Origin of the sequence: Stenotrophomonas sp. NA06056 (assembly GCF_013364355.1) — a bacterium.
Classification (GTDB): Bacteria; Pseudomonadota; Gammaproteobacteria; order Xanthomonadales; family Xanthomonadaceae; genus Stenotrophomonas.
The window spans coordinates 3,247,409-3,303,575 of sequence record NZ_CP054931.1; the positions used below are offsets into that span (position 1 = coordinate 3,247,409).

Below are 56,167 nucleotides of genomic sequence, written 5' to 3' on the forward strand. Positions count from 1 at the left end.
CGTAAGCGCCATGGATGGCGCGACCGAGCTTACAGGGACGTACTTGCAGCGTCCCCCGCAACCGGACCCACCGCGCCATCCCACAGGAACCCAGCTTTTGCTCTTGCTTCGGCTGTTGCTGTTGAGGTTGCCGGCCAGCGGCCGGCACTACCGCGGGCGCCGGGCGCAGCCCGGCCGTATCATCCCCCTCATGCCGCGTGAAAACCTCAACGACCTGCAAGCCTTCGTCCACGTCGCCCGCGAAGGCAGCTTCACCAAGGCCGCTGCCCAGCTGGGCGTCTCCCAGTCCGCCCTCAGCCACGCCATGCGCGGGCTGGAAGAACGACTGGGCGTGCGCCTGCTGACCCGCACCACCCGCAGCGTCGCCACCACCGAGGCGGGTGCTCGCCTGCTGGAAACCCTGATCCCGCGCCTTGCCGAGATCGAAGACGAACTGGCGGCCTTGGCCGAATACCGCGAGCGGCCCGCCGGCACCATCCGCATCAATGCCACCGGCCACGCCGCCGAATACCTGGCCTGGCCAAGGCTGGCGCCGCTGCTGCAGCAGTACCCGGACCTCAACGTCGAGCTGACCACCGATTACGGCCTGGCCGACATCGTCGCCGAGCGCTACGACATCGGCATCCGTCTCGGTGAGCGTCTGGCACGCGACATGGTGGCGCTGCCGATCAGCCCGCCGCTGCGCATGCGTGTGGTGGGCGCGCCGTCGTACTTCCGCCAGCACGTGGCGCCGGTGCACCCGCACGATCTGGCCGGGCACAACTGCATCACCCTGCGCCTGCCCACCCATGGCGGCCTGATGCCGTGGGATTTCGGCCAGGACGGCAACGAGCTGAGTGTCCGTGTCTCCGGCCAATGGACCTTCAACACCATGGGCATGACCCGGGCGGCAGCGCTGGCCGGTAGTGGCCTGGCCTGGCTGCCCGAGGACCAGGTGCAGGCGGCCCTGCTGGAAGGCCGCCTGCAATCAACACTGGATGACTGGTGCCCGCACTTCGACGGCTACTACGCGTACTACCCGTCGCGCCGGCATGTCACCGTGGCGATGCGCACCGTGCTTGATGCACTGCGTGGGCCGATGGTGGGGTGAGGCGTGCGGACCAGGGAGTGCGGACCAACGGTCCGCACCTACCGCGGTCAGCCCTTGGCCTGTGCTGCACGCTGCGCGTTGTAGCGCTCGCCGACAATGGCGATCTCCTGCAGTGTCTGCGCGATACGCTCCAGCTCGGCCGGCGACAACTGCAGGTCGGCGGAGGCCAGGTTCTCTTCCAGGCGATGGATCTTGGTCGTACCCGGAATCGGCACGATCCATGGCGCCTGCGCCAGCAGCCAGGCCAGCGCGACCTGGGCCGGGGTGGCACCCCGCGCCGCCGCGATCGTGGTGATGCGGTCAACCAGCGCTTGATTGGCGCGACGCGCTTCCACTTCAAAGCGCGGCACGGTGTTGCGGAAATCGTTGTCGGCAAAGGTGGTGTCGGCGTTGATCGCGCCGGTCAGGAAGCCACGGCCCAGCGGACTGAACGGGACGAAGCCGATGCCCAGTTCCTGCAGTACCGGCAGCAGTTCGCGTTCCGGTTCGCGCCACCACAGCGAGTACTCGCTCTGCACTGCGGCCACCGGTTGCACGGCATGGGCGCGACGCACCGTGGCCGCACTGGCTTCGGACAAGCCGAAGTGGCGCACCTTGCCCTCGGCGATCAGGTCGCGCACGGTACCGGCAACGTCCTCGATCGGCACGTTCGGATCCACGCGGTGCTGGTAGAACAGGTCGATATGGTCCGTGCGCAGGCGCTTGAGGCTGGCTTCGGCCACCGCGCGGATGTTCTCCGGGCGACTGTCCAGGCCGGTGTCGACCTGTGCGTCCTTGAAGCCGAACTTGGTGGCGATCACCAGCTTGTCGCGGTGCGGCGCCAGCGCTTTGCCGAGCAGGTCTTCGTTGGTATACGGCCCATAGACTTCGGCGGTGTCGAAAAACGTCACGCCGCGCTCAACCGCCGCATGCAGCAGGGCGATGCCCTGGCTCTGCTCGACGGCGGGACCGTAGCCATGGCTCAGGCCCATGCAGCCCAGGCCCAGGGCGGAGACTTTCAGGCCGCTGCGGCCAAGTTCACGTGTCTGCATCGTCGTGCTCCAGTAGGGGAGCGATGACGATACGCCTGCAGCGGCGGCGGATTGAACGACCTGGATGGCAGTCGGTCATGACTGGATTTCATGAATGCCGTCCTGCCATCCATCGCACTGGCGCCGGTGGCCGGCGCCCTCGTTACCGGACCTCCGAGATCTCCACGCCATCCAGCCCCTGCGACAGGGTGCGGGCATCGCCGCCCTGGCTGAGCTTGATGCGCAGGCGCACTTCGTTCTGCGAATCGGCGTAGCGCAGCGCGTCCTCGTAGCTGATCTCGCCGGCCTGGTACAGCTCGAACAGACTCTGGTCGAAGGTCTTCATGCCCAGCTGGACCGATTCCTTCATCAGTTCCTTCAGCTTGTGGATCTCGCCGTCGCGGATGTAGTCCTGCACCAGCGGCGTGCCCAGCAGGATCTCCATCGCGACCTTGCGCGAGCGGCCATCCGGCGAAGGGATCAACTGCTGCGCCACCACGCCCTTGAGGTTCAGCGACAGATCCATCAGCAACTGGTTGCGGCGATCTTCCGGGAAGAAGTTGATGATGCGGTCCATCGCCTGGTTGGCGTTGTTGGCGTGCAGCGTGCACAGCACCAGATGGCCGGTTTCGGCGAAGGCGATGGCGTGGTCCATGCCCTCGCGGGTACGCACCTCGCCGATCATGATCACGTCCGGTGCCTGGCGCAGGGTGTTCTTCAGCGCCGCTTCCCAGCTGTCGGTATCGATGCCGACTTCGCGCTGGGTGATGATGCAGCCCTCGTGCTTGTGCACGAATTCGATCGGGTCTTCGATGGTGATGATGTGCCCGGTCGAATTCTGGTTGCGGTAACCGATCATCGCTGCCAGCGATGTTGATTTACCGGTACCGGTAGCGCCGACGAACAGGATGATGCCGCGCTTGGTCATCGCCAGCGTCTTGATGATCGGCGGCAGGCTCAGCTCTTCCACGGTGGGGATGCGCGTCTCGATGCGACGCAGCACCATGCCGACCTGGTTGCGCTGGTAGAAGCAGCTCACACGGAAGCGGCCGACACCGGACAGGCCGATGGCGAAGTTGCATTCGTGGGTCTTTTCGAATTCCTCGCGCTGCGCCGGCGTCATCACGTTCAGCACCAGGTCGCGGCTCTGCTGCGGCGTCAGCGGGGTCTGTGTGATCGGCGAGATCTTGCCGTTCACCTTGATTGCCGGCGGCATGCCGGCGGTGATGAACAGGTCCGAGGCGCGCTGGTGCGCCATCAGCTTGAGGAACGAGGTGAAATCGATGGTGGTCGCGGTGGTGTTCACGGCGGGCTCCCAATGGGGCATGTACCAGGAATCGGTCGGTGGAGGAAACAGCGCGGGGCCGGCGGCGTAGTGCTGCGCCCTGCCCCGCCATCGCCTCGCCTTACTCGAACAGACGCTTGTCCTTGGCGTATTCGCGGGCCTGGTTGCGGGTGATCAGGCTGCGCTTGACCAGGTCCTGCAGGTGCTGGTCCAGGGTCATCATGCCGTACTGCTGGCCGGTCTGGATGGCCGAGTACATCTGCGCCACCTTGTCTTCGCGGATCAGGTTGCGGATGGCCGGGGTGCCGACCATGATTTCCCACGCAGCGGTACGACCGCCACCGACCTTCTTCAGCAGCGCCTGCGAAATGACCGCGCGCAGCGATTCGGACAGCATCGAGCGCACCATCGGCTTTTCGCCGGCCGGGAACACGTCGATGATGCGGTCGATGGTCTTGGCCGCCGAACTGGTATGCAGGGTGCCGAACACCAGATGGCCGGTTTCCGCGGCGGTCAGCGCCAGGCGGATGGTTTCCAGGTCACGCAGTTCGCCGACCAGGATGATGTCCGGGTCCTCACGCAGCGCCGAGCGCAGCGCCTCGTTGAAACCATGCGTATCGCGATGCACTTCGCGCTGGTTGATCAGGCACTTCTGCGAGGTGTGCACGAATTCGATCGGATCCTCGACGGTGAGGATGTGGCCGTACTCGTTCTTGTTGATGTAGTCGATCATCGCCGCCAGCGTGGTCGACTTGCCCGAACCGGTCGGGCCGGTCACCAGGATCAGGCCCTGCGGCTGCTGGATCACCTCGCGGAACAGCGGTGGGCAGGCCAGGTCTTCCAGGGTCAGCACTTCGGACGGAATGGTACGGAACACCGCACCGGCGCCACGATTCTGGTTGAACGCATTGACACGGAAGCGCGCCAGCGACGGAATCTCGAAGGAGAAGTCGACTTCGAGGAATTCCTCGTAATCGCGGCGCTGCTTGTCGGACATGATGTCGTACACCAGCGCGTGGACCTGCTTGTGGTCCAGGGCTGGAATGTTGATCCGGCGAACATCACCGTCCACGCGGATCATCGGCGGCAGGCCTGCGGACAGATGCAGGTCGGACGCTTTGTTCTTTACGGAAAACGCCAACAGCTCGGCGATATCCATGAGCGGCTACTCCCCAATAACGGCTTCGACTGGAAGGATCTTTCCCCGGGCGGCAGTATAGCCTCCTGATTGAACGGAACGCGTTACGTGGCCACTTCCCTGCCCCAGATCCTGAGCAACCTGCACAACGCCGCCGATGCCGCCGGGCGGCCACCGCCGCGCCTGCTGGCGGTGTCCAAGACCCAGCCGGCCGAGGCCATCGCTGCCCTTGCCGCGCAGGGCCAGACCGCCTTTGGCGAGAACTACGTGCAGGAAGCGCTGGCAAAGATGCAGGAACTGCAGCACCTGGGCCTGGAATGGCACCTGATCGGCCACCTGCAGTCGAACAAGGCCGAGCCGGTGGCCACGCACTTCGACTGGGTGCAGAGCGTGGACCGGCCCAAGCTGGTCACCGCCCTGGCCCGTTACCGCCCCGCTGAACGTGGCCCGCTGAACGTGCTCATCCAGGTCAACATCGATGACGAATCGAGCAAGCACGGCTGCATGCCTGATGACGTGGAGGCGCTGGCTACGGCCATCCTCACCGAACCGAACCTGCGGTTGCGCGGCCTGATGGCGATTCCTGCGCCATGGCCTGAGGCCGAGCGCAGACGCGATGCATTCGTGCGCATGCGCACACTTTTCGAGGCGTTGGCTTCCGGTCATCCACAGGTGGACACCCTGTCGATGGGCATGAGCAGCGACTACGCCGAAGCCATTGCCGAAGGTGCCACCCTGGTGCGCATCGGCACCGCCCTGTTCGGCGCACGCCCGCGCCCGGCCTGATTCCAAGGAGATTCCCATGGCAGCTGATTCCATCACCTTCATCGGCGGCGGCAACATGGCCCGCAGCCTGATCGCCGGCCTGATCCGGCAGGGCGTGCCGGCCACGCACATCCACGTGGCCGAACCGGTGGCCGGACTGCGAGAAGCACTCGCCGCTGATTTCGGCGTGCAGACCCATGACAACGCGGCCGACGCGGCTGCCCAGGGCGACACATGGCTGCTGGCGGTGAAACCGCAGGTGCTGCGCGACGTCTGCCAATCACTGCAGGTACTGGCGCAGGCGAACAAACCCTTGGTGATCTCGATCGCCGCCGGCATCACCAGCCCGCAGCTGCAGCGCTGGTTGGGGGGCGCGCTGCCGGTGGTGCGCGCGATGCCCAACACCCCTGCCCTGCTCGGTGCCGGCGTGACCGGTCTGTATGCCACGCCGTCGGTGGATGCGCAGCAGCATGCGCAGGCCGAACGCGTTCTGGCCAGTGCGGGACGCACGGTGTGGATCGACGACGAAGCGCAGATGGATTCGGTCACCGCCGTATCCGGCAGTGGCCCGGCCTATGTGTTCCTGCTGGCCGAAGCGATGGAAGCGGCGGGTATCGCACAGGGCCTGCCTGAAGAGGCGGCGCGCACGCTGGTGGTGCAGACGCTGCTGGGCGCCTCGCGCATGCTGGACGAAGCGGGTGAAAGCCCAGCCGAACTGCGTCGCCGGGTGACCTCGCCCAACGGCACCACGCAGGCAGCGATCGAGAGCTTCCAGGCGGGCGGGTTTGAAGCGTTGGTGGAAAAGGCGCTGCGTGCGGCGCAGGTGCGTGGGCAGGAGTTGTCTGCGGCCAATGATTGAAACAGGTGTGCCGACCAACGGTCGGCACCCACCGTCATCCACGCATGGCGTGGATCTACTGATACCTGTCGCCGCGGGAATGCATGGTGCTCTTCAGTAGATCCACGCCATGCGTGGATGCTCATTGCCCCAATGTGGCCATGACGAAATCGACGAAACACTGCAGCCGCGGCCGAGGGCGACGGTCGGGCAGATAGATCAGGTGCATCGGCCGTGGCTCGGGCAGATGGTCGCGCAGCAGCGGCTTCAATCGCCCTGCCGCGATTTCACCGGCAAGCAGCGCGGTCGGCTGCAGCACCAGGCCGGCACCCGCCACGGCCGCTTCGCGCAGCGCGTAACCGTCATTGCTGGTCAACCGTGCTTCCCAGTCCACCTGTTCACCATTGGCCAACTGCCAACCGTGCCCGCCGCGCCAGGCCAGGTGGCTCAGGCAATCATGTCCTTCAAGATCGGCAGGCGTGCGCGGCGTACCGCGGCGGCGCAGATAGGACGGTGATGCACACAGGCTCATCGCGTACGGCGGCAGCGGCCGTGCCACCAGTTCCTGCGATGGCAGCGGGCCGACGCGGATTGCTGCATCGAAACCGTCCTCGATCAGGTCGATGCGGCGATTGCTCAGGTCCAGCTCGATGTTCAACAGCGGCTGTGCCCGCAGCAGCTCGGCCAGCAATGGCGCCAGGACACAACTACCCCAGGTGGTCGGCGCACTGACACGCAACAGTCCGCGTGGCTGCACCTGCAATCCGGCCACGTCCGCCTCGGCCTGCTGCACCTGTTCCAGCACCTGCCGGCAACCGGCGAGATAGGCGTTGCCGGCCTCGGTCAGGCGTTGGCGCCGAGTGTTCCGCTGCAGCAGCGCGGTACCCAGGTGCGCTTCCAGCTGCTGGATGTACTTGCCGACCATCACCGCCGAGACCTGCAGGTGACTGGCCGCAGCGGAAAAACTGCCGTGCTCGGCTACGGCGACGAACGCCTGCATGCAGCGCAAGGTGTCCATTGCAAACCCATGGTTAGGAATATGCGAATCATACCCCCCTTATCAAACCGACCGGCGACGGCGCAGACTGCGCTCATCCCCTCTCGCAAGGAGCTGTCATGAAGATCCTTCTCGTTGGTGCCAGCGGCACCCTCGGCCAGGCGGTCGCCCGCCACCTGGGCCAGCAGCACGACATCCTCGCTGCCGGCCGCCACAGCGGCAGCCTGCGCGTCGACCTCACCGATGACGCCAGCGTGCGCGATCTGTTCGCACAGACCGGCCCGGTCGATGCGGTGATCTCCACCGCCGGCAAGCTGCATTTCGGTCCGCTGCAACAGATGACACCCGAACAGTTCAACGTCGGCCTGCAGGACAAGCTGCTCGGCCAGGTGCGTCTTGCACTGGCCGCGCAGCACCATCTCAACGCCGGCGGCTCGATCACCCTGACCAGCGGCATCGTCAGCGCGCAGCCGATCCGCGATGGTGCCAACGCCACCGCCGTCAACCATGCACTGGAAGGTTTCGTGCGCGCGGCGGCGCTGGAACTGCTGCCGCGCGGGCTGCGCATCAATGTGGTCAGCCCGAACGTACTGGTGGAATCGATGGAGGCCTACGGTCCGTACTTCCCAGGCTTTGAAGCCGTAACCGCACAGCGCGCGGCGCTGGCCTTCCAGCGCGCGGTGGAAGGCATCCAGAGCGGCGAAACCATCACCGTCTGGTAACGAACGTGCCGACCAAGGTCGGCACCCACCAGCACGTTCAGCCCCAGCGCATCGGGCCGTCTCCGCGCTCGCCGAGCACGTCATCCGGGTTGGCCAGGCGGCAACGCTTCAGTGACAGGCAGCCGCAGCCGATGCAGCCGGTCAGCTCATCGCGCAGCAGCTGCAGCATGTGGATGCGTTCCTCCAGCTCCACCCGCCAGCGTGCCGACAACTTGGCCCAGTCGGCCTTGGTTGGCGCCCGCCCCTGCGGCAGGCTCTCGAACGCGCGTGCCACGGCTTCCAGCGGCATGCCCACGCGTTGTGCCACGCGGATCACCGCCAGCCGGCGCAGCACGTCGCGGGCGTAGCGGCGCTGGTTGCCCGAGGTGCGCAGGCTGCTGATCAACCCCTTGCGCTCGTAGAAATGCAGCGCAGAGACCGCCACGCCACTGCGGCGGGCGACATCGCCAACGCTCATGTCCTGTGCCAGCATCGATTGACCTCAACTTTGGTTGAGGTGGCATGCTGCTACCATCGCCGCCAGATGACAAGCGCGGCCCGTCCGCCCCCGCAGGAACCTGATGCCCTCCCCCGCTGCCACGGCCGATCCGGTCGACTCCTCCATCCTGTCCGCGCGCTACCGCGCCACCACCGTGGGCATGGTCGCCCTGGTCTCTCTGCATGCCTTCGAGGCGTTGGCGGTGGCCGCCGCGATGCCCACCGTGGCCGAGGCCCTGGACGGCCTGCGCCTGTATGCGCTGGCCTTCGGCGGCACCTTGGCGACCAGTGTGATCGGCATGACCCTGGCCGGTCGCTGGGCCGATCATCATGGGCCGGCACGGCCGCTGTGGTGGGGCCTGGCCTGCTTCGTGCTCGGCCTGCTGCTGGCGGGCTTCGCGATGCGCATGGGCATGCTGGTGGCTGGCCGCCTGCTGCAGGGCCTGGGCGCTGGAGCGATCTCGGTCTCGCTGTACGTGATGGTTGGCCGCACTTACCCCGAGCATCTGCGACCGAAGGTGTTCGCCGCGTTCTCTGCGGGTTGGGTGGTGCCCTCGATGATCGGCCCGGCACTGAGCGGGGTGATCGTGCAGCATCTGGGCTGGCGTTGGGTGTTCCTGGCGGTGCCACTGCTGGCGGTACCGGCCGGCCTGCTGCTGCGACCGGCGCTGGCGCGCATGCAGGCTCCAGCAACGATTGTTGCCGATGATGGCCGCGGCGGCATCGTGCGCTGGGCGACCGGTGCGTCCCTGGCCGCCCTGCTGCTGTATCTGGGTGGGCAGCAACAAGGCGTGCCGGCGCTGCTGTGCATCGGCGTAGCCATGCTGGCGCTGCTGTTCTGTGTACATCGCCTGCTCCCCGTCGGCACACTGCGCCTGCGCCGCGGCCTGCCCAGCGTGATCGCATTGCGTGGCGTGGCCGCCGCCGCGTTCTTCGCCTGCGAGGCCTACCTGCCCCTGTTGCTGCAGCGCGAGCGCGGGCTGTCGCCCAGCTGGGCCGGTGCTGTGTTGAGCCTGGGCGCACTGGGGTGGTTCACCGGCTCGTGGTTGCAGGGTCACCAGCAGCGTGGCTGGTCGCGCCAGCAACTGCTGCGCGTGGGCACGCCGTTGATGACCGTGGGCATCACCGCGACACTGGCGGTGCTGTTCACGGCGGTACCACTGCCGGTCGCACTGGTCGGCTGGACGCTGACCGGTTTCGGCATGGGCATGATCTACGCCAGCCTGTCGGTGCTGACGCTGTCGTTGTCACCGCCTCACGAGCAGGGCGCGAACACCTCGGCGCTGCAGTTGAGCGAGGCGCTGTCGGTGACCACCGCACTGGCGGTATCGGGTGCGCTGTTCGCGTTGTTCGTGGAAAGCGCCCCGCATACCGGTTACATCCTGTGCCTGGCTATCACCTTGGGCCTGGCCGCGTTCGCCACGGTGATCGCCAGGCGGGTCTAGACGCGATCAGGGCGTCGCCACCGTGCCCACTTCATCGATGTCCTGGTGCAGGATGCGGCGCACTTCCAGCACCGCCTGCGGGGTTTCCTGCACGCTGTGGCCGGAGATGATCACTTTCTCCGACAAGGCGCCGGGCAGGTGCGAGCTCCAGTACGGCACCAGCCCATCGTCGGACTTTTCCACCGGCAGTTCCGGTTTGCGCTGGGCGATGATCGAGTGGTACTTCAGGCCCGGCGTGATCGGCAGCTGCGCAGCCGCTTTCACGAACGGGTCGCTGGCCTTGAGGTTGTCGATGCTGTTGGGGATCTTCGGCTTGGCCGTGCCATCCACCTGCTGCTCGGCCTGCGCCAGCGCCAGGAACACGTCCTCGAACTTGCCAAGGATGGTCAGCGGCAGGCGAACCAGGCGGCCGATCAGGCGACCAACCTTGTTGCCGGCGATGTCCGTGCCCTGGTGCGGAGCCGCGATGAAGATCGCACGCTCCACGTTTGGTTCGGCCTTGAAGTGCAGCAGCGGACCCAGCTTGGACTGCACCCGCTTCAGGCGTTCGCCCTTCAGGTCATAGTTGGCCAGCAGATCGTTCCACAGCACGTCGCCCGAGTCGCTGACCAGCAACCGCGCCAGCACGCCGCCCATGCTGTGGCCGATGTAGACCATGTCCCTGGAGGCACGCGTGCTGCCGTTCGGGTCGAAATGCTTCAGCGTGTCGTTGAATGCGTTGGCGATCTCATAACGGTTCAGCGCGATCGGCGCATTGGTCGGGTAGTACACCTGCCACACCTGGAACTGCCGGCGCAGCTCGGGGTCGCCCATGATCTCGTTGGCCAGGTTCACCCACGCTTCCGGGCTGCTGCCCAGCCCATGCAGCATGAAGATGATGCGGCGGTTCGGATCCCACGGCTGCATCAGGTAGATGTGCGGCTCGCCGATGCCCTCGCTCATGCCGAACAGGGTGCGCAGCGACTGCGTGGCGAACCCGCTCTGCGCCAGCCACAGGCCGTAGGCGGCGGTGAAGTTGCCCGCCAGCGGCACCTCTTCGCCATGCAGGGTGATGCGCTCGGTCGCCTCCGGCGAATAGCCATCCAGCAGCACCTGGCGGGTGCGCATGACGTCCTCCAGCGTATTGCCTTCAAAACGCAGCAATGCGGTGACGTTGATCGAGGACATCTCGCTGTACTCGGGCACCGAATCGTCGTGCTGGTGGCGGCGTCCGCGGCGGCCGCCCTCCTCCTGCTCGTCCTTTGTGGCCTGCGCCTGCGTCGTCTCGGCCTTGGCCCCTTCGGCGGCGACGGCCGGCACCACCAGCTTCGGCGGGTCCATCACCATCACCAGTTCGGCGCCGAAACCGTCGCGGCGATACGTGCTGCGCATGCCGACGAAGCTGACGGTGCCGGCCGGCACCAGCTGCTTGGGAATGCTCTTCAGCGACAGCCGCTGGAAATCGGACGCCAGTGTCCAGCTGCCCGCCGACACCGGCTTGGTGTAATCCTCGCCAGCCAACGCGGCAGCACGGGCGCGCGCGAACAGCACCACCGCAGCCTTTTCGGCGGCGTAGTTGTAGTAATCGCGCACCTGCGTCTGCCGGTCCTCGAACGCACGATCGGAGGGCGAGCGTCCGCTGTAGAACAGATAGGCGTAGCCATACCGCGCCGCCTCCAGCCACGCATCCAGCGCCGCATCGCTCATCGGCGGCTCGTTGGCTGCCTGCTTCTTCGGTGTCAGTGCCAGCGCGGCCTTCACCCACAGCTCGGACAGCGTCGACAAGCGCTGCTCGACGTTGAGATCATCGGTCATCAACAGCGTGCTGCGGCAGACCAGGAAGTCCTTCTCGCACTGCGATTCGTCCAGCCCGGCCGCACTCAGGGTCTCGCGTGAGGCGGGGCTGAGCTTGCCGGTGTTGAGCACGTCGGCACGCTTGTTGACCAGGTAATCGCTGGAAGCCACCTGTTTGACGGTGACCATCGCGCAGCCGCTGCCCCCCAGCAGCAGCAAAGCAGCCAACAGCGCTGGCAGCACGCGCTGCCAGCGGAACAGGATCATCGAGGTCATTGCTGCGGGTCCTGCTCGGTGCCGGGGACGCCCTGGCGGATCACGGTGGAGAAATCATCGTTGGGTGCCATCTTCAACGCACGCTCGGTGATGCGGCCCTTGGCATGCAGTTCGGCGTACGGCACGCCGGGCGTGAGCACGCCCACCTCCTCCGCGTATTCGGCCAGGTAGCCCGACGCCAGCAGTCGATAGTCCAACGGCAGGCGCGGGGCGATATGCCGTGCCAGATCGAAAACGATGGTGGTGCAGTTGCTGGTCAGCGTGTTGTAGAAGCCGGGCGTGGCATCAAGCTGGCGTGCCTGCTCGATGTAGGCGGCGAACAGGGCCTTGAGCTGGTTACGGTCCATGCCGTGCAGGCGATACAGGTAGACGTCCTCGCCGCGCGCGTTGGTGCGGGTGCGGATGATGTCGGTTTCTTCGGACGCGACCAACGTCATCTCGAACTTGCGGAAGAAACCGCCCAGTGCCGAGAACGATTCACCACGTTCCTTGCGGATTTCCAGCGAGAACACCAGGTGGCGCCCATCCTCGAATCCGAACGAGACCAGGGTGTGAGCGATCGCCGGGCCCATCCAGTACGACAGCACCAGGTCGGCCGAACGCAGCTGGTCCAGATCGTAGCTGCGGCGTACCCAGCGCGCGTCGTAGTCGGTCTCGGTGCGCCAGGTGAAATCGCGCACGTTGTCCAGCACCACGTGGCGGCCATCGAAGGATTGCACGTGCAGGCGCTGCGCCACATCATCAGCCCAGTCGCGGTCCTGACGCGGGGTCAGCAGTAGCCACCACAGCCCGGCAAGCGCCAGCGCGCCGGCAAAGGCCGCCCACAGCCTGCGCGTGCCACGGCCGCGCGCCACCTGCCAGGACGCCCAGGCAGCGGCCAGCAGCCACAGCACCGCCGCGGTGACGCCCAGCCAGCCCGGCCCGGGCATCTGGTAGGTCAACAGACCCGCCACCCACAGCGCCAGCAGCACCATCACACATCCTGTCATCCATCGTCCTGCGGCTTTCACTGGCGTCCTGTCGAGGTCCCGGGGCGGCATAGTTAGCCACAAGCCGCCTCACGGCGACATCTACAACCGGTTCAGGCAAGCGCGGCCGGGGCATACTTGCACCCACCAAGGGCGCGCAGGGGGCAGAGATGGGCATCACCACCGTGGCCGGCGTAGCCGTGCAGGCGCAGCACCGGGCCAGCTGTCATTGCGGCACGGTCGAGCTGCTGCTGGAGCTGCCCGAGGGCATCGTCGACCCGCGCCGCTGCGACTGCTCGATGTGCCGGCGCCGTGGCGCCATCGCCGCCAGCGTGGCACGGGACGGGCTGCAGATCGTGCGCGGCCAGGCCCACCTGCGCCTGTACCAGTTCAACACCCACGTGGCCGAGCACTACTTCTGCGGCGTCTGTGGCATCTACACGCACCACCGCCGCCGCTCCAGCCCGGACCAGTACGGCTACAACGTGGCCTGCCTGGAAGGCATCGATCCGTTCGCGCTGGGAACGATTCCGGTCAATGACGGGGTGAACCACCCCGCCGACCGTACCGGTTAGTGGCGGCTGCGCCGGGGCGGCGGCGCGATCTTCTGCCACGGCGCCATGCTGGCCCGGCCGACGCGCAGCGGGCGCTTCAACGGTGTTCTACGCGCGGGCGTGTCCGCTGTCGGCGGCAGCCTTTCGGCAGGCAGCGCGGGGCGCGGGGGCCAGAGTCGGTCGAGCAGCCACATGGCGGGTCTCCGTGGGGGACGGGGACGATCTACCCTACCGACGCCCAGGCCAAGACCGGGTGACGGCGCTGCAGCAGAAAGATGACACCGGCGACATTGGCCTCAATGCACTGGCCGCGCCCTGCCCAACCGCCGTACCAGCACGAAGAACAGCGGCACCAGCACCACCGCCAGCACGGTTCCCGAGAGCATGCCGCCGATCACGCTCATGCCGATTTCACGGCGGCTGACCGCGCCGGCGCCGGTGGCCAACGCCAGCGGGATGACGCCTGCCACAAAGGCCAGCGAAGTCATCACGATCGGCCGCAGGCGCAGGCGCGCGCCCTGCAGTGCCGCCTCCACCGCCGAACTGCCTGCGCGGTAGCGCGCTTCGGCGAACTCAACGATCAGGATCGCGTTCTTTGCCGACAGTCCAATGGTGGTCAGCAACCCCACCTGGAAGTAGATGTCATTGACGAAGCCTGCAGCCGTAGTCGCCAGCACCGTACCGATCACGCCCAGCGGGATCACCAGCACCACCGCCACCGGCACCGTCCAGCTCTCGTAGAGCGCGGCCAGGCACAGGAAGATGAAGGCGATCGACGCGGCGTACAGGTACAGGGTCTGGTTGCTGGCCAGCTGTTCCTGGTAGGACAACCCGCTCCATTGCAGATCGAACCCGGGTTGCCCGGCCACCAGCGCCTGCATGCGCTGCATCGCTTCGCCCGAGCTGCGCCCTTCGGCCGCACTGCCCTGGATCTGCATCGCAGGCAGGCCGTTGAAGCGCTGCTGCAGCTGCGGCCCACGCGCCCAGTGACTGCTGGCGAAGCTGGCGAACGATGCCATCTGACCGTTGCCGCCGCGCACATACCACTGGCCGATGTCGTCGGGCACGCTGCGGTAAGGTTGGTCGCCCTGCATGTAGACGCGCTTGACCCGGCCACGGTCCAGGAAATCATTGATGTAGCTGCCACCCCAGGCAGCGGACAGCGTGGAATTGATGTCGGCCTGGGCCAGACCCAGGGCACTGGCCTGCGCATGGTCGATGTCCAGCCGCAGCTCGGCCTTGTCACCCAGCCCGTTCAAGCGCACCGACGTCAGCCCGTCATCCTCGCCGGCTGCGCGCACCACCTTTTCCTGCGCGGCCTGCAATGCCACCCGGCCGGCCGCGCTGGTGTCCTGCAGCCACAGTTCGAAACCGCTGGACTGGCCCAGACCGCGCACGGCTGGTGGCGCCAGTACATTCACCTTGGCGTCGGGCAGCTTGCGGAAATAGGCGTTGGCGCGCGCGATGATCGCCGCCGCCGTGTTGTCGCCGTTGCGCTCGTCCCACGGTTTGAGCGCCAGGAAGCCCTGGCCGGCATTCTGCCCGGTACCCGCATTGTTGCGACCAACCACCACGAACACCACGTCCAGATTCTGCTTCTCGTGCTCCATGAAGTAGCGGCTGATCTGCTCGCCCAGCGCCTCGGTGCGCGCCATCGGCGTGCCTTCCGGCGTGGAGAACTGGAAGGTCACCTGGCCCTGGTCCTCCACCGGCAGGAAACCGGTCGGCATGCGCGCATACAAGGCAATCATGGCGATCACCAGCAGCAGGTAGAACGCCATCCAGCGCCGCGGCTGGGCCACCACGCCACCCAGCCTGCCCTGGTAGGCCGACTGGCTGCGTTCGACGCCACGGTTGAACGCAGCAAAGAAGCGTCCCGGTGGCTTCTGTGCCGACGAAGGCTTGAGCAGGGTCGCGCACAGCGCCGGGGTCAGGGTCAGCGCGACCAGCGCCGACAGCGCCATGGCAGATGCAATGGTGATCGAGAACTGCCGGTAGATGATGCCGGTGGAGCCGCCGAACAGCGCCATCGGCAGGAACACCGCGCCGAGCACCACGGTGATGCCGATCAGCGCACCGGTGATCTCGCCCATGGATTTCTCGGTCGCCTCGCGTGGCGGCAGATGCTCTTCGTGGATGATGCGTTCCACGTTCTCCACCACCACGATCGCATCATCCACCAACAGGCCGATGGCCAGCACCATCGCAAACAGGGTCAGCGTGTTGATGGTGAAGCCGGCCACCGCGAGGACACCGAAAGTCCCCAGCAGCACTACCGGCACAGTGATCGCCGGGATCAAGGTGGCACGGACGTTCTGCAGGAACAGGAACATCACCACCACCACCAGCACGATCGCCTCGATGAGGGTGTGGATGACCCCTTCGATGGAGACCCGTACGAACGGCGTGCTGTCGCGTGGATAGGCCACCTGCAGACCGGGTGGGAACGTAGGCCGCAGCCGGTCAAGCTCCGCGCGCACCGCATCGGCGGTGGCCAGTGCGTTGGCGCCGGAGGCCAGGGTCACCGAGAAACCCGCCGCCGGATAGCCATTGAGGTAGCTGCTGGTCTGGTAATTCTCCGCGCCGATCTCGACCCGCGCGACATCACCCAGGTGCACCGCCGCGCCACTGGGCAAGGTGCGCAGGATGATCGCGCGGAACTGTTCCGGGGTCTGCAGGCGCGACTGCGCGGTGACGGTGGCATTGAGGCTCTGCGTCGCACTGGACGGCAGCGCCCCCAGTTCACCGGCAGTGACCTGGGTGTTCTGTGCCTGGATCGCGCTGCGCACATCCGATGGCATCAGATCGTAGGCACGCAGCTTGTGCGGGTCGAGCCACACGCGCATCGCATAGGCCGAACCGAATACGTTGATCTCGCCGACGCCGGCAATGCGGCTGATCGGATCCTGCACGTTGCTGACCAGGAAGTCGGATACGTCCACCCGCTCCATGCGCCGGCTGGTGTCGTACAGCGAAACCACCATCAGCGAGTCGCCCTGCGACTTGGCCACGGTCACGCCCTGCTGCTGCACTTCCTGCGGCAGGCGGTTGATGGCCTGGTTGACGCTGTTCTGCACCTGCACCTGGGCGATATCGGGGTTGGCGCTCTGGTCGAAGGTGACCGTGATCCGCGCCTGCCCCGAAGACGAACTGGTGGAGGAAAAATACAGCAGGTGGTCGATGCCCTTGATCTGCTGTTCGATCACCTGGGTGACACTGTCTTCCACCGTCTCCGCAGACGCGCCGGTGTAGTTGGCGGTGATGTTGACCTGCGGCGGTGCGATGTCCGGATACTGCTCGACCGGCAGCTGGGTCACCGCAATCGTGCCGAACGCCATGATGCAGATCGCCAGTACCCAGGCGAATACGGGGCGGTGAATGAAGAAGCGCGGCAGCATGCGCTCAGTCCTTTCCAGCCGGCGCAGCCACGGGCGCGGGTTTCATCCGCACCGCCATGCCATCGGCAAGGCCCTGCGCTCCGGCCACCACCACCTGCTCACCCGCACTGATGCCGTCCAGCACCAGCCACTGATTGCCGACCGCGCGCGCAGTGCGGAAGGTGCGCAGCCGCGCCTTGCCCTCCTTGTCGACCAGCCACGCCTGCGCCTCGCCCTTGGCACTGCGGTCCACCGCCGACTGCGGCACCAGCAGGGCCTGCTGCTGCGTGCCCTGTCCCACCTGCGCGCGCACATACATCCCGGGCAACAGCTGTCCGTCGGGATTGGGGAACTGCGCACGCAGGGTGATGCTGCCGGTCTCCTGCTGCACATCGATGTCGGCAAATTCGAGCGTGCCCGGTAGCGGGTAGTCGGTGCCATCGGACAAGCGCAGCCGCACCGGCGCGCTGTTGGCCTGCACGCCACCGGCGGCAATGGCACGACGCAACGCCAGGTACTCGTTGCTGGACTGGGTGATGTCCACGTTCATCGGATCCACCTGCTGGATCCGCGCCAGCGGATCGGCCTGGGCGGACGTCACCAGCGCGCCCGGGGTGAACAGCGCGCGCCCGATGCGGCCGGCAATCGGTGCACTGACCGTGGCAAAACCCAGCCGCGTGCTGGCGGTATCGCGCGCCGCCTGCGCGGCCTGTACCGCCGCAGCCGCCTGTTGGCCACTGGCAATGGCATCGTCCACGTCCTGCCGCGCGGCCAGCTGGTCCTTGCCCAGCGCCTGCATCCGCTGCGCCCGCAGGCGCGCGGTCACGGCGGCCGCTTCGGCGGTCTTCAGGTTGGCCTGTGCCTCGTTCAGGGCCGCCTGGTACAGCGCCGGCTCGATCTGGAACAGGGGCTGCCCGGCCTTCACCCGCTGCCCCTGCTCGAACAGCCGCTTCACCAGCACCCCGTCCACCTGTGGCCGTACATCCGATTCCTGCGAAGCGACGGTGCGCCCCGGCAGCTCCTGCTCCAGCGCCAGCGTCTGGTTCTGCAGCGTCAGCACGGTCACTTCCGGCGCCGCCGTGGCTGGCTTGGGCGCGTCCTTGCCGCAGCCGGCCAGCAGGGTTGCCAAGGCCAGCAACAGCGGCAGGCGCCGGATTCGGGGCAGGCGCCAGGCCGCAGCCGGCAGGAGAAAGTACGGGAGGGTCATCGGCAACAGGTTCCACGCGCCGGGGGGAGCGCTCGGCGCCGAATATAGAAGACAGCGCGCCGCGATCCAGCGAAAAACGCATGAAACATTTTTCATTTGCAGTGCATGCTCCCGATTGCGAGGATGCGCATGTCCCAATCTGCAAAGTGGCCCATGCCGCGCGTACTCACCATCGAGGACGACCTTGTCACCGCGGAGGAAATCGCCACCGAGCTGCGCAGCCACGGCTTCGAGGTCGACCTGGCAGCGGACGGCAGCAATGGCCTGGCGCTGGCACGCGCAGGCGACTACGCGGTGATCACCCTGGATCGCATGCTGCCGGGCGTGGATGGGCTGACCCTGGTCACCACGCTGCGCCGCGAAGGCGTCACCACGCCGGTGCTGATGATCAGTGCTCTGTCGGACGTGGACGAGCGCGTGCGCGGACTGCGCGCCGGTGGCGACGACTACCTGACCAAACCGTTCGCCTCGGATGAAATGGCGGCGCGCGTGGAGGTGCTGATCCGCCGCCATGGCCAGATGGGCACAGCCGACAGCGTGCTGCGCGCCGGTGATCTCGAACTGGACCTGATGAGCCGCTCGGCACGCCGCGGCGGCCAGGAAATCAGCCTGCTGCCAACCGAGTTCAAGCTGCTCGAGTTCCTGGTCCGCAACGCCGGCCAGGTGGTCACCCGCACCATGTTGTTCCAGGAAGTCTGGGGCTACCACTTCGATCCGGGCACCAACCTGATCGACGTGCACATCGGCCGTGTGCGCAAACGCATCGAGCAGCCCGGCCGCACGCAGCCGATCAAGACCGTAAGGGGAACCGGCTATGTCTTCGACGCGCGCGCCTGATCAGTGGCGCTCGTCCAGCAGCCGCCTTCTTGGCCTGTACTGCATCCTGTTCGTGGCCTGGTCGAGCATGCTGCTGGGGGTGATGTACTGGCGCATCTCCGATTATCTGAACGACCTGACCGAATCGGGCCTGCAGCAGCGCGCTCATCTGTTCATGAGCTTCGACGGCCCTGCCCTGGATGACGCACTGCGCGACAGCCAGCGCTTCGACCTGCACCAGGTGTATACGTATGGGCTGTTCGACAACGCCGGCATGCCGATGGCGGGCCCGTTGACGGCCATTCCCGAGGGACTGCCGCTGGATGGCAACTCGCATCCCGTGGCGGGTTGGACACTGGTCGATGGCCCGCATGAGAGCGGTGGCAGCGCGCTCGGCGTGGTGACCCGCGATGGCCGCACACTGGTGTTCGTGCGCCAGAACGGCAAGCTCATGGCGGTCAACAGCATCATCCTCGATGCGCTGCTGTGGGGCGTGTCACTGACCGTCATCCCCGGACTGGTGGGCTGGCATCTGCTGCGCCGGCGCCCGTTGAAGCGGATCCAGCAGATCGAAGCGGCCACCAACCGGATCATCGCCGGCGACCTCGGGCAACGCCTGCCGGTGTCCAACCGGCGCGATGAAATCGATCGGCTGTCGAGCATCGTCAACGCCATGCTGGAACGCATCGAACAGCTGATGACCGAGGTCAAAGGCGTGTGCGACAGCATCGCGCATGACCTGCGTACACCGCTCACGCGCCTGCGTGCGCACCTCTACCGCATGCGCGTGGGCCTGGACGAGCACGACGCGCACGCCGACCCGCTGGACAAGGCACTGGCGGAGACCGACATGCTGATGGCGCGCTTCGCTGCGCTGCTGCGTGTGTCCGAACTGGAAAGCCATCAGCGCCGCTCCGCCTTCGACGAGGTCGACATCGCCGACCTGCTGCAGGAGCTGCACCAGTTCTACCTGCCGTTGGCCGAAGAGAAGCAGCAGCTGTTGGAACTGCAGGTAGCGCCGCAGATCGGCATGCTGCGTGGCGATCGCGAACTGCTGTTCGAAGCGGTGGCCAACCTGCTGTCCAACGCCCTGCAGTTCACACCCGAGCACGGGCGCATCCTGCTGCGCGCGGTGGACGACCACGGCGCGCCCCGGATCGATGTGATCGACAACGGGCCGGGCATCCCGCCGCAGGACCGCACCTTGATCTATCAGCGCTTTTTCCGCGGCAGCAGCAGTGCCGGGCAAGCCCCTGGATTTGGCCTGGGGCTGTCGATCGTGGCCGCCATCGCCGGGCTGCACGGCTTCCGCGTCCGCGCCGGCAGCGCCCCCGACGGGGGCGCCTGGATGAGCATCCGTGGCGCCACGGACGGCCTGCCCTGAAGCCGGACCCATCACCGGCAAGTGCATTTGGGAATCATTTGTATTTGGGAGCGGGCATCCGGATAATCCGCCGTCACCGCCCTTCCCGGATTCCCCACGATGCCCGCCCTGCCGTCGCGCCGCCCGCTGCTGTACACGCTGTTCCTGCCCACCCTGCTGGCGTCGGCTATCGCCCAGGCCCAGGACGGCACTGCAGCGCGGACCCTGGACAAGGTAACCGTGGTGGCCGAGCGCGCCAGCACCGCAACCAAGACCGACACCGCCCTGACCGAGACGCCGCAGGCGATCAGCGTGGTCACCCAGCAGCTGTTCACCGATCGCGGCGCGCACAATCTGCAGGAAGTGCTGCGCTACAGCGCCGGTGTCACCGCCGATGCCTGGGGCCTGGACACCCGCAACGACGCCAGCTCGGTGCGCGGCCTGGACCCGGTGCAGTACCAGGATGGCCTGCGCCGCAGCTACGGTTTCAGCCCGCTGGCGCGCCCGGAGGTTTACGGCCTGGAACGGGTGGAAGTGCTGCGCGGTCCGTCGTCGGTGCTCTACGGCGCAGGTGCCACCGGCGGCATCATCAACGCGATGAGCAAGCGCCCGACCTTCGGCGCCACCCGCGGTGAAATCGGCCTGCAGCTGGGCAGCTTCGACCGCCGCCAGCTGCAGGGCGACATCGGTGGTGCATTGAATGACGACGGCACGGTTGCCGGACGCTTCGTTGGCCTTGTGCGCGAATCGAACATGCAGACCGATGTCCTCAAGGACGACCGGGTCTATCTGGCGCCATCGCTCAGCTGGCGCGGCGAACGCAGCACTTTGACCCTGCTGGCCAGCTACCAGCACGACAAGACCGGCTCCAGCCAGCAGTTCCTGCCGCTGGCCGCCACCCTGTACGCAGCACCCGGCCGTCGCCTGGATCCGACCACGTTCATCGGCGATGCCGGTTTCGACCGCATTGATTCGCGCGTGTACAGCCTGACCGCCCTGTTCGACCATCGCTTCAACGACGCGGTCAGCCTGCGCTCGGCGGTGCGCTACATCGATGGCAGAACCACGCTGCAGCAGCTGTATGTGGACAGCTACAGCAACCCGGAGAACCCCTTCATCGACGCCGACCGGCGCGTGGTCAACCGCACCGCCTACGGCACGCAGCCGGACATCCAGGTGCTCAGCGCCGACAACGCGGTGCAGTTCGACTTCAGCACCGGCGTCTTCCAGCACCTGCTGCTGGCCGGCGTGGACTACAGCCAGTACAAGGAACAATTGCAGCGACTGGATGCCACCGGCACGCCCATCGACGTCTACGCGCCGGTATCGATAGCGCCGACCGTCCGTGGCTGGGAACGCCAGCCGGACCAGACGTCCTCCCAGCTGGGCGTGTATGTGCAGGACCAGATCCGCTGGGCCGATCGCGTATCGCTGGTGCTGGGTGCGCGTCGCGATCATGCGCGTTCGAAGACCGAAGGCCAGCCCAGCCAGACCGACAATGCCACCACCTACCGCGCCGGCCTGATCGGCGAGCTCGGTGGTGGCGTATCGCCGTACCTGAGCTACAGCGAGTCGTTCCTGCCGGTATCCGGCCAGGATCTGTTCGGCAGTGCATTCAAGCCGATGCGCGGACGCCAGGCCGAAGGTGGCATCAAGTGGCAGCCGGCGCGCAACATGCTGTTGACCCTGGCTGCCTACCGGATCACCGAAACCAACCGCCAGACCAACGATCCGGACAACGTGCTGAACGTGGTGCAGACCGGCCAGATCCGTTCCAAGGGCGTGGAGCTGGAGGGCCAGTTCCAGTTTGCCAACGACCTCACCGTCACGGCGGCCATTGCGCGCAACGAAGCCGAGGTCAGCCGCAGCAACTTCGCATTGGAAGTGGGCGAGCGCCTGAACGATACCCCGCAGGATCTGGCCTCGGCCTGGGTGTCCAAGGCCTTCCAGCTGGATGATGCTGCACGAATGAAACTCGGCCTGGGCGTGCGCCATGTCGGCAACACGGTATCGCTGGGCAACGGCGGCCGCGTCATCACCCCCAGCTACACCCTGGCCGATGCGCTGGTGGAAGTGCAGGTGACCAACTGGACCTGGGCCTTGAACATCACCAACCTCACCGACAAGCGTTACTACGCGCCGTGCCGCACCTTCGGCGATTGCTTCGCCGGCTACCCGCGTGTGGTCACCGGTACCATCAGCTATCGGTTCTGATTCCTGCAACCAGTGGAGCGCCGCCCAGGACTGCGTGGCTCCCTGGTTGCCCCGGACAGATGCACCGCCCGCCGCCGTTCCCATGCACGATGCGCATTGCCACCCCCGAGGCAAGCGCCGTCAGCGCATTCGTGGCTGACCAGGAACAGGCGGCGGGCGATGCGGGTTGGCGTACCGGACAACTCTGGGACTGACCGGCGGATCATCGCGATCCCCACACATCGCCCACCACGGACAGCGGGTCACGTGATCCGAAGGCGCCATCGATGCGCCTGCGGGTCACGTGCCAGAGTTGATTGTGGGACGCCAATCCCAGCCGGCCGATGATGGCCGACGGAGACATGCTGGTCACCGTCGCCGAAAGGGTATGTAGGGGTTACCCGCGCTGATGCATCGGTCATGCCGCAGGCACGGCCCCCAAGGATGGAACTGCAGGCCGGATCACATTCCTCAGGTATGCACGAGACGGGCCAGCGCAGGGCCAGTACGTGCATCACGGATGCTCAGCCGGCAATCACGACACTACCGGTTGCGCTGCCATCGCCAGGAAATTCTGCAACACCGGTGCGGGTGATTCCGGGCGCATGCAGAACTGCAGGTCGAAGGCGGCATTGGCACCATCCAATGGCTGATACACGATCTCATCAGGACGGAACCCGGTCATGCTGGCCGGCACGATCGCCACGCCCGCTTCCACCGCCACCAGCGACAACACCGCGTGCATGCCCTGCGCTTCCTGCACGACCCGTGGCGTGAAGCCGGCAGCGGTACACAGGCCCAGCACCTGTGCATGGAAGCCGATACCTTCGGCCGATGGCCATGAAACGAAAGGCTCATCCATCAGGTCTGCGACGTCCAACCGCTGCTGTGCAACCAGTCGATGCGCACGCGGCAGGGCAATGGCCAGTCGATCCTGGTCGAATGCCTGCAGATGCAGTTCTGCGGAAATGATCGGCGGAATCAGGATGCCCAGATCGATGCGCCCCTCGCGCAGCCACTGTTGCTGCTGCCGCGAAGTGGCTTCGTGCAGATGCAGCTGCACCTGCGCAAAGGCGTGCCGGAACTGGCGGATCAGTGCCGGCAGGCGCCCATAGAGTGCGCTGCCGACGTAGCCTACGCGCAGCGTCCCGGTCTGCCCAGCAGCAGATTCACGCGTGCGCTGCAACGCCTGTTCGGCCTGCTGCAGCGTCGCACGCGCCTCCACCAGCAGCGTCTGCCCTGCTGCGGTCAGGCCCAGCGTGCGGTTGCCGCGCACGATCAGTCCGGTGCCCACTTCGTCTTCCAGGCGCCGCATTGCCGCCGTCAATGGCGGCTGCGACATATGCAGGCGTGCCGCGGCGCGATGGAAGTGCAGTTCTTCGGCCACCGCCACGAACTGGCGGAGCAGGCGCAGATCGATCATTTCATCGCAGGCAGGTGGAGACCTGCCTAGGGTACGCGCTCAGCCACGCGCATCGACACTCGGCCGTGCAATGACCGGCCACTGCAGGGCCACCGATTCAATGCTGTCGGCAGCGACGGCACGCAGGTCGCGCGGATAGTCCACGTTTTCCGCTTCCTGCAGCCGCAGAGCGTGGAACTGGCCATTGCTGGCACGCAGAATCCAGCCACCCTGCCTGCAGCGCGTGGAAGCCAGGAAGGCGACCCCGGTAGCCACGGCATCGGGATGCAGTTCATCCGGCTCCCCGTTGATGCCCCACATGCGGGTCTTGGCCACCGGCGACACCGCGTTGACCACGATGCCATGCTCGGCGCCTTCCAACGCCAGCACATTGACCAGCCCCTGCGCAGCCAGCTTGGCCATCGCATAGCCGCACAGGCCACGCTGCGCATACTGCGGATACAGCGCGCGATCTGAGGTGGTGAGCACGATGCGCCCGCCGCCGGCAGCACGCATTGCGGGCCACGCCGCCTGTGCCAGCCATAGCGGCGTCTTCGCGGCCAGGCACAGCATCTGCTCCAGCGCATCGTCTTCCACCGCTTCGATACCGGCATAGGCCACCCAGCCGGCATTGTGGATGATGAAGTCCAGCCGTCCATGGCGTTGCAGGATGTTCTGTACCAAGGCGTGGCAGCCGCTGCGCTGGTTGATGGGGGAGCTGGCGGCCTCGATCTGCAGACCCTGGCTGTGCAGCGCAGCGACGGTCTGGACAATACGCTGCGGATCGGTGCCCGTGCCATCCGTTGCGGCGCCCACGTCATGCATCACCACATGCGCGCCCCGCTGGGCCAACAGGCGGCTGTAAGCCAAGCCCAGGCCACCGGCGGCTCCGGTCACCAGGCCCACCTGGCCTTCGAACGAGATACTGGAAACTGGTTTCATCCGGCCAGCATCGGCGAGCACGGTCATCCACTGCCAATACTGATTGCAGGACCGTGCGATACGCCAACGGTATCGCGCGGCGATGGGGGGGTGCTGTCAGCGGCTGAAGCGCCGGGCGCCGGCAACGCAGATCACAGCTGCCACGGTCACCAGCAACATGCCGACGCTGACAGTCTCGTGCAGCAGCATCGCCGCCAGTGCGAGGCCGAAGAAGGGTTGCAGCAGCTGCAGTTGGCCTACCGCGGCGATGCCGCCCTGGGCCAGGCCGCGATACCAGAACAGGAACCCGATCAGCATGCTGAACACTGCCACATACCCCAGCGCCCACCAGGCGGAGGCAGCGACCGCCGTGAAGGAGACCGGGCGCATCGCCACCATCAGCGGCAGCATCACCGGCAAGGCCAACAGCAGTGCCCAGCTGATCACCTGCCAACCGCCCAGATGTCGGGCCAGGCGACCGCCTTCGGCGTAGCCAAGCCCGCACACAACGATCGCGGCCAGCATCAGCAGGTCGGCCTGCAGTGAAGCCTCTATGCCATTGCGTGCGGCGTAGCCGACCACGCAGGTGCTGCCCAGCAGCGAGAACACCCAGAATGCCGGACGTGGCCGGTCGCCGCCGCGCAGGACGCCGAATATCGCCGTGCTCAGCGGCAGAAGTCCCACGAACACGATGGTGTGTGCCGATGAGGCGTGGCGCAGGGCGAGCGCGGTCAGCAGCGGGAAGCCCACTACCACGCCCAGGCTGACCAGCGCCAGACCGGGCAGATCGCTTCTGACCGGACGCGGCTGCCGCAAGGCCAGCAGCAGCACCAGCCCCAGCAGCGCGGCGATGCTGGCGCGCGCGGCCGTGACAAAGCTGGCATCCAGTTCCATCACCGCCAGACGGGTGGCCGGCAAAGAGCCAGCGAAGATCACCACACCGATGAAGCCGTTGATCCACCCGCTTGCCGACCGTTCCACACCCTGCTCCAGAAGCGCCGGGCGGTACCCGGCTGTGCCCATCATTGAGCCACCAGGCACCGGGGATACACAGCTACAATCCAGTACAGTCACAAGTAACTGTACTGCCAATAATCCCCCTACAGTCACGCCCATGTCCCGACCGCCCAGCCGCATCGACAGCGTCATCCACGCCGTCCGCTCACGCATCAGCTCGCGCCTGGATGGTCCGGGCAGCCGCCTGCCCTCGGTACGCGCGCAGGCCGCAACGATGGGCGTCTCAGTGTCCACCGTGGTCGAGGCCTACGAACGATTGGCGGCCGAGGGCGTGATTGCCGCGCGCGCTGGCTCCGGTTTCTACGTGGCTGGCCCGGCAGCACCGCTGGCGCTGGCCGAAATGGAGCCACGCCTTGATCGCGCGGTGGACCCTTTATGGGTGTCGCGGCAATCACTGGAAACCCCGCCCGGCCACCTCAAACCGGGCTGCGGCTGGATGCCCAGTGACTGGCTGTACCACGATGGCCTGCGCCGTGGCCTGCGCCGCATGGCCCGCGCCGACCCCACACACCTGGTCGACTACGCCGGGCCGCTTGGCCTGCCTGCACTGCGGCAGACGCTGCAGCGACGCGCCGCGACGCTGGGCATCGACGTTTCGATGGAGCAGCTGCTGCTGGCCGAATCGGGAACGCATGCGGTCGACCTGATCTGCCGTTTTCTGCTGAAACCCGGCGACTGCGTGCTGGTCGACGACCCGAGCTATTTCAACTACCACGCACTGTTGAAGGCGCATCAGGTGCAGGCCATCGGCGTGCCCTACACGCACAACGGCCCCGATCTGGAGGTGTTCGCCAGCGCCGTGCAGGAACACGCACCACGCCTGTACATCACCAATTCCGGACTGCACAACCCGACCGGCGCGGTGCTGTCGGCGACCACCGCACACCGCCTGCTGGGCCTGGCCGAACGCAGCGAACTGCTCATCATCGAGGATGACATCTTCGCTGACTTCGAGCTGCGCCCGGCGCCACGGCTGGCGGCGCTGGACGGATTGTCGCGGGTGATCCATGTCGGCAGTTTCTCCAAGACCATCTCCGCGGCATCGCGCTGCGGCTACATCGCCGCGCGCCCTGACTGGATCGAGGCGCTGACCGATCTGAAGCTGGCCACCAGCTTCGGCGGCGGCCACCTGGCCGCACACCTGATGCAGATCGCGCTGACCGACAGTGGCTACCGCCGGCACATGCAGGCGGTGCGCACGCGTCTGGCCGATGCGCGCAAGCACACGCTGCGGCAGGTGCAGAAGCTGGGCATCACACCGTGGCTGCAACCGGAAGCAGGGCTGTTCCTGTGGTGCCAGCTGCCCGATGGCCGTGATGCCTCGGCAGTGGCACGGCAGTGCCTGCGCGAGGGCGTGGTGGTGGCGCCCGGCAATGCCTTCAGCCAGTCGCAGCGGGCTGCCGACTACGTGCGCTTCAATGTGTCGCAGTGCCAGGACCCGAAGATCTGGCAGGTGCTTGGGAAGGCGTTGGGCTAGCCCTTCGACCAGCGGTATCCGCAGTCACGCCGCCAGCGGCACACCTTCGACAAACGTCTCGCAAACTCGCAGGCGAATCGGCGTCGCAGCACCGAACGCCTCGAGGAGCACGCGAACCCGCGGCCACTCGAGGCCGCCCAGCCCGGCGCCGATACTCGGCAGCGCAATCTCGGGCACCCCGCGGACTTCGGCTTCGCGCAGCATCTCCGACAGCGCCCGCTCTACCGCACCGTACTCAGCCTTGGTGCGCCAGCTGAGCTGCGTGCCCAGATTGAATACAGTGACAGTCCCCTCCTCCCATACAAAGACATCTCCCGGGGCGAATTCACCCGCCATGCAGAGGCGTCGGTAGGCTTCATACATGGCCGGCCAGTGCTGGCGGAACGCCACCGCGATGCCCTTGCCCATTGCCCCTGCACAGTTGCATCCGTGGGCGTAGCTGCTCAACCCCGGAGTAGCGAAGATGTCGCCGGTTTCGAAACTGACGGGCATGCGTGTGATCCTCTGCTGCGGATGCAAGAGTGTCCAGCCCAGGTGTCTCAACTCCTGAGACCAGAATGGTATGCGAAGCACTTGATACGCCACGCCGCAAGCACCATGACCTCGGAATCTACCCGCCAGGAATGAGCATGCCTTCCTTCTCCGATCCCCAGGCCGTCGCCCGCTACGCCGACGGCCCGCTGCGGCAGGTGCCGGGCTTCCTCGGCCTGCAGCAGATGACCCATCTGCTGTTGGCCGAACACGTACCCGACGACGGCCAGGTGCTGGTGCTCGGCGCAGGTGGCGGACTGGAGCTCAAGGCCTTCGCCGAAGCGCACCCGCACTGGCGGATGCTCGGCATCGACCCGGCCGCGCCCATGCTCGCCCTGGCCGAGCAGACCCTGGGGCCATTGATGGCGCAGGTCACGCTGCTGGAAGGCTACATCGACGATGCCCCGCACACCGTCTTCGACGGCGCCAGCTGCCTGCTGACCCTGCATTTCCTCACCGTTGAGCAACGCCTGCATACCCTGCGCGAACTACGGCAACGGCTGCGACCGGGGGCGCCGCTGGTGGTGACCCACCACAGCGTGCCGCAGGACGCAGACGGCAAGCATCGCTGGCTGCAACGCTACGCCGCGTTCGGTGAGGCCTCCGGTATTCCACGTGCCGATGCGCAGCGCGCAGTCGCCGCCATCAGCGAGCGCCTGCCGCTGTTGTCGCCCGAGCAGGAAGTAGCGCTGCTGCAGGAGGCCGGCTTCGACAATGTGGAATTGTTCTACGCCGGCTTCAGCTTCAAGGGCTGGGTGGCCTACGCGCCGGCCACACCGGCATAGCACCGCGACGCACGTTCAAGGCACCACGGTGATGCCGATGCGCTGCATCAGCAGCGCGACCTGCTGCACATCCAGCGTGGCGCCACGCAGGTTGGTGCTGCGCAGATCCAACTCACCCAGTTCGGAGTTGGTCAGGTCGCAATCGGTGAAGTTGGCCGTATTCCAGTCGATACCATCGAATTGGCCGCCGGACAGGTCCGACCCCGCGAAGCTGGCGCCACTCACGTTGGCGCCCTCCCAGCGGTTTTCCCACAGCTCGCACTTCTCCAACGTCACCCGTGAAAAGTTGGCATAGCGCAGGTTGGACTTCTTGATGAAGGCGCTGCAGAACCAGCTGCGCGTGGTGATCTGGTTCATGAAACTGGCGTTGCTGAAGTCGGCGCCCTGCGCGCGGCACTCGCTGATTTCCAGCCCCAGCGCCTTGATGAAGTTGAAGTTGCACATGCTGATGTCGCACTGGCGGAAGCTGGCTTCCTTCAACGTGGCACCACTGAAGCGGCACCCGGTGCGCGTCTCGGCATCGTAGAAACCGCAGTTCACGAACTCGGTGGCGGTGAGGTCCACGCCGGAGAAATCGCAGTCGTGGAACTGCTGGTCGACCACCTTCTGGCCAGTGAACTGATCGGCGCCGATGCGCAGCTTGTGGTGAACGGTGGAGGACATGCAGGGTTCCGGGCCGATTGCCTGGCCATGATGCCGCGCCGCAAAGGGAATGGGCAGCACGACAGCGCGCCCGGTTCATCACTGCTGCAGCCAGGGTATGTACAGCCGGCCGCACGGCCTCTGCCTGAACACCCAAAGTTGCACGTTTATGCATGGTCATGCACACTTCGAGCATGCACACTGACCCGACCCTCCCCGCCGAACGTACCCAGCTGATCCTGCAGGAGCTGCGCCAGCAAGGACGCGTGGTGGCTGCGGAACTGGCCCGCCGCTATGGCGTATCGGAAGATTCGATCCGCCGCGACCTGCGCGAACTGGCGGCCCAGGGGCTGTGCCAGCGCGTTTACGGCGGTGCGGTGCTGCCGGCGCCGAAGGCCGTGCCGCTGCGCGAGCGGATGACCCAGGACCGCTCCGGCAAGGATGAACTGGCCGCCCGCGTCTGCGCGTTGCTGCAGCCTGGCCAGGTCCTGCTGATGGATGCAGGCTCGACCAACCTGGCCATTGCCCAGCGACTGCCGGGCGCGCTGGGGCTGACAGTGATCACCAACGCGCCACAGATCGCCACCGCTGCGGCGTGGCAGGACGGCACCACCGTGCAGCTGATCGGTGGGCGACTGGCTGCCGGCGGTGGCGCGGTCGGCGCCGAGGCGCTGGCCCAGGTGCAGCACCTGCGTGCGGATGTCTTTCTGCCCGGCCCCTGCGCCGTCGACGTCGATACCGGCGTGTGGGCGATGGACGCCGAGGAAGCCACGCTCAAGCGCGCGATGGTCGCTTGCAGCAGCCGCATCATCGTCGCCGCCACCACCGAGAAGCTGGGCGCGCGCGGCAACTGGCAGATCGCCAGCCTGGACGACATCGACGATCTGGTACTGACCACGTCGGCCCCCCCTGCGCTGGCCGCCCGTTTCCGCGCCGCCGGCATCGCCGTGCACCCCACACCTCCCTGACCGTCCCGCTCATGTCCCTCCCCAACCGCGCGCGTGCCGAACAGCACGCGACCCGCGCTGCATTCTTCATCCCCGGTTTCGCCACCGCGCTGTGGGCCACGCTGGTGCCCTTCGCCAAGGCACGCACCGACATCAACGACGCCACGCTGGGGCTGGTGCTGCTCTGCCTGGGCGCCGGCTCGCTGCTGGCCATGCCGTTGTCGGGCCTGTTCGCCGCACGCCTGGGTTGCCGCCGGGTGATGGTGGCCAGCAGCCTGCTGATCTGCCTGACCGTGCCCGGTCTGGTGCTGGCCGGCTCGGCCTGGACGCTGGGACTTGTGCTGTTCGTATTCGGCGCCGCGGTGGGCGCGATGGACTGCACGATGAACGTGCAGGCCGTGATCGTCGAGCGCGAAGCACGGCGCGTGATGATGTCCGGCTTCCATGCCTTCTTCAGTATCGGCGGCTTCCTCGGTGCCGCAACCATGACCGTACTACTCTCCGCACAGCTGTCTCCACTGACGTCGGTGCTGATCGGCGTCGGCGCGATGTTGCTGGTGATGCTGTTGTCGGCGTCGTGCTGGCACAGCGAGCGCATGCCACATGACGCACCTATGTTGGCCATGCCGCACGGCATCGTGCTGTTCATCGGCGTGCTGGCGTTCGTCGCGTTCCTTGGCGAGGGCGCGATGCTGGATTGGAGCGCGGTCTTCCTCAGTGACGTGCGTCGTGTCGATGCCAGCCTCGCCGGCATCGGCTATGTGATCTTCACCCTGACCATGACCGTCGCCCGCCTGTTCGGCGATGCACTGGTGGCGCGCGTAGGCCGCCAGCGCGCGATTGTGTTCGGTGGCCTGCTCGCTGCCAGTGGTGTGCTGGTACTCACGCTGGTCACGCCGTGGCAGGCCTCCCTGGCTGGCTACGTACTGGTAGGACTGGGGTGCGCCAACATCGCACCGGCACTGTTCTCGCTGGCCGGTCACCAGACCCGTATGCCTGGTGCGCTGGCGATCACGGCGGTGTCCACGCTGGGCTTTGCCGGCATTCTTGCCGGCCCCGCGCTGATCGGCTTCGCGGCCAACCATTTCGGCCTCATCGCTGCCTTCATCGGCGTGGCAATGGCGTTGTTGCTGGTAGCGGTGTCGACGCGCTGGCTGAAGGCCTGATCCGGCATCATCGCTGCCGACGCCGGAACTTCATCCGCAAGCGCCGGTAGCCAATCACCGTAGCCGTGGCACACATCGCGGCACCTGCCACGCTCAACAGCAGCAACACACCCAACCGCGCGGTGTCCTGGCGCAACATCGCCGGCAGGTCCCAGCTGTGCAGGAAGTAGAACAGCCAGCGCCCAACCCGCTCCCTATGCCCCATCGTCAGCAACGGGTCTCCGGTGGCCAGATCGAGGTAGACACGCGTCGCCTCGGCATCACCGAAGTCCACGACGGCCACCGGGAAGCGGCGTACCGCTGCGCCATTCATCGCCTCGGGCGCACGCGGATAGAAATAAGCATCCGGTGCATGCAGCAGCGCGAACCCCTGCATCGGCGCAGCCGACATCGCCTGCGCCTTCTGTTGCAGCCACGCCACGGGCAGCAAACGCATCACCCGGAGGTGCCCTTCGACCTCCGACACGATGCGGGTATCGCCCTGCCCGTCCAGCAACACCGCGAACAGCTCGCCGCCAATGCGCCGCCACTGGATCTCCACCGGCCTGAACCGCGTTGCATCGCCCGCGGCCAGCAGTGCAGCCGGATCACCGAGCGCGCCCTGCACCGCCACCGTGCCACCGCGATAGCGCGCGGTGTCGATCGCCTCACGCGTGCTGCTGAAGACGCCCAGCGGGTTCATCGACATCAGCCCGCTGAAGATCCAGCTGAACACGAACGCGGCCGCCATCAGCCCGAGCAGGTGGTGCCAGCGCATCCACGGCTCGACGTAGGGCGTCTTCGTGCCCGAACGGTAGTGCCCTCGAAAGCGCCAACGCCACACACCCACCACGATGCCGCTGATCGCCGCCACCGTGCACAGCGCCGACAGCACGATCACCACCCACGTCCAGGCCGGGTCGACCGACTGCATGCGCAGGAAATACAGCCAGTGCATCCACGCGCCCACATAGTTCCAGCGCTGCTGTACGCGTGGTGCATCCAGCACCACTTCACCAGTATGCGAAGACACGTACACATCGCCCGGCTGTGCACCGCCCACCTCCACGCGATACAGCGGCCGGTGCGCGTCCAATGCGCGCGAATGCGTCCAGCGGTCCTCGTCCACACGCATCGCGCCCACGAACGCCTGGCCGCCGGCAAACTGCGCTGCCGATGCCTCGGCGCGCTGTGCCGAGACAGGCAGCAGGGCCTGGCCGGTCCGTGCCGACCAGGCGCCCACGTTGCGGCCACTGCGCACCGCATACGCCGGCTCGCCACGCAGCGTGGTCAATGCCACGGTTTCCGGTTCGTCCTGCAGCGCCGCCGGCAACGCCGACAATCCCTGCCAACCGCGCGCGTCACCCAGCATCGGCAACACCGCCAGGCGCTCGCCGGGTGTCAGCTTCGGGTAACCAATGAACAGCATCACCATGCCGCTGACGAACCACAGCAACATCAGCAGGCACCCACCGATGCCCAGCCAACGGTGCAGCAGGTAGGTCCAGCGCTTGGCAGTGGATCGCAGCGACATGGCAGCCGTCCTCAGAAGCGATGGTCGAGGGTGAACTCGACGCGCCGGTCCGCGCCCAGCAGCCACTGCGTGCTTGTGTAGTACGCCGTGGCGTAGTACGCCCTGTCGAACACGTTGAACACGCGCGCGGTCACCCGCGTGCGCGGCGCGACCTGCCAGGCAAGGGTCAGATCGGTGGTGGCATAGCCCGGGAGCTGCAGCGTGTTGGCATTGTCGGCATAGCGCTTGCCCACGTAGCGTACGCCACTGACCACGCTCCAGTCGGGCAGGAACTGCCAACTCAACCAGACGTTGGCCAAGCGCTCGGCCACGTTCGGCGGTACGTTGCCATCACGCGGCACGATCACTGCCGGTGTGCCGGTGGCTTCCAGGAAATTCTCGAATTCGGCCTTGAGCACCGTCGCGTTGGCATCGAGCGACCACTGCGGCGCGAAGTTCCAGTTCAAGGACGCTTCAATACCGCGCGAGGTCTGCGCCCCCACCTGCACCCGGCGATCCGGCACCAGCGGGTCGCGACTGAGCAGACCGGTCTTGCGGATGCGATACGCCGCCAGCGTCCACTCGCCGCCGTCGAAGGCCTGCTTCAGGCCCACCTCGATCTGTCGGCCCTTGGCCAGATCGAAGGCACCGTTGGCCTGGCTGATCATCAACAGGCCACTGACCGGGTCCGCCGCCTGCGAGTACTGCGCGTACAGGCTCAACGTCGGCTGCAGCGCGAACACCGTACCGGCACGCCAGCCGGTGCTGCTGTAGGTCTTCGAGAACGCATTCTGGCCGCTGATCAGATCGGTGCGATCAATGCGCGCGCGGTCGTGGCGCAGCCCGCCCAATACCGACCAGCGCTCGCTCAGCGACAACCGGTCTTCCACGAACAGCGCGTACTGTTCGGCACCATTGCGGTAGCGCGGCAGATTGGGGGCATCGCTGACGAACTGGCCTGGCACCGGATGGAACGGATCGACCGGACCCGAACTGCCGGCATAGGTGTTGTTGGTGTGCTTGAAATGCGCGCGGTTTGCATCCAGCCCCATCGCGAAACTGTTCGCCAGGCCGCTCACCTCGCCTTGCACGCGCAGCGTCGAGGTCAGCCCGGTCTGGTCCTGGTTGTGGGTGATTTGGGTATTCCCGGAACGGTCGATCAATCCGGTCCGCGGGTTGTAGACATAGGCCTCGGCATTGCGCCAGTCACGCTGGCTGTCGATCTGGTACACGCGCGTGCGCCATTCGACGCTCGCATTGGGCGTCCACAACGCATCGAACTGGGTCCAGCGGTCGCGGAAGCGGATATCAGCGTCGGACACGTTGTAGTTGCGGTGGCGCAGCGCCTCCAACTGACGGCCATCCACCAGCGGCGTACCGAAGTAGCGCATCGGATTCTGCCGACCCTGCGCATGGGTCAGGGTCAGCTGCAGGTCATTGCGCGGCTGCCAAAGCAACGCACCGGAGAACGTGGCATCGCTGTTGCGCCCGCGGTCCACCCAACCACCGCTGTAGTTGCCACTCACATCCAGCCGATAGGCCAGCTCGGGTGTCAGCGCGCCACCGCTGCCGAAGCCCAGGCGCGCGGTGTCCTCGCTGCCCACGGTCACGCTGATCTCGCTCTCGATGGCACCGCGCGAAGGCTTCTTCGGCACGATGTTGATCACGCCACCGATTGCGCCATCGCCGTGGATGACCGAGGCCGGCCCGCGCAGCACCTCGATGCGCTCGATCGACCAGGTATCGAACGGGAAGGTGATGCCCACACCGCCGTACTGGCGCAGGCCGTCGTACAGGCGCATCACCGAGGCACCATCGGTGAAGCCACGGCTGGACAGTGCACTCAGGCCGTTACCCGGATGGGGCATTGCACTGATCGCGCCGGCGCGGCTGATCGCGTCGTTGAGGTTGGTGTCACCACGCTGCTCCAGCTGTTCGCGCGAAATCACGGTCAGGCTGGCCGGGGTCTGCAGCACGCTCAGGCCGAGCGCCGAACCGGTGCTGGCAGTGGAAGACAGCTCGCCGCTACGGCTATCGACCACACGTACGGTATCCAGCGTGGTGGGCGGTGCGGCATCGGTGGCAAGGGCTGGCGCGGTGTGCAGGATGGACGCGCACAGTGCCGCGCAGCGCAGACGTGCGAAGTTGGGGTTCGTTTTCATTCTTTCACGGCATGCGAGGCCACCCCGCGATGCAGGGCAGCTCAAGAAGTTCAGGAAGCGCGCACGCAGTAGTGCCAGGCCACGCCTGGCAACCAGGAAGCATCAATCAGCGCGTACGCAAGGCGCTCAAGCAGCCAACAGCACCGGAGGCCCACGCGCGCCCAACGAACCGTAGATCCGCTGCGCCAACGTCTGCACCGGACCGCGCAGCGCGCGGCATTCCGATGCCATCGGCGCCAGCAGCAGCAATACCGCCACCAGCAGGGTGATCAGCCGTGCGGCAATCAGGCAGTAGTCACACTCCACGCCCATCTCGTGATCGGCATGTGGATCCGCAGGCGGCTTCGGTGCCGCTTCGCCATGCTGCATCGCCATCGCGTGGTGGTCGTGATGCCCTTCCATCGCGTGCTGTGCATGCAGGGTGTGATCCATGACCACCACCGGTGCAGCAGAAATGTGCGCATGCGACAACCAGCGGCTCACCAACGGGGCGCACAGCACCAACAGCATGGCAAGCCATGCCAGGGCCTGGAACCGGCGGTGGAGGACAGAACGACGCACCCGGCCATTCTACGAGGCCGAGACCAACCTTGGACCACGTTCAGGGTCTCCGTTTCGGCCCTGCGACATCGTGACGCAGGGCTGGCCCTCACTGGATCCACGCCATGCGCGGATATCGCCGGGAGGGGACGGAAGGTCGCCCGGCGCAACCCGCCCCTTCCGCCCCCTGGCGACAACGCTAGAACCGCGCCGGCTGCTGCACAGCGCGTTCCAGGAACATGACGCCCGCCTGCAGGCTGTTGCGGGCGTTCTCCAACCAGCGCTCCGGATCGGCCACCGCGAACCGCTCCTGTGCGTCCACATCACCCGAGTCGGCCAGGTCGGCCAGCTGCAGATGGATGTGGTGCTCCACCAGGCTCATCAGTACGGCGAGCTCGGCCGATACCCCGGCGATGCGTTCGGTGAAGCCAGCGTCGTTGCTGTTCAGAGACATGTCCCCTGTTCCTATGCGTTGCGGTGTTGATGGATGGCTTCGAAACGCTCGGCGCAGGCAGGCCCACAGAACAGCCTCGCCGGGTCGTTTTCAAAGTCTTCGCTGCAGTCCGGGTTGTGGCACTCCCCAGTGGGTGTGAGAGGGGCAACGTTGCTGGCCCGCACGGCGTGCTGGGCCAAGGCGCGTTGAAGATGGCGCGCTTCCAGTTCCTGCGCTTCGTCGATGGTGTCCGTCATGCCAGTCGTATTTTATCGAGGGGTGGTCGCACCGATTGAGAACGCCGTGACGATCGTGCGCGGGATGAGCGCGGCATCGGACAGACGTACTTCATCGGGTCTGTTTTCAGACATACGGACTCCTTGTGCAGGGTGCCCGGGCCGGGCAATGAGAGAGGGCGAAGGGCCGTGTTGAACGGCATCGACATCATCGGAAAACAGGTTCTCGCAGGCTGCGACGCATCGTCGCGATGAAGGCGATCTGCGACTGTCATCGCAGATCACCCGCGGACAAGGACGCGCAGCGCAATCAGAGATGAAAGGTGTCCAAAGGTGTTGCAAAAACAAGCCCACTCCGACACCATGACTGCATCACCACCTTCCATCACCCACTGACCACTCTGCGTCGGGCAGCCGCCGCATGTCCCGCGTACAGCGGGCAGCACACAGCACCTTGGCCGCAACCGGCCGCTGTGAACCGAACCATGCTTCAAGGGGGCCCCGCCGAATGCATGCACCGCACCCAGCGCAGGACATCGTTCCAGCATTCCTGCAGGCCATGCACGCACACGGCATCGTGCCCGATGCGCGCGGCCGTGAGGCACTCAGTGCTGATGGCACGCTGGTGCGCTTCCATGTCGAGGGGGATCGCCGCGGCACCCGTAATGGCTGGGCCGTGCTGTTCGGCGACAACGTGCCCGCCGGCGAGTTCGGCAGCTGGCGTACTGGACTGCGCCACGGGTGGTGCGCAAAGGCGCCAACCTCGCTGACCGCCACCGAGCAGCGCGCGATCCGACAGCGCCAGGAAGCGGCCCGCGCGGAGCGGGAAAGACAGCAACGCGAGCGCGAGGACGCGGCGGCGAAGGCGGCAAACGTCCTGTGGAACCGCGCCGTGCCTGCCGACGCCAACCACCCGTATCTTGTGCGCAAAGGCATCCAGGCACACGGACTGCGCGTAGCGGCGTGGCCGGTGCGCAACAGCGAAGGCCGGGTGTTCCGCCACATCGACAACGCACTGCTGGTCCCGGTGATGAATGCCGCAGGCCGCATCGTCTCGCTGCAGGCGATCTTTCCACGCATGGACCTGGCGCTTGGTCGCGACAAGGACTTCCTGGCCGGCGGCCGCAAACAGGGCTGCTTCCATGTCATCGGCAAGCCGCTGTCCAGCCAGACCATCGCCATCGCCGAGGGCTATGCCACGGCGGAATCGATCCAGCAGGCGACCGGCTGGTGCGTGGTAGTGGCGTGGGACGCGGGCAACCTGGCGTCGGTCGCACGCGCATGGCGCATCGCCATGCCGGACGCCAGCTTCGTGATCTGTGCCGACAACGACCAATGGACCCAGCAACCGCTGGACAACCCCGGTGTCACCCAGGCAACCCATGCGGCGACGGAGATCGACGCACGCGTGGTATGGCCGGAGTTCGCGGTCCTGCACGACGAGGATGATCGCCCCACCGACTTCAACGACCTGCATCTACGCGAAGGCTTGGAGGTACTGCGTGCGCAGCTGTTGCCCGCCCCTGCCGCCGGCGTGGATGACGCCGCCCCGGAGGATGACGCACCGGCAACGGCCGCCGCGCGCTATCTGGTACCGGGCAATCTCTCCGCCTTCGATACCTTCACCCCGTTCCCCGACTGCAGTGCACGTGGCAGGCCCTTGCCGACCGCACGCAATCTGGCCGAACTGTGCCGGCGCACTGGCGTGACGGTGCGCTACAACGTCATCCGCAAGGATCTGGAGATCCTCGTCCCCGGCCTGCAGACCACGGTGGACAACGCCAAAGAGGTCGCCGCCGGCGAAGTGATGGACTGCATGCACCGCGCCGGCATGGCCATCGCCAGCTTCGAGACCAACCTGTGCCAGGTGGCCGAAGCCAATCCGTACAATCCGGTCGCCAGCTGGATCACCTCCCGGCCGTGGGATGGGCAATCTCGCCTGCAGGCATTCTTCGATACGGTGCAGGAAGCCCAACCCACACGCATGGCCGACGGCCGCGTGCTGAAGGAGATCCTGATGCGGCGCTGGTTGATTTCCGGCGTTGCTGCCGCCTTCGAGCCCGATGGCGTGGTCGCCCGCGGTGTATTGACCTTCGTGTCCAAGCAGAATCTGGGCAAGACGCGCTGGGCGCGACAGCTGGCTCCGGCGGAGCTGCAGCTGATCGCCGATGGCGTGGTGCTGGACCCGGCCAACAAGGACAGCGTCAAGCAGGTCATCTCCAAGTGGATCGTCGAGCTGGGCGAGGTCGATGCCACGTTCCGACGCACCGATATCGCGGCACTGAAGTCATTCATCTCGCGCAGCCATGATGAGATCCGGCGGCCGTATGCGCGCACCGAATCGCGCTACGCGCGGCGCACGATCCTGTTTGCCAGTGTCAACGACGAACGCTTCCTGCGCGATGCCACCGGCAATACGCGCTGGTGGACCGTGCACGCGGTGGCGCTGGGCGAACCGGCACGGATCGACATGCAGCAGGTGTGGGCCGAGGCGCATGCGCTCTATTGCAACGGTGAAACCTGGCATCTGGCCAGCGATGAGCTGGACGCGCTGAACGCCACCAACAGCGAACACGAGCCGATCTCGCCGATCGCCGAGCTGATCGACCGCCACTTCGACTGGTCGTTGCCCGCCGAGCACCGCAGCACACCCTATCGCGCCACCGAAATCGCCCTGGCAGTGGGCATCGACAAACCCAACCGCCGCGACGTCAACGAGGCAGCGGCCTACGTGGTCAAGCGCCATGACGTACGCACCAAGCTGATCGGCAAGGAACGGGCGAAGGTGTGGCTGATGCCACCGCGCAAGCGCAGCGCTACCGATCACGCGGCCGGACCGTTCTGATGCCGCGAATCCACGACGGACGCGATGTCGAAAGCGGCAGCGCCGACTGGCGTCTGGACTGCGAGGCACGGCACCTGCTGGGACTGGACGGCTACACCTGCATCGACGCGCGCGGACACTGGATCAGGATTGGCCCCCGCCGGCATCGCCAGCAGTACCTCCAGCGCGTGCTTGCGGCACGTGGCCCGGCCGAACGCGATCGACTGGCAGCAGCTGCGCTGCGGATCTGGGAGGCAACAGCCCCTGCCCCCCAAAATGAGACGCAAGTAGATGAAAGGTGTTGACTGGAGGCGTCTACAAAGGCAAGATGCGGGTAACGGCCATGCCACCTTCCAGGAGCCCAGCCATGCCTCGCGCCCGCCTGCACGCCTTCGAGGGCGAACAGCTGACCGTGCAGCAGATACATCAGCGCGTACCCGTTCTGTCCCAGCGGACCATCCGCGACCACCTCGCTGCGGGCCGCCGCACGTCCACGGCCATGCTGTGCTTCGACCCCATCGCCGCCGCCGCACGCGGTGGCCGCATCACCCAGCGCATCCTGCGCACCCGCAGCAGCACGGGCAGCGATTGCTGACTGCCGCCGCGCCTGCGCATTCCCCCAGGAGTAGATACCGCATGATCCCCGCCTCGCTCGACAGCAGCCAGCGCATGTTTGCCGACACACTGGCCGCGTTCCGCTACGGTTCCGCCTTTGGGAGCGCACCGCTACGATCCCCGCCGTTGACGCGGCCACCGCTGTATATCGGCATCGCCGGTGGCAAGGGCGTGGGCAAGGACACCCTCGCCAATGGGTTGGCCTCTGCGCTTGCGCTGCCCTGCGACAGCTTCGCTGCCCGTCTGCGGCAAGGTGCCAGCACCGAAGGGACGCGCGAGCACGTCCATCCGGAGCTATGGATACGCTCGTTGTTCTCGCGCCTGCCCGACGGCGGCCTGGTTCCCGATGTCCATTCCACTGAAGAGGCCCGCGCCATCCGCCGCCAGGGTGGCGTTGTGATCCGCATCACCCGTCCAGGCTGCGACGGCATCGACCTGCAGGCCGGTGGCCAGCCGCTGCCTGCCACGCTGGTCGATATCGAGCTGCACAACGACCGCAGCCCGGCTGATCTGGTGCGCGTTGCACTGGACCAGTTGATGTGCCGTGGTGTGGTCTGAGCGCTCTGCAGCAACCGCGCCCGCGGCACGCCCAAGCCCTCCCCTTTTTCATCCGCAACGCAGGTTCCGGCCCATCATCGGCGAAAATGATGTAAGGTCGTCCCCCATCAACGACGGCACCTGCCGTCACCCTGCATCCCCAACCGCTTTCGCAGAGAGGAAATGTCATGGAGGTCGAACAGTTCACGTCGACACGCCAGAAGGCCATCGCGTTGTTCAAGTCGCAGCCCAAGGGTGGCAAGGACATCGTGAGTCTGGATGCGATCTTCATTTCACTGTGCTCGCTGGCCAACGCCCAGCCCGAAGCCGCTGCCGCCAAGCAGGCGCGTACCGCCGCCCGCCCAGGCAACCAGCAGCCCCCTGCACCGTGGTTCATCGAAACGCTGGCTGCGCTCAAGGGCAAGGGCGAGTCGATCACCGTGGCACGCTTCCTGATGTTCGCCAACCGTTTCCCGGTCAAGCGCATGGACCAGGTCAATGCAGCCCGCTGGCTGCGTGATGCCGGCTACATCCCGCGCAAGACCGGCGGCAACCTGGTGTTCGACCTTTGATCCAGCACCACCAGCAGTCCTGAAGCCCCGGCATCGTCCGGGGCTTCTTCGTTTCAGGGCCCGGTGCACCCGGCACGAGGATCGCCCCCTTGGCCGTCCTCACCCTGTACCTGCCGTCTCCCCTTGTCCTGTCGTTGTTTCCAGCAGATGAGGACGAGGAGTACTGGAGAACCAGCAGAACCATAGGCAACACGGGGTAGCAAAGCATGCGCATCGCTAGCCGGCGCATGCACGTCCTCGGTGGTCCTCACGCAGGCATCTGAACGCCTTCAGTGGGCGACACTTGAAGTAGATGAAAGGTGTTGACTGATCTCGCGGGATGGCAACAGTGGATACCAATGCCACTGCCCAACCTTGCCATGAACGCCCTGCCCGACAGCATCCAGACCCTTGCCGAGGTCATCGGCGAAACCGCAGCCCTCACGCTGGTGCGTGCATGGCCGCCAACAACCACCAGCAGCACGGGACGCCACCGCGTCATCGTCTACGTCCCCGCCACCCTGCCCGATCAGCATCGGCTGATCGACATTCTCGGCCGGGACGTGGCGCAGCGCCTGGTCGCGCACTTCGGAGGCGAACTGCTGTTCCCGGCGTCCTGCTTCGCCGCCAGTGCACATGAGCGCCGCGAGCAGATCGCCCGGGCCGTGGCCAGCGGCATGCCCCGCGAGCACATCGCGCAGGAGTTCGGCGTATCGCAGACCACCATCAAGCGCGCCGTCCGCGGTGCCCGCTCCACCCCGGTCCCGGCCGTCCATCCTGCCCTGCTGAAGGGATACGCGCGCGCATGAACGAGACCGACCTTCTGGCCGGCGTGCCGGACTGGGCGAAGTACCTCGGCGGCACCTCCGGGGTACTGATCGCCGTTTCATTGTGGCTGCGGCAATGGTTGTCGTCGGCCAAGGTCGACCGCACCGCCGATGAAGCCACCAGCAACACCCTGCGCACCCTGCAGGAACAGCTGGCTGCCGAGCGTACGCGTGCCGATGGACTGATGCACGAACGCGAGGCCATGGCCCAGGAGATCGGCCAGCTGCGCGGTGAAGTCAGCGCCCTGCGCGCACAGATCGCGCAGCAGAGCGTGCAGATTGATGCGCTGCTGGACCTGGTGCGCAAACGGTCGGGAGCAGCCGCATGACCGCCGCCGCAGCCAGCGCCCTCGGTGGCGCCAACGTGGCCGCGTTCCTGGACATGCTGGCCGTATCCGAAGGCACCGACATTCCCAGCCAGCGCTCCCGCAATCGCGGCTACGACGTGATCGTCGGTGGCCAGCTGTTCAATGACCAGCGCGACCACCCGCGCGTACTGGTGTCGCTGCCACGTTACGGAATCAAGTCCAGCGCCGCCGGCCGCTACCAGTTCCTGCGCAGCACCTGGGACGACCTGCGTGCACGCCTGGACCTGCCGGACTTCGGCCCGGTCTCGCAGGACCGCGCAGCGGTGGCACTGCTCAAGCAGTGCGGCGCCTACGATCTGATCCGTCTGGGCCGCTTCGATGCCGCTGTCGCCGCCGCGCGGCGCATCTGGGCCTCGCTGCCGGGCGCCGGTTACGGGCAGAAGGAGCATGCACTGGAAACGCTGCGCGCCGCCTATCGCGCCGCTGGCGGGCGCATGCAGTGATGCCGATGCCGCTGAGGCTGCGCATCGTGCTGCTGGGACTGCTTGCCAGCCACGCGAGCTGCGCCTGGCTGGGCTGGGCGTTCCGCGATCGCAGCGCGGATCTCGCCGCCGCCAGCGTGCAGGTCACGCAGCAGACGGCACGAGCGGACGCAGCGCATGCCGCACGCCAGCAGGCCCACACCAACACACAGGCCGGCGTACGCGCTGAATCACAGCGCCTGGTCACGCAGTCCGCGCGCACCCGGCAGTTCAACACGCTGCAACAGGACATCGACACCCATGCCAAGAATTCTGTCCGCGACCGTGGCGATGCTGATGCTGAGTTCGTGCGCATCTGGCGCGAAGCCAATGCCGGCCGCCCTCTTCCTCCCTGATCTCAGCATTGCACCGGCACAACTGCGTGCGCCGCAGGAACTGCCCGATCTACAGACCGCCGACGATGACGCGCTGCTGCGCAACCACGTTGCCGTCGCGCGCCAGTATCACGAACTGGCCGATCAGATGCGCGCGCTGCTGTGCAGCCTCGGCAGCCAGCAAGGCTTCACCGTCAATGGTGCACCACCGCTGGCGCCTGCTGGCTGCACGCCGGCAGGCAACACCCGCGATCACCCACCGCACCCGCGCTGATCGCGCCAGTCGCGGCCACGCGTGCAATGCCCCGCGCCCTTGGCGATGGCAACACTGCATGCAGAAAACGCGTGCCGCGGCCAGCCGCGTTCTTCCTTCCATTCATCGCATGAGCTGACATGGCAACCGACACTTCCTCCACCATCCTCGACGCGCTTCACGCCGCCATTGAAGCGGCGATCCGGACACAGTTCGCGGACTTCGCGACCGTAGAGTTCTATCGCGACGCCAACACCGGCGCCCTGCCCACGCCCGCCTGCCTGCTGGCCATGACCCGATGCGACCGTGGCAAGGACAGCGATGACGGCACCGGCCAACTGCAGGCCGTGCTGCGGTTCGAAGCTCGCATCTCCGTGCAGTCCGCCGCAGCCGGCTCTGCTCTGCAGCTGCGCAGGGCTGCTGTAGCCCTGACCACCTGGCTGCATCAGCTCGGCCGCTTTCCCGGAGTGCCAAGTGGCGCGATCGGGGTGATCGCGGCGCTGCCCGAGGATGCCGCAGCGGCACAGCCCGATCTGCGCACCTGGGTCGTTGAATGGTCACTGCCCGTCGCGCTCGGCGGCAACGCCTGGGAGGACACCGATGGCGTCGTTCCACAGGCCTCCTACAGCTTCTCACCGGAGATCGGCCAGGCACACGAGCCCCGCTACCAACCGCTTGCCGAGAACACGCCATGAGCGCTGAACACGCTCGTTTGATCGGCAACCTGTTGATGATCGGCGTCGTGCGCGAACTCGATGAAGCCGAAAGCCGCGTGCGCGTCGACGCCGACGGGATGCTCACCGACTGGATTCCCTGGCTGGAACGCCGTGCCGGACCAGGCATGCGCAGCTGGTGCGCACCGGAGCCCGGTGAACAGGTGGTGCTGGCCTGCCCGTATGGCGACCCCGGCCAGGCCGTGGTGCTGGGCAGCCTGTACCAGGATCGTTTTCCCGCACCGGCCGATGCGCGCCTGCTGCAGCGCACGCAGTACGCCGACGGCAGCCTCGTCGAGTACGACCGCGAAACCACCACGCTGACCATCAGCGTCGGCACCGGCAAGGTCATCGTCAACTGCGCCAGCGCAGAAGTACATGCCAGCGAATCGGTGCTGCTCGACACACCGTCGATCAAGGCCACCGGCGACCTGGACGTCACCGGTGCAATCACAGCAGGCAAGGACATCAGTACCTCGGCAGACATCAAGGCCGGTGCCATCAGCCTGAAGGCACACAAACACACCGCCCAAGGCCCGACTGCCCCGACCACACCGGCACAGCCGTGATGGGCCATCGCTGCAATGCCCTGAAAAACCGTACTCCACGACGATAGAGACCATGCGAGGAATCGACGCCAACACCGGCAAATCACTGGATGGGCTGGCCCATCTGCACCAATCCGTGCGTGACGTTCTCACCACGCCCCTTGGCTCCCGGGTACTGCGCCGCGAGTACGGCTCGCGCATCTTCGAACTGATCGATGCGCCCACCAACCGCTCGCTGCGCATGGACCTGATCGCGGCCACCGTCGACGCACTCGCGCGATGGGAACCGCGACTGCACGTCGAGAACGTCGACGTCTCCCTCCCCGCCCCCGGCGTGATGATCCTGGCAGTGACCGGGATCCACCTGCCGGACGGCGAGGCCATCACCATCGAAGGAATCGAGGTTCGCTAACCGTGGCATCCGGCTCGTTCACCAGTGTCAATCTCTCCCAGCTGCCGGCCCCGGCGGTCATCGAAGTGCTCGATTTCGAAGCCATGTTCGATGAATCACTGACGGCATTGCAGGCGCTGGACCCCACGTTCGACGCGCTGCTGCCGTCGGATCCCGCCTTCAAGATCCTTGAAGTCTGCACCTACCTGCGCCTGCTCGACCGACAGCGCGTCAACGATGCCGCGCGCGGCGTGATGCTGGCCTACGCCGTGGGCAGCGACCTCGATCAGCTCGCGGCGATCTTCGGCATTGCTCGCCTGGTACTTGATCCGGGCAAGCCACAGGAGGGCATCCTTCCCCGCTACGAGAACGACGAGGACTTCCGTCGCCGCATCCAGCTTGGCCCGGAAGGCTTCAGCGTTGCGGGGCCGGAGGGCGCCTATGTATTCCATGCACTGAGCGCGGATCCGCGTGTGCTGGACGCCAGCGCCACCAGCAGCACGCCGGGTGAGGTGGTGGTGTCGGTGCTCTCGCGCGAAGCCGACGGCACTGCTACCCAGGGCCTGCTCGATGTGGTCGAGGCGAAGCTGAGCGCGGATGACGTGCGCCCGCTGACCGATCACGTGCTGGTGAAGCCGGCGAGCATCATCAACTACGCCGTCGCCGCCACGCTGTACACCTTCGCCGGCCCGGATTCGCAGGTCGTGTTGGCAGAAGCGCGCACACGCCTGGACCGCTACATCGTCGAATCGCATCGACTCGGCCGTGACGTGACCCGCTCCGGGTTGTTCGCCGCATTGCATGCCGAAGGCGTACAGCGCGTGGTGATCGACAGCCCCGCTGCGGACGTAGTGGTGGACCGCACCCAGGCCACGTACTGCACCGCGGTGACGCTGGCCCACGGTGGCAACGATGAGTGACCTCGCGACGCGGCTGGTCAATGCGCGTCTGCGTGGCGCGGTTGATGGGAAGAACCAGGTGTTCCGTCATCCCGGCGGCATGCTGGCAACGGTGCAGGCGGTGTATCGCACCGATGGGCAGGGACGCCGACGCCTGGACGATGCTTCCATCAACGGCGGCGTGGTCACCCTCGCAGCCGCGCCTGCACCTGGCGTGATCATCGACGGCGACGCACAGGTCCGGGTGCCCTCATCGGCCAACCTGCTGCCGCCCAATGCCACCCACGCCGAGCGCGCACTGTCGCGGGCGATTGTTGCCCGCCCGCTGCCGGTCGACATCACCGCCCTGTGGGATGCCGATCGCTGCCCGGCCGCGTTGCTGCCCTGGCTGGCCTGGGCGCTCTCGGTGGACGAATGGAAGGCGTACTGGCCCGAACCGGTGAAACGCGCGCGGGTACGCGCGGCAATCGCCATCCAGCGCCGCAAGGGCACGGCCGGCAGCGTCCGCGACGTGGTGGCAGCGTTCGGCGGTTCGGTACTGATCCGCGAATGGTGGCAGCTGCAGCCGAAGGGGCCGCCGCACACCTTCGAAGCGGTGATGACCATCGCCAACCAGGGCGGCACCTCGGCCACCGCGATGTTCGTCGACGACGTCATCGGTGAGATCACCCGCACCAAGCCGGTGCGCTCGCATTTCACCTTCACCCAGGGCATGCAGGCCGACGCAGCAATCGGCGCGCTTGCAGCCGCACACGCCACGGCCTTCCGCCGCATCCAACTGATCGGAGAGTAAACCCCGCATGCGCTTGAAAATCACCGACGCCGGCTTCGCAAAGCTGGTCAATCCGCCGAATACCGGCACCAATGCCATTCTGGTTACCCAGATCGGCCTGACGTCCACCGCGTTCACGCCTTCGGCCGGACTGACCGCGCTGCCAGGCGAGATCAAACGTGTCGCCACCTTCGGCGGCCAGGCCGTGGGCGATGACACGCTGCACGTGACCATCCGCGACGACAGCACGACGGCCTACTCGTTGCGCGGTTTCGGCCTGTACCTGGCCGATGGCACGCTGTTCGCCACTTATGGCCAGGCCGATCCGATCATGGAGAAGTCGGCGGCCTCGATGCTGTTGCTGGCCACGGATGCACGCTTCACCGAAGTGGACATCACGCAGATCCAGTTCGGCAACGCTGAGTTCATCTACCCGCCGGCCACCACCGAGGTGCTGGGTGTGGTCGAGCTGGCCACCAGCACCGAGGCAGAAGACGCGGCCGACACCCAGCGCGCGGTGACCCCGCGTGGCCTGCGTGCATTCACCGACAAGCGCTTTGGCGCTGCTGCACCGACGGCGCTGGCCAGGACGCTGCTGTCTGCCGCAACCACGGCCGCCGCACGCACCGCGCTGGAGCTGAAGGGCGCTGCATTGAAGGACGCCGGCCACGGCAACGGCCTGGACGCTGACACCCTGGACGGCAAGCACGCATCGGCATTCGCCCTGGCGGGTGACTTCGCCACGGTCGGGCACAAGCATGTCATCGCCGATGTGACCGGTTTGCAGACTGCTTTGGACGGCAAGGCATCCAAGGGCACGAACAGCTTCACCGACCAGCAGTTTGTCGGCGGAACGTATCCGCTGGTGGGCTTTGGCGCCCAGGGTGCAGAGCAATCGTTCATCGGCGGCTGGGCGAACGCGGGCCTGTGGCGGGTATGGAGCAATGATCGCGCGGCCAGCAGTGAGATCACCATCAAGCACGGCGATACCCCGCGTTGGAACGGCTCCGCGATGTGGCATGCCGGCAATTTCGCGCCGGAAGCCAAGATGGACAAGTCCGGAGGAACGTTCACCGGCCATGTCGCGGTGAATGGAAATTCGCTGCGTTCGTATGGCTGGAACGGTGTCGCCAATGATGGCGTACTGGTCCTGGGCGACGCCAGTTCGTACCTTTTCAAGAACGGCCCGAATTTCACCTTCGCCAATTCGGCGGGTGGCTACACCGCCACGCTGAATGCTGGCGGCTCGATCTGGACGAGCGGCAACTTCGACCCGGCCACGAAGATCAACACCACCGGCGGCGACATGAGTGGTCCACTGAGAATGCGTGGAAATGCCGGCGGCCGCATTGCGTTGTATGACGACAATATGGATGTTGCGAACATCGAAATCGGTGCAGGCCTCAACACGGGAACCGATCGCAACGGGTTCCTGGTGAACCGGAACGCAAATGGATCGATCTCGCTGTTGGCAGGAAACGGCAAGTCCAAGCTGACGATAGATGGTGCTGTCGGTTACACCACCATCGCTGCTCCCAGCTTGGGAACCGGTCTGTGGAACAGCCAGACAGCGCTCCATTGCGCCATTCCACATGGTGGAAACGTGGACGGCATGAAAGCTACGCTGTTGCGTACCGTCAATGGTGGAAATGGCTGGTCGTCCGCACGTTGGCGGCTGTTCCGTGAGGTCGACTCCACCACACAGGGCTATATCGATTTCCATGGTGATGCGTCCGATGGCGATCGTGTCTTCACCTTCGCCGGCTACGGCCAGTCCTTCTGGCTCTCGAAGTCCGGCGTTGTCGAGGCACCTGCGGGCTTCAACAGGCCATCATCTCGCAAGCTGAAATCAGACCGTCCGCTGGCTCCGCTTACCTATGGCCTGGCCGAAGTCGAAAAGATCCAGACGTTCTTCGGTCAATACAACAGCGACTTCGTGAAGGACGAAAGGCGTCGGCTCTTCATGATTGCCGAACAGCTCGCAGAAATCATTCCTGAGGCCGTGTACGAAAGTTCCATCGACTATCGCGGAGAGAAGGTTCCGTCAGTTCAGGATGCCCAGCTGATTCCGGTCCTGGTGCGTGCCATCCAGCAGCTTGCGGCCGAAGTCCGATCAATCAAGGCGGCCGTTTGATATGGCCAGTGGATATTCATCGGGCAATGTTGACCTGGACGACCTGTTTGACTCGTACGTGGAAGGTCCGTTCGCCACCGACTCCGGATTCATCCTTGGCGGCACCGACCTAAGCCGCCGTTACGCCCACATCCAGTACGGCAGCAAGCGTGCCGACGTCGGCTACCGCATCGGCGGCATGGACGTTTCGAACCTGTGGGCGGCACGCGGCAGCGCGAGCTATCGCCTGCCGTTCCATGGGCAGGGCTATTCATCAGGCAACGGTGCCAAGACCAACTCGACCGGCTCTGCATCGGCATCGGTCTCGATCGACATGCTGAACGACGGCAACTACAGCATTCGACGAAGTGCCACTGGTGGTGGCAACAACAGCAACACCGTCGTCGCCTCCGGTCGTTGGCTTCCGGCCGGTGCCAACGCTTCCGAGTACGACGTGCAGTTCAGCGTGAGCAACCAGGGAGCGGCGTACTTCAGCACCAGTGCGCCGACCTTCGCATCGCTGTCGACGTCGCGCTCGGCAGGCGTGTCCATCAGCGTACCCGCCAAGTCCACCAGCTTTGAAAGTGCTTCCACCAGCATCAGCGTCCACCTGCGCCGTGCCGGGGGCAACGCGCAGGTCTCCACCTTCAGCGCCAGCGTCAGCGCTTCCGGCTGGGTCTGATCGATTACCGGGCCACGGCTGCAATTATCGCCGCCGTCGCCTTTTCCGAAGATATACACGTCGCCTGCATCTGCAGGCACACCACCACACCGAGGAACCTCTCCGAATGACCGATTTTCTCCATGGCGTACAGGTCGTCAACATCGACACCGGTGCCCGCTCGATCGCCGTCGCATCCACCAGTGTGATCGGCATCGTCGGCACCGCACCGCTGGCTGACGCCGACGCATTCCCCATCAACACCCCCGTCCTGGTGACCTCGCTGTCGCAGGCGGCCAAGCTGTCGGCCAAGCCCGGCACCGAAGCCGGCACCCTGCCGGGCGCACTGGATGCGATCTTCGACCAGTCGTCGGCGGTCGTGGTCGTGATCCGCGTCGAGAGCGGCGCCTCCGACAGTGCCACCCTGGCCAATGTCCTGGGCGGCGTGAACGCACAGACCGGCGCGTACTCCGGCGTGCACGCACTGCTCGCGGCCAAGTCCATCGTCGGCGTGAAGCCGCGCATCCTGCTGGCACCGGGCTTCACCCACGTGCACCCGGCCGACCCGGCCAGCCCGGACACCGTGCTGGCCAACCCGGTCGTCGCCGAGCTGCTCGGCATCGCTGACAAGCTGCGCGCGATCATCATCAAGGATGGCCCGAACAGCAACGATGATGCCGCCAAGACCAGCACCGCACTGACCGGCTCCAAGCGCGTTTACGTGGTCGACCCGGCCGTACTGGTGCAGCAGGGTGAAGCGATCATCAGCCGCTACGCCTCGGGTGCCGTGGCCGGCGCCATCGCACGCAGCGACAACGAACGCGGCTGGTGGGCGTCGCCGTCCAACCAGGAGCTGTACGGCATCGTCGGCACGGCACGTGCGATCGACTTCGGCCTGTCCGATGCGACCAGCCGCGCCAACCTGCTGAACCAGGCCAACGTGGCGACCATCATCCGCGAAGGTGGCTTCCGCCTGTGGGGCAACCGCACCGCCAGCATCGATCCGAAATGGCAGTTCCTGTGCGTGGTGCGCACCGCCGACATCATCGCTGACAGCCTGGAGGCTGCCCACCTGTGGGCCGTCGACCGCGGCATCAGCAAGACCTACGTCGATGACGTGCGTGAGGGCGTCAATGCCTTCCTGCGTGACCTGAAGACGCAGGGCGCGATCCTCGGTGGCAACTGCTGGATCGACCCCGAACTGAACGCAGCGGACAGCGTGGCCCAGGGCCGCTTCTACTGGGACTTCGACTTCACCCCGACCTATCCGGGTGAGCAGCTGACCTTCCGCATGCACATGAACAACAACTACGTCTCGGAGATCTTCTAAGCATGGCGCGCAAGATCCGCAAGAACTTCAACTTCTACGTCGACGGCAAGGGCTTTGCCGGCAGCGTGATGTCCTTCACCGCCCCGAAGCTGTCGCTGAAGACCGAGGACTTCCAGGCCGGCGGCATGCTCGCCCCGACCGAGATCGTACTCGGCCACGACAAGCTGACCGCCGAGGTTACCTTCGCTTCCGATGACGCGGAGATCATGTCCAAGTTCCACGTCATCGAGAGCAAGGAGTACGGCTTCACCGCCCGCGAGGCGCTGGAAGCCGACGATGGCTCGGTCACCTCGGTCGTGCACAACATGCGCGGCAAGGTGAAGACCCTCGACCGCGGCGAAACCAAGGTCGGCGAGAAGGGCACGGTCAAGGTCTCCCTGGCACTGAGCTACTACAAGCTGACCCATGGCGTGCAGGTCGTGCAGGAGATCGACGTGACCAACATGATCGCCCGCCAGGGCGGCGTGGACGCACTGGCCGGCATCCGCGGCGCCCTGGGCATCTGATCCCCGGCACCGCTTCGACGTACACGGGGGCGCACAGCGCCCCCGGATCCACCGCATCTCCATCGACATCCGGGAACACATCCATGTCCAGCAAGACCAAGACCAGCGCCGACACCGTCATCGAACGCGACGGCTATGCCGAAATCACCCTTTCCCGCCCGCGCCAGGTCAATGGCGTGGACACCGCCGTGCTGCGCATGCGCGAACCGACCGTGGAAGACATGGAGCGCTACCAGGACGACAAAGGCACTGACGCCCAGCGCGAAGTACGCATGATCGCCAACCTGTGCGAGATCGCACCGGATGACGTGCGAAAGATGCCGCTGCGCGACTACGCCCGCCTGCAGGCCGGCGTCGCGCTTTTTACCACCTGACCCTGCCGCAGATCAGGCAGGGAGCGCTCGCCCTGGCCGGCCACACCGGCTGGAGCCTGCGCGAGATCATGACGCTGCGGGTGTCGAAGTTCATCTGGTGGATACAGGGATTGCCGGTACATGGCGAGTAACGTTCAAACGACAACGATCACGATCGGCGGCTCGGTTTCCCGGTCGTTGCAGGACGCATTGGCCTTCAGCAACGATGGCCTGAAGCGCCTCGGCGATGAAGCCGACAAGCTCGAGCGCAAGCTGAGCGTGATGGGCAGGCAGAGCAACGCGTTCACCCGCATGCGCGCCGAGGCCGATGCGTTGCGCGCTTCCCAGGAGGCGCTGCAGCGGATCGAAGACAAGCGCACCGCGAATCTGGAGAAGCGCGAGAAGCTGGGTTCGGCCTTCGGCGATGCGCGCGGCATGCTCGGCAGCGCGATCAGCACGCTGGCCAAGCCGGTGGAAAATGCCGCTGAATTCGCGAGCGGCAACCAGGCCATCGGCGCCGCCGCCAACCTGACCCGCGCGCAGGTCAAGGCGCTGGGCGAGACCATCCTGGCCGAGTCCAGCCGCACCTACCAGGGCGCCGGCGAACTGCAGCGTGCCATCAGCCAGCTGGTCGGCGCCGGTCTCGATGCACAGACCGCACAGGCCAGCCTCGGGGCAATCGGACGCACCACCACCGCCACCGGCGAGAGCATCGAAGATGTCAGCCTGGCCGCCTCCGGCCTGCAGCAGGCGCTGAAGATCGATGCCAGCGGCCTGCAGTCGGCGCTGGATGTGCTGATTGTGGCCGGCAAGGATGGCGGCGTGGGCCTGAAGGACATGGCCGGCGCGTTGCCTGTGCTGGGCAGCGCCTTCCAATCGCTGCAGATGCACGGCAACGCGGCCGCGGCCACCATGGGCGCTGCACTGGACGTCGCCCGGCAGGGAACCACCGGCGCCGACGAAGCCGCCGGCAACATGCAGCGCTTCATGGCCAGCATCCTCTCACCCGACCTGCAGGCCCGCGCCAAGAAGGGCTTCAAGCTGGACCTGCGCAGGATCATCAGCGAGGCGCAGAGCAGCGGCGGCAACCCGTTCGACGCAGCAATGCAGGGCATCATCCAGGCTACCGCGGGCGATCAGGCAAAGATCGGCAAGCTGTTCGGCGATGCGCAGGCGCAGAACTTCGTGCGCCCGATGATCCAGAACTGGGACGAGTACACCCGCGTCCGCGACAAGGCACTGTACGCATCGGCAGGTACCACCGATGCCGGCTTCGCAGCGAAGATCCAGACCGATCCAGAGAAGATCGAAGGCGCGAAGATCGCCGTGGACAACCTGTCCAAGGCCTTCGGTGCCGCGCTGTTGCCAGCGGTGGGCGAAGCGGCCGTGAAGCTGACCGAACTGCTGAACGGCGTTGCGTCGTTCGTGCAGGAGAACCCGAAGCTGATCGCCAATACCACCCAGGTCGTGGTCGGCTTGATGGGCATGCGCACCGCTGTGCTCGGCGTGCGCTACGCCTGGACGTTCCTGCAGGGCCCGATCCTGGCGGTGCAGAAGGCCTTCGAGCTGGTCCGCGGCGGCAGCCTGCTGGCGCAGATGGGACAGTTCGGCCCCACTGCCATGCGCCTGGCGTCGGGCTTCCGCGTGGTCGCCACCGCCGTGGGCGCCATCGGAGGTGGTCCGATCACCGTGGCCATCGCCGCCATCACCGCCGGCGCACTGCTGGTGCGCAAGTACTGGGAGCCCATCAAGGCTTTCCTCGGTGGCGTCTGGGATGGCCTCAGCGGCGCAGGTTCCGCCGCCATGGATGAACTGATGCGTGCCGTGGAACCGTTGCGTCCGGCATGGGAAGCGGTCGGCGGGCTGTTGAGCCAGGCATGGGACTGGCTTTCCAGGATGCTGGCTCCTGCGCAGTACACCGGCAACGAACTTTCGCGCGTCGCGGAGATCGGCTCGCTGGTGGGCACGGCATTGCTGGCCAATTTCCGTCTGGTCATCCAGGTCGTCGGGGTTGTGGTTGAAGCCATCTCCCTCCTCGGTGATGCAATCGGTACGGTCGCTGGATTCATCTCCGTTACGTTGGGCGGCGTATGGGACTGGATCTCCGAAAAGGCCACTGCAGCCATCGGCTACATCATGGCCGAGCTGGCACCGCTGATGACCTTCGTCGGCGGAGTGATGGACAAGGTCGGTGGCGTCCTTGGCATGGCCAAAGAGAAAGCCGTGGATGGTGCTCGCATGGCGGTGGGTGCGGCCAACGGCGCAGCCGCTGGCTACGCCGCCGTCAGGGATGGCAAGGTCGCGATGCCACCCGTGCGCTTTGCCGTAGGTGGCTTGCACAGCGCCGTCGTGGAGCGCCGTGCACCTGGATTGCCCGCGCCGTCCCAGGGCCGCACCGCACCGCCGATGCCTGCCTCTTCCACCGCACGCGCGCCCGCCACTGTGCAGCAGCAACAGACCAACAACATCACCATCCACCAGCAACCGGGCGAATCCAGCGAGGCCTTGGCACGGCGGACCGCCAACGCCCTGCAGCACCAGCAGGCCGTGCAGGCCCGCGCCACTCTGGGAGACAGGAACTAAGCATGAAGCGCGAGTTTGTAACCGGCGCAGTAGACAAGCTGCTGTCGCAGTTCAAAAGCAATGACTCTGGCAACGCACCGGTACTGCTGATGCTGGGCGGCTTCAAGTTCAGCCTCAATACGGCTGTGTTCCAGCAGATCCAGCAGTCCAACGATTTCCGCTGGCAGGCCCAGGATCGCGTCGGGCAGATGGCTGCACTGCAGTACACCGGCCCGGGCTCGGCCACCATGACACTGCCAGGCATTGTCTACCCGCTGTTCCGTGGCGCCGGCAACGAGATGTCGCAACTGCGCAAGCTGGCCAGCCAGGGAAAACCGCAGCGCCTGCTGACCGGCAAGGGTGGCAACCTGGGCCTGTGGGTCATCGAGAAAATCGATGTCACCTCCAGCGAGTTCACCGTCGACAGCCAGATCCAGAAGCAGGACTTCACACTCACTCTCCGGAAGCACAGCGATGGCACGAACGTATAACACCCGCGACGGCGATGTCGTTGACCGCATTGCCTACGCGCACTATGGCGAACAATCGCCGGCGATCCTGCGCGCGGTGTTCGATGCCAACCCGGGTCTGGCCGCGCGCGGCCCGGTGTTGTCAACCTCCATCGCCATCACCCTGCCCGACGTACAGCGCCCGGCCGATGAACGAAAAGGAATCTCGCTGTGGAACTAGGAATCGAACCCGCATTCCGCGTGGTCGCCAACAGCCAGGACATCACCGACAAGGTGATGTCACGGTTCAAGTCGATGCGCATTACCGACGAAACCGGCAACAGCTCGGACACGCTGGAGCTGCAGTTGGCCGATCACGATCCGGACGATCCGATCCAACTGCCGCCGGTGGGTGCAGAACTGGAAGCCTTCATCGGCTATGACGGCCAAGTGCGCCGCATGGGTCTGTACATCTGCAATGAGCTGGAGATTTCAGGCTATCCCGGCAGCATGACCCTGCGAGCGCATGCGGCACCGTTCGAAGCCAGCAAGGGCGGCAAGAACGATCTGCAGACGCAGAAGACGCGCACGTGGAAAAAGGGTACCACGATCGGCGACATGGTCACGCGGATGGCAGCCGAACACGGTCTCATCGCGGCGGTGAGTCGTTCATTGGCATCGGTGGTGCTGCCATTGACCGTACAGTCGCAGGAGTCGGACATGAACCTGCTGCTGCGCCTGTCCAAGCAGCACGACGCAATCGCCAAGCCAGGCGGCGGTCGACTGATGTTCGTCACGCGTGGCGACTCCACCAGCGCCAGCGGCGACGGCATCCCTCCTGTAACCCTCACACCGGCCGACGGCAGCAGCTACAAGGTAACCATCACCACGCGCGACGATGCCGGCACCACCATCGCCTACTACCGCGACGTGCGTGGCGCGCAGCGCCAGGAAGTGAAGGTGGGCACCGGCGAGCCGATCGTGCGCCTGCGCATGGCCTATGCCGACCGCGAAAGCGCCGAAGCCGCCGCCCGCGCCAAGCACCGCGAACAGGCGCGGCAGACGCGCAAACTGAGCTACAGCCTTCCGGGGCGCGAGACATTGATGGCCGAGGCCACGGTGATCATGCAGGGCTTCCGCGATGGCGTGGATGGCGAGTGGCTGGTCAAGCGCGCCGAGCACAGCATCGGTAGTGATGGTTATCGCACCAGCATCGAGTGCGAACAACCCAACAGCGCCGAATCAGTGAAGGCCGCCAGCAACGCAGCGGTGAAGCAGAGCCCGCAGGTGGGCAGCGAAGTGTAGATCCACGCCATGCGTGGATTGGCTTCACATCCCCTGCCCGATTCGCAGTAGATCCACGCCATGCGTGGATGCTCCTCGCACTTCAACTCACGTACTGCGCCACCCCATTACCGAACGACCAGTTCTCCCGCTTCACTTCCACAAGGTTGATGAACACATCCTCGCGGCGGATACCCACCGCCGCGTGCAGGCCATCGGCAATACCGAGATACAGCGCCTTCTTCTGCTCCAGTGTGCGCCTTTCATTCCAGGTGATCTGGATGCAGATGAAGTCATCGCTGCGGGCGATCCCCAGGTATCCCGGATCGAACACAAGCGTGCCGGCGTCATGCTCCTGGAAAATCTGGAAGCGATCGTTTTCCGGCACGCCTACTGCGCGCATGGCCTGGTAGATCGCTTCGCCGACACGCTGGCGGTACTCGACGGATTTACCTTTGCGAAGATCGATGCGGGCGAGCGGCATGGCGGTACTCCAAGGATGGGAGGTGCACAGCAATGGCCTGAGACTACGCCCGCCAAGGGCGCCGGAACAGCGCAGGCAGAGCATGCACCTGTGTACGGGTCTACCGTCCAGCAGATCGGTAGCTTCCCTCGAAACGATCTGCTCCTGGCCGCACGCCCGATCGTACGTGTCGTGCAGACAAGCCTCGGCGATGCGAAGGCACTCGGGGATGGAGACCCGGATGAAGCACGGGCAACAAAAAAGCCCCCATCGCTGGAGGCTTTTTTCGTTCTGCAACATGGTGGGC

The 56,167-nt window shown here is 66.0% G+C and carries 56 protein-coding genes and 1 tRNA gene (1 of these 57 only partly in view); 36 read left to right on the forward strand and 21 right to left on the reverse strand.

Translation table 11 applies throughout. The features are described 5' to 3' along the window. Positions 1-190 precede the first annotated feature (190 nt). Positions 191-1,090: a LysR family transcriptional regulator gene (locus tag HUT07_RS14615; protein WP_176021538.1), complete on the forward strand. Its 900-nt coding sequence runs from the start codon at positions 191-193 to the stop codon at positions 1,088-1,090. Between the two features lie 47 nt (positions 1,091-1,137). Here HUT07_RS14615 and HUT07_RS14620 read toward each other — a convergent pair whose 3' ends face one another. The 3 genes from HUT07_RS14620 to HUT07_RS14630 form a co-directional block, all read right to left on the reverse strand. Continuing rightward, positions 1,138-2,121, reverse strand: coding sequence for an aldo/keto reductase (locus HUT07_RS14620; protein ID WP_176021539.1), 984 nt, complete (start codon positions 2,119-2,121; stop codon positions 1,138-1,140). Between the two features lie 142 nt (positions 2,122-2,263). Next, complete coding sequence (locus tag HUT07_RS14625) at positions 2,264-3,406, reverse strand: PilT/PilU family type 4a pilus ATPase (RefSeq protein WP_303246013.1); 1,143 nt, start codon at positions 3,404-3,406, stop codon at positions 2,264-2,266. 100 nt (positions 3,407-3,506) lie between these two features. Continuing rightward, positions 3,507-4,544 carry a type IV pilus twitching motility protein PilT gene (locus HUT07_RS14630; protein WP_004147099.1) on the reverse strand — a complete coding sequence of 346 codons (1,038 nt, stop codon included), beginning with the start codon at positions 4,542-4,544 and terminating at the stop codon, positions 3,507-3,509. An 87-nt stretch (positions 4,545-4,631) separates the two neighbouring features. Here HUT07_RS14630 and HUT07_RS14635 point away from each other — a divergent pair, with 87 nt between their 5' ends. Both HUT07_RS14635 and proC read left to right on the forward strand, forming a co-directional pair. Beyond that, the gene (locus tag HUT07_RS14635) at positions 4,632-5,309 is read left to right on the forward strand and encodes a YggS family pyridoxal phosphate-dependent enzyme (protein WP_176021541.1); all 678 of its coding nucleotides are present in this window, start codon (positions 4,632-4,634) and stop codon (positions 5,307-5,309) included. Positions 5,310-5,325: 16 nt separating this feature from the next. Beyond that, complete coding sequence (gene proC, locus HUT07_RS14640) at positions 5,326-6,147, forward strand: pyrroline-5-carboxylate reductase (RefSeq protein ID WP_176021542.1); 822 nt, start codon at positions 5,326-5,328, stop codon at positions 6,145-6,147. 121 nt (positions 6,148-6,268) lie between these two features. Here the strand turns inward: proC and HUT07_RS14645 are convergent, their stop codons facing one another. Beyond that, positions 6,269-7,144, reverse strand: a complete 876-nt coding sequence (locus HUT07_RS14645; RefSeq protein ID WP_176021543.1) for a LysR family transcriptional regulator — start codon at positions 7,142-7,144, stop codon at positions 6,269-6,271. Between the two features lie 98 nt (positions 7,145-7,242). Between HUT07_RS14645 and HUT07_RS14650 the strand changes: the two genes are divergently transcribed. Continuing rightward, complete coding sequence (locus tag HUT07_RS14650; protein WP_176021544.1) at positions 7,243-7,845, forward strand: short chain dehydrogenase; 603 nt, start codon at positions 7,243-7,245, stop codon at positions 7,843-7,845. Between the two features lie 37 nt (positions 7,846-7,882). Here the strand turns inward: HUT07_RS14650 and soxR are convergent, their stop codons facing one another. Continuing rightward, entirely contained in the window at positions 7,883-8,317 is a 435-nt protein-coding gene (soxR, locus tag HUT07_RS14655; RefSeq protein WP_108266730.1) for a redox-sensitive transcriptional activator SoxR, read from the reverse strand. A gap of 88 nt (positions 8,318-8,405) precedes the next feature. Between soxR and HUT07_RS14660 the strand changes: the two genes are divergently transcribed. Beyond that, positions 8,406-9,767, forward strand: coding sequence for an MFS transporter (locus HUT07_RS14660; protein ID WP_176021545.1), 1,362 nt, complete (start codon positions 8,406-8,408; stop codon positions 9,765-9,767). A gap of 6 nt (positions 9,768-9,773) precedes the next feature. Here the strand turns inward: HUT07_RS14660 and HUT07_RS14665 are convergent, their stop codons facing one another. Further along, entirely contained in the window at positions 9,774-11,816 is a 2,043-nt protein-coding gene (locus HUT07_RS14665) for an alpha/beta hydrolase (RefSeq protein ID WP_176021546.1), read from the reverse strand. Continuing rightward, positions 11,813-12,790, reverse strand: a complete 978-nt coding sequence (locus HUT07_RS14670) for a DUF4105 domain-containing protein (RefSeq protein ID WP_176022561.1) — start codon at positions 12,788-12,790, stop codon at positions 11,813-11,815. The genes HUT07_RS14665 and HUT07_RS14670 overlap by 4 nt, the downstream gene beginning before the upstream one ends. Positions 12,791-12,954: 164 nt before the next feature. Here HUT07_RS14670 and HUT07_RS14675 point away from each other — a divergent pair, with 164 nt between their 5' ends. Beyond that, positions 12,955-13,359: a GFA family protein gene (locus HUT07_RS14675; RefSeq protein WP_176021547.1), complete on the forward strand. Its 405-nt coding sequence runs from the start codon at positions 12,955-12,957 to the stop codon at positions 13,357-13,359. 275 nt (positions 13,360-13,634) lie between these two features. Here HUT07_RS14675 and HUT07_RS14680 read toward each other — a convergent pair whose 3' ends face one another. Next, complete coding sequence (locus tag HUT07_RS14680; protein ID WP_176021548.1) at positions 13,635-16,736, reverse strand: efflux RND transporter permease subunit; 3,102 nt, start codon at positions 16,734-16,736, stop codon at positions 13,635-13,637. 4 nt (positions 16,737-16,740) lie between these two features. Then, the gene (locus HUT07_RS14685) at positions 16,741-17,922 is read right to left on the reverse strand and encodes an efflux RND transporter periplasmic adaptor subunit (protein ID WP_176021549.1); all 1,182 of its coding nucleotides are present in this window, start codon (positions 17,920-17,922) and stop codon (positions 16,741-16,743) included. A 153-nt stretch (positions 17,923-18,075) separates the two neighbouring features. On the opposite strand from HUT07_RS14685, the gene HUT07_RS14690 reads away from it, so the two are divergent. From HUT07_RS14690 to HUT07_RS14700, 3 genes are all read left to right on the forward strand, one after another. Further along, positions 18,076-18,759 (forward strand): response regulator transcription factor, encoded by a 684-nt coding sequence (locus HUT07_RS14690; protein WP_176021550.1) that lies wholly within the window; start codon positions 18,076-18,078, stop codon positions 18,757-18,759. Then, the gene (locus HUT07_RS14695) at positions 18,737-20,122 is read left to right on the forward strand and encodes an ATP-binding protein (protein WP_176021551.1); all 1,386 of its coding nucleotides are present in this window, start codon (positions 18,737-18,739) and stop codon (positions 20,120-20,122) included. Before HUT07_RS14690 ends, HUT07_RS14695 begins: the two co-directional genes overlap by 23 nt. Before the next feature lie 99 nt (positions 20,123-20,221). Further along, positions 20,222-22,315 carry a TonB-dependent siderophore receptor gene (locus tag HUT07_RS14700; RefSeq protein WP_176021552.1) on the forward strand — a complete coding sequence of 698 codons (2,094 nt, stop codon included), beginning with the start codon at positions 20,222-20,224 and terminating at the stop codon, positions 22,313-22,315. A 514-nt stretch (positions 22,316-22,829) separates the two neighbouring features. On the opposite strand, the gene HUT07_RS14705 is transcribed toward HUT07_RS14700, so the two are convergent. From HUT07_RS14705 to HUT07_RS14715, 3 genes are all read right to left on the reverse strand, one after another. Beyond that, positions 22,830-23,717 (reverse strand): LysR family transcriptional regulator, encoded by an 888-nt coding sequence (locus HUT07_RS14705; RefSeq protein ID WP_176021553.1) that lies wholly within the window; start codon positions 23,715-23,717, stop codon positions 22,830-22,832. A 39-nt stretch (positions 23,718-23,756) separates the two neighbouring features. Beyond that, positions 23,757-24,638 carry an SDR family oxidoreductase gene (locus HUT07_RS14710; RefSeq protein ID WP_176021554.1) on the reverse strand — a complete coding sequence of 294 codons (882 nt, stop codon included), beginning with the start codon at positions 24,636-24,638 and terminating at the stop codon, positions 23,757-23,759. A 96-nt stretch (positions 24,639-24,734) separates the two neighbouring features. Then, positions 24,735-25,598, reverse strand: coding sequence for a DMT family transporter (locus tag HUT07_RS14715; RefSeq protein ID WP_176021555.1), 864 nt, complete (start codon positions 25,596-25,598; stop codon positions 24,735-24,737). A gap of 133 nt (positions 25,599-25,731) precedes the next feature. On the opposite strand from HUT07_RS14715, the gene HUT07_RS14720 reads away from it, so the two are divergent. Next, entirely contained in the window at positions 25,732-27,111 is a 1,380-nt protein-coding gene (locus tag HUT07_RS14720) for a PLP-dependent aminotransferase family protein (RefSeq protein WP_176021556.1), read from the forward strand. Between the two features lie 24 nt (positions 27,112-27,135). Here HUT07_RS14720 and HUT07_RS14725 read toward each other — a convergent pair whose 3' ends face one another. After that, positions 27,136-27,603 carry a macro domain-containing protein gene (locus HUT07_RS14725; protein ID WP_176021557.1) on the reverse strand — a complete coding sequence of 156 codons (468 nt, stop codon included), beginning with the start codon at positions 27,601-27,603 and terminating at the stop codon, positions 27,136-27,138. Positions 27,604-27,740: 137 nt separating this feature from the next. Between HUT07_RS14725 and HUT07_RS14730 the strand changes: the two genes are divergently transcribed. After that, positions 27,741-28,427, forward strand: a complete 687-nt coding sequence (locus tag HUT07_RS14730; protein ID WP_176021558.1) for a class I SAM-dependent methyltransferase — start codon at positions 27,741-27,743, stop codon at positions 28,425-28,427. Between the two features lie 15 nt (positions 28,428-28,442). On the opposite strand, the gene smqnr is transcribed toward HUT07_RS14730, so the two are convergent. Further along, the gene (gene smqnr, locus HUT07_RS14735; protein WP_176021559.1) at positions 28,443-29,090 is read right to left on the reverse strand and encodes a SmQnr family pentapeptide repeat protein; all 648 of its coding nucleotides are present in this window, start codon (positions 29,088-29,090) and stop codon (positions 28,443-28,445) included. Between the two features lie 173 nt (positions 29,091-29,263). Between smqnr and HUT07_RS14740 the strand changes: the two genes are divergently transcribed. Further along, positions 29,264-30,037 (forward strand): DeoR/GlpR family DNA-binding transcription regulator, encoded by a 774-nt coding sequence (locus tag HUT07_RS14740; protein ID WP_176021560.1) that lies wholly within the window; start codon positions 29,264-29,266, stop codon positions 30,035-30,037. A gap of 11 nt (positions 30,038-30,048) precedes the next feature. Next, entirely contained in the window at positions 30,049-31,182 is a 1,134-nt protein-coding gene (locus tag HUT07_RS14745; protein ID WP_176021561.1) for an MFS transporter, read from the forward strand. Positions 31,183-31,189: 7 nt separating this feature from the next. Here HUT07_RS14745 and HUT07_RS14750 read toward each other — a convergent pair whose 3' ends face one another. The 5 genes from HUT07_RS14750 to HUT07_RS14770 all read right to left on the reverse strand — a co-directional run bounded on the left by HUT07_RS14750 (position 31,190) and on the right by HUT07_RS14770 (position 36,066). Continuing rightward, on the reverse strand, positions 31,190-32,695 hold the full coding sequence (locus HUT07_RS14750; RefSeq protein WP_176021562.1) for a PepSY domain-containing protein: 1,506 nt from the start codon (positions 32,693-32,695) through the stop codon (positions 31,190-31,192). Between the two features lie 11 nt (positions 32,696-32,706). After that, positions 32,707-34,836 (reverse strand): TonB-dependent receptor, encoded by a 2,130-nt coding sequence (locus HUT07_RS14755; RefSeq protein ID WP_176021563.1) that lies wholly within the window; start codon positions 34,834-34,836, stop codon positions 32,707-32,709. Between the two features lie 126 nt (positions 34,837-34,962). Next, positions 34,963-35,346 (reverse strand): DUF2946 family protein, encoded by a 384-nt coding sequence (locus tag HUT07_RS14760; RefSeq protein ID WP_176021564.1) that lies wholly within the window; start codon positions 35,344-35,346, stop codon positions 34,963-34,965. A gap of 229 nt (positions 35,347-35,575) precedes the next feature. Then, a complete protein-coding gene (locus HUT07_RS14765) occupies positions 35,576-35,830 on the reverse strand; it encodes a hypothetical protein (protein ID WP_089239227.1) in 255 nt (84 codons plus the stop codon). A gap of 11 nt (positions 35,831-35,841) precedes the next feature. Beyond that, positions 35,842-36,066, reverse strand: coding sequence for a hypothetical protein (locus HUT07_RS14770; RefSeq protein ID WP_089239225.1), 225 nt, complete (start codon positions 36,064-36,066; stop codon positions 35,842-35,844). A 538-nt stretch (positions 36,067-36,604) separates the two neighbouring features. Here HUT07_RS14770 and HUT07_RS14775 point away from each other — a divergent pair. From HUT07_RS14775 to HUT07_RS14885, 23 genes are all read left to right on the forward strand, one after another. After that, complete coding sequence (locus HUT07_RS14775; RefSeq protein WP_254898876.1) at positions 36,605-38,890, forward strand: VapE domain-containing protein; 2,286 nt, start codon at positions 36,605-36,607, stop codon at positions 38,888-38,890. Positions 38,891-39,236: 346 nt separating this feature from the next. Continuing rightward, positions 39,237-39,464: a hypothetical protein gene (locus tag HUT07_RS14780; protein ID WP_176021566.1), complete on the forward strand. Its 228-nt coding sequence runs from the start codon at positions 39,237-39,239 to the stop codon at positions 39,462-39,464. Positions 39,465-39,505: 41 nt separating this feature from the next. Then, a complete protein-coding gene (locus HUT07_RS14785; protein ID WP_176021567.1) occupies positions 39,506-40,042 on the forward strand; it encodes a hypothetical protein in 537 nt (178 codons plus the stop codon). A gap of 167 nt (positions 40,043-40,209) precedes the next feature. Continuing rightward, on the forward strand, positions 40,210-40,593 hold the full coding sequence (locus HUT07_RS14790) for a hypothetical protein (RefSeq protein WP_176021568.1): 384 nt from the start codon (positions 40,210-40,212) through the stop codon (positions 40,591-40,593). Positions 40,594-40,952: 359 nt separating this feature from the next. Next, positions 40,953-41,381 (forward strand): helix-turn-helix domain-containing protein, encoded by a 429-nt coding sequence (locus HUT07_RS14795; RefSeq protein ID WP_254898877.1) that lies wholly within the window; start codon positions 40,953-40,955, stop codon positions 41,379-41,381. After that, entirely contained in the window at positions 41,378-41,728 is a 351-nt protein-coding gene (locus HUT07_RS14800) for a hypothetical protein (protein ID WP_176021570.1), read from the forward strand. The genes HUT07_RS14795 and HUT07_RS14800 overlap by 4 nt, the downstream gene beginning before the upstream one ends. Beyond that, entirely contained in the window at positions 41,725-42,210 is a 486-nt protein-coding gene (locus HUT07_RS14805; protein WP_176021571.1) for a glycoside hydrolase family 104 protein, read from the forward strand. The genes HUT07_RS14800 and HUT07_RS14805 overlap by 4 nt, the downstream gene beginning before the upstream one ends. Before the next feature lie 5 nt (positions 42,211-42,215). Beyond that, positions 42,216-42,584: a hypothetical protein gene (locus tag HUT07_RS14810; RefSeq protein ID WP_254898878.1), complete on the forward strand. Its 369-nt coding sequence runs from the start codon at positions 42,216-42,218 to the stop codon at positions 42,582-42,584. Further along, the gene (locus HUT07_RS14815; protein ID WP_176021573.1) at positions 42,559-42,837 is read left to right on the forward strand and encodes a hypothetical protein; all 279 of its coding nucleotides are present in this window, start codon (positions 42,559-42,561) and stop codon (positions 42,835-42,837) included. Before HUT07_RS14810 ends, HUT07_RS14815 begins: the two co-directional genes overlap by 26 nt. Before the next feature lie 119 nt (positions 42,838-42,956). Beyond that, the gene (locus HUT07_RS14820) at positions 42,957-43,511 is read left to right on the forward strand and encodes a hypothetical protein (protein WP_176021574.1); all 555 of its coding nucleotides are present in this window, start codon (positions 42,957-42,959) and stop codon (positions 43,509-43,511) included. After that, positions 43,508-44,098: a phage baseplate assembly protein V gene (locus HUT07_RS14825; RefSeq protein ID WP_176021575.1), complete on the forward strand. Its 591-nt coding sequence runs from the start codon at positions 43,508-43,510 to the stop codon at positions 44,096-44,098. The genes HUT07_RS14820 and HUT07_RS14825 overlap by 4 nt, the downstream gene beginning before the upstream one ends. A 52-nt stretch (positions 44,099-44,150) precedes the next feature. Next, positions 44,151-44,489 (forward strand): GPW/gp25 family protein, encoded by a 339-nt coding sequence (locus HUT07_RS14830; protein ID WP_089239202.1) that lies wholly within the window; start codon positions 44,151-44,153, stop codon positions 44,487-44,489. 2 nt (positions 44,490-44,491) lie between these two features. Further along, the gene (locus HUT07_RS14835; protein WP_176021576.1) at positions 44,492-45,388 is read left to right on the forward strand and encodes a baseplate J/gp47 family protein; all 897 of its coding nucleotides are present in this window, start codon (positions 44,492-44,494) and stop codon (positions 45,386-45,388) included. Next, complete coding sequence (locus tag HUT07_RS14840; protein WP_176021577.1) at positions 45,381-46,160, forward strand: phage tail protein I; 780 nt, start codon at positions 45,381-45,383, stop codon at positions 46,158-46,160. The genes HUT07_RS14835 and HUT07_RS14840 overlap by 8 nt, the downstream gene beginning before the upstream one ends. 7 nt (positions 46,161-46,167) lie before the next feature. Beyond that, positions 46,168-48,273 (forward strand): tail fiber domain-containing protein, encoded by a 2,106-nt coding sequence (locus HUT07_RS20475; RefSeq protein WP_343203034.1) that lies wholly within the window; start codon positions 46,168-46,170, stop codon positions 48,271-48,273. 1 nt (position 48,274) lies between these two features. Continuing rightward, the gene (locus tag HUT07_RS14850) at positions 48,275-48,934 is read left to right on the forward strand and encodes a hypothetical protein (protein ID WP_176021578.1); all 660 of its coding nucleotides are present in this window, start codon (positions 48,275-48,277) and stop codon (positions 48,932-48,934) included. A 106-nt stretch (positions 48,935-49,040) separates the two neighbouring features. Further along, positions 49,041-50,243: a phage tail sheath C-terminal domain-containing protein gene (locus HUT07_RS14855; protein ID WP_176021579.1), complete on the forward strand. Its 1,203-nt coding sequence runs from the start codon at positions 49,041-49,043 to the stop codon at positions 50,241-50,243. 2 nt (positions 50,244-50,245) lie between these two features. Next, on the forward strand, positions 50,246-50,749 hold the full coding sequence (locus tag HUT07_RS14860) for a phage major tail tube protein (RefSeq protein WP_093817501.1): 504 nt from the start codon (positions 50,246-50,248) through the stop codon (positions 50,747-50,749). Between the two features lie 83 nt (positions 50,750-50,832). Continuing rightward, positions 50,833-51,123, forward strand: a complete 291-nt coding sequence (locus HUT07_RS14865; protein ID WP_089239186.1) for a phage tail assembly protein — start codon at positions 50,833-50,835, stop codon at positions 51,121-51,123. A gap of 120 nt (positions 51,124-51,243) precedes the next feature. Continuing rightward, on the forward strand, positions 51,244-53,685 hold the full coding sequence (locus HUT07_RS14870; protein ID WP_176021580.1) for a phage tail tape measure protein: 2,442 nt from the start codon (positions 51,244-51,246) through the stop codon (positions 53,683-53,685). A gap of 2 nt (positions 53,686-53,687) precedes the next feature. Then, positions 53,688-54,155, forward strand: a complete 468-nt coding sequence (locus HUT07_RS14875) for a phage tail protein (protein WP_089239182.1) — start codon at positions 53,688-53,690, stop codon at positions 54,153-54,155. Continuing rightward, a complete protein-coding gene (locus HUT07_RS14880; protein WP_176021581.1) occupies positions 54,139-54,354 on the forward strand; it encodes a tail protein X in 216 nt (71 codons plus the stop codon). Before HUT07_RS14875 ends, HUT07_RS14880 begins: the two co-directional genes overlap by 17 nt. After that, positions 54,345-55,418 (forward strand): contractile injection system protein, VgrG/Pvc8 family, encoded by a 1,074-nt coding sequence (locus HUT07_RS14885; RefSeq protein WP_176021582.1) that lies wholly within the window; start codon positions 54,345-54,347, stop codon positions 55,416-55,418. Before HUT07_RS14880 ends, HUT07_RS14885 begins: the two co-directional genes overlap by 10 nt. 82 nt (positions 55,419-55,500) lie before the next feature. Here the strand turns inward: HUT07_RS14885 and HUT07_RS14890 are convergent, their stop codons facing one another. Both HUT07_RS14890 and HUT07_RS14895 read right to left on the reverse strand, forming a co-directional pair. Beyond that, positions 55,501-55,881: a tautomerase family protein gene (locus tag HUT07_RS14890; protein WP_176021583.1), complete on the reverse strand. Its 381-nt coding sequence runs from the start codon at positions 55,879-55,881 to the stop codon at positions 55,501-55,503. A gap of 278 nt (positions 55,882-56,159) precedes the next feature. Next, a tRNA-Val gene (locus HUT07_RS14895) sits at positions 56,160-56,167 on the reverse strand; it runs 67 nt beyond the window's last position.

Coding starts and splice junctions, on each gene's coding strand:
- HUT07_RS14615 (WP_176021538.1), top strand. CDS start 191: ATGCCGCGTGAAAACCTCAACGACCTGCAAGCCTTCGTCCACGTCGCC.
- HUT07_RS14620 (WP_176021539.1), bottom strand. CDS start 2,121: ATGCAGACACGTGAACTTGGCCGCAGCGGCCTGAAAGTCTCCGCCCTG.
- HUT07_RS14630 (WP_004147099.1), bottom strand. CDS start 4,544: ATGGATATCGCCGAGCTGTTGGCGTTTTCCGTAAAGAACAAAGCGTCC.
- proC (WP_176021542.1), top strand. CDS start 5,326: ATGGCAGCTGATTCCATCACCTTCATCGGCGGCGGCAACATGGCCCGC.
- HUT07_RS14645 (WP_176021543.1), bottom strand. CDS start 7,144: ATGGACACCTTGCGCTGCATGCAGGCGTTCGTCGCCGTAGCCGAGCAC.
- HUT07_RS14650 (WP_176021544.1), top strand. CDS start 7,243: ATGAAGATCCTTCTCGTTGGTGCCAGCGGCACCCTCGGCCAGGCGGTC.
- soxR (WP_108266730.1), bottom strand. CDS start 8,317: ATGCTGGCACAGGACATGAGCGTTGGCGATGTCGCCCGCCGCAGTGGC.
- HUT07_RS14660 (WP_176021545.1), top strand. CDS start 8,406: ATGCCCTCCCCCGCTGCCACGGCCGATCCGGTCGACTCCTCCATCCTG.
- HUT07_RS14665 (WP_176021546.1), bottom strand. CDS start 11,816: ATGACCTCGATGATCCTGTTCCGCTGGCAGCGCGTGCTGCCAGCGCTG.
- HUT07_RS14670 (WP_176022561.1), bottom strand. CDS start 12,790: ATGGTGCTGCTGGCGCTGTGGGTGGCGGGTCTGTTGACCTACCAGATG.
- HUT07_RS14675 (WP_176021547.1), top strand. CDS start 12,955: ATGGGCATCACCACCGTGGCCGGCGTAGCCGTGCAGGCGCAGCACCGG.
- HUT07_RS14680 (WP_176021548.1), bottom strand. CDS start 16,736: ATGCTGCCGCGCTTCTTCATTCACCGCCCCGTATTCGCCTGGGTACTG.
- HUT07_RS14685 (WP_176021549.1), bottom strand. CDS start 17,922: ATGACCCTCCCGTACTTTCTCCTGCCGGCTGCGGCCTGGCGCCTGCCC.
- HUT07_RS14690 (WP_176021550.1), top strand. CDS start 18,076: ATGCCGCGCGTACTCACCATCGAGGACGACCTTGTCACCGCGGAGGAA.
- HUT07_RS14695 (WP_176021551.1), top strand. CDS start 18,737: ATGTCTTCGACGCGCGCGCCTGATCAGTGGCGCTCGTCCAGCAGCCGC.
- HUT07_RS14700 (WP_176021552.1), top strand. CDS start 20,222: ATGCCCGCCCTGCCGTCGCGCCGCCCGCTGCTGTACACGCTGTTCCTG.
- HUT07_RS14705 (WP_176021553.1), bottom strand. CDS start 23,717: ATGATCGATCTGCGCCTGCTCCGCCAGTTCGTGGCGGTGGCCGAAGAA.
- HUT07_RS14710 (WP_176021554.1), bottom strand. CDS start 24,638: ATGAAACCAGTTTCCAGTATCTCGTTCGAAGGCCAGGTGGGCCTGGTG.
- HUT07_RS14720 (WP_176021556.1), top strand. CDS start 25,732: ATGTCCCGACCGCCCAGCCGCATCGACAGCGTCATCCACGCCGTCCGC.
- HUT07_RS14725 (WP_176021557.1), bottom strand. CDS start 27,603: ATGCCCGTCAGTTTCGAAACCGGCGACATCTTCGCTACTCCGGGGTTG.
- HUT07_RS14730 (WP_176021558.1), top strand. CDS start 27,741: ATGCCTTCCTTCTCCGATCCCCAGGCCGTCGCCCGCTACGCCGACGGC.
- smqnr (WP_176021559.1), bottom strand. CDS start 29,090: ATGTCCTCCACCGTTCACCACAAGCTGCGCATCGGCGCCGATCAGTTC.
- HUT07_RS14740 (WP_176021560.1), top strand. CDS start 29,264: ATGCACACTGACCCGACCCTCCCCGCCGAACGTACCCAGCTGATCCTG.
- HUT07_RS14745 (WP_176021561.1), top strand. CDS start 30,049: ATGTCCCTCCCCAACCGCGCGCGTGCCGAACAGCACGCGACCCGCGCT.
- HUT07_RS14750 (WP_176021562.1), bottom strand. CDS start 32,695: ATGTCGCTGCGATCCACTGCCAAGCGCTGGACCTACCTGCTGCACCGT.
- HUT07_RS14755 (WP_176021563.1), bottom strand. CDS start 34,836: ATGAAAACGAACCCCAACTTCGCACGTCTGCGCTGCGCGGCACTGTGC.
- HUT07_RS14760 (WP_176021564.1), bottom strand. CDS start 35,346: ATGCTGTTGGTGCTGTGCGCCCCGTTGGTGAGCCGCTGGTTGTCGCAT.
- HUT07_RS14765 (WP_089239227.1), bottom strand. CDS start 35,830: ATGTCTCTGAACAGCAACGACGCTGGCTTCACCGAACGCATCGCCGGG.
- HUT07_RS14770 (WP_089239225.1), bottom strand. CDS start 36,066: ATGACGGACACCATCGACGAAGCGCAGGAACTGGAAGCGCGCCATCTT.
- HUT07_RS14775 (WP_254898876.1), top strand. CDS start 36,605: ATGCACGCACACGGCATCGTGCCCGATGCGCGCGGCCGTGAGGCACTC.
- HUT07_RS14780 (WP_176021566.1), top strand. CDS start 39,237: ATGCCTCGCGCCCGCCTGCACGCCTTCGAGGGCGAACAGCTGACCGTG.
- HUT07_RS14785 (WP_176021567.1), top strand. CDS start 39,506: ATGATCCCCGCCTCGCTCGACAGCAGCCAGCGCATGTTTGCCGACACA.
- HUT07_RS14790 (WP_176021568.1), top strand. CDS start 40,210: ATGGAGGTCGAACAGTTCACGTCGACACGCCAGAAGGCCATCGCGTTG.
- HUT07_RS14795 (WP_254898877.1), top strand. CDS start 40,953: ATGAACGCCCTGCCCGACAGCATCCAGACCCTTGCCGAGGTCATCGGC.
- HUT07_RS14800 (WP_176021570.1), top strand. CDS start 41,378: ATGAACGAGACCGACCTTCTGGCCGGCGTGCCGGACTGGGCGAAGTAC.
- HUT07_RS14805 (WP_176021571.1), top strand. CDS start 41,725: ATGACCGCCGCCGCAGCCAGCGCCCTCGGTGGCGCCAACGTGGCCGCG.
- HUT07_RS14810 (WP_254898878.1), top strand. CDS start 42,216: ATGCCGCTGAGGCTGCGCATCGTGCTGCTGGGACTGCTTGCCAGCCAC.
- HUT07_RS14815 (WP_176021573.1), top strand. CDS start 42,559: ATGCCGGCCGCCCTCTTCCTCCCTGATCTCAGCATTGCACCGGCACAA.
- HUT07_RS14820 (WP_176021574.1), top strand. CDS start 42,957: ATGGCAACCGACACTTCCTCCACCATCCTCGACGCGCTTCACGCCGCC.
- HUT07_RS14825 (WP_176021575.1), top strand. CDS start 43,508: ATGAGCGCTGAACACGCTCGTTTGATCGGCAACCTGTTGATGATCGGC.
- HUT07_RS14830 (WP_089239202.1), top strand. CDS start 44,151: ATGCGAGGAATCGACGCCAACACCGGCAAATCACTGGATGGGCTGGCC.
- HUT07_RS14840 (WP_176021577.1), top strand. CDS start 45,381: ATGAGTGACCTCGCGACGCGGCTGGTCAATGCGCGTCTGCGTGGCGCG.
- HUT07_RS20475 (WP_343203034.1), top strand. CDS start 46,168: ATGCGCTTGAAAATCACCGACGCCGGCTTCGCAAAGCTGGTCAATCCG.
- HUT07_RS14850 (WP_176021578.1), top strand. CDS start 48,275: ATGGCCAGTGGATATTCATCGGGCAATGTTGACCTGGACGACCTGTTT.
- HUT07_RS14855 (WP_176021579.1), top strand. CDS start 49,041: ATGACCGATTTTCTCCATGGCGTACAGGTCGTCAACATCGACACCGGT.
- HUT07_RS14860 (WP_093817501.1), top strand. CDS start 50,246: ATGGCGCGCAAGATCCGCAAGAACTTCAACTTCTACGTCGACGGCAAG.
- HUT07_RS14865 (WP_089239186.1), top strand. CDS start 50,833: ATGTCCAGCAAGACCAAGACCAGCGCCGACACCGTCATCGAACGCGAC.
- HUT07_RS14870 (WP_176021580.1), top strand. CDS start 51,244: ATGGCGAGTAACGTTCAAACGACAACGATCACGATCGGCGGCTCGGTT.
- HUT07_RS14875 (WP_089239182.1), top strand. CDS start 53,688: ATGAAGCGCGAGTTTGTAACCGGCGCAGTAGACAAGCTGCTGTCGCAG.
- HUT07_RS14880 (WP_176021581.1), top strand. CDS start 54,139: ATGGCACGAACGTATAACACCCGCGACGGCGATGTCGTTGACCGCATT.
- HUT07_RS14890 (WP_176021583.1), bottom strand. CDS start 55,881: ATGCCGCTCGCCCGCATCGATCTTCGCAAAGGTAAATCCGTCGAGTAC.